The organism is Microbacterium rhizosphaerae, from assembly GCF_034120055.1.
GTDB classification, from domain to species: Bacteria; Actinomycetota; Actinomycetes; order Actinomycetales; family Microbacteriaceae; genus Microbacterium; species Microbacterium rhizosphaerae.
Window position 1 is genome coordinate 741,450 of the sequence record NZ_CP139368.1, and the last position, 57,671, is coordinate 799,120.

Annotated in this window: 26 protein-coding genes (2 of these 26 cut by a window edge); 20 read left to right on the top strand and 6 right to left on the bottom strand. The window is 70.2% G+C overall.

The genetic code is table 11. From position 1 onward, the window contains the following. From SM116_RS03420 to SM116_RS03450, 7 genes are all read left to right on the top strand, one after another. Window positions 1-438 carry the 3' portion of an electron transfer flavoprotein subunit beta/FixA family protein gene (locus SM116_RS03420; protein ID WP_320943064.1) on the top strand. 339 nt of this gene lie to the left of the window's left edge, so only the last 438 of its 777 coding nucleotides appear in the window; its start codon lies beyond the left edge, outside the window; its stop codon occupies window positions 436-438. 13 nt (window positions 439-451) lie between these two features. After that, window positions 452-1,423 (top strand): electron transfer flavoprotein subunit alpha/FixB family protein, encoded by a 972-nt coding sequence (locus SM116_RS03425; protein WP_425563296.1) that lies wholly within the window; start codon window positions 452-454, stop codon window positions 1,421-1,423. Window positions 1,424-1,426: 3 nt separating this feature from the next. After that, window positions 1,427-3,445 carry a cytochrome b/b6 domain-containing protein gene (locus tag SM116_RS03430; RefSeq protein WP_320943066.1) on the top strand — a complete coding sequence of 673 codons (2,019 nt, stop codon included), beginning with the start codon at window positions 1,427-1,429 and terminating at the stop codon, window positions 3,443-3,445. A gap of 89 nt (window positions 3,446-3,534) precedes the next feature. Beyond that, complete coding sequence (locus tag SM116_RS03435; RefSeq protein ID WP_320943067.1) at window positions 3,535-4,893, top strand: sensor histidine kinase; 1,359 nt, start codon at window positions 3,535-3,537, stop codon at window positions 4,891-4,893. Continuing rightward, window positions 4,881-5,558, top strand: coding sequence for a response regulator transcription factor (locus SM116_RS03440; RefSeq protein WP_320943068.1), 678 nt, complete (start codon window positions 4,881-4,883; stop codon window positions 5,556-5,558). The genes SM116_RS03435 and SM116_RS03440 overlap by 13 nt, the downstream gene beginning before the upstream one ends. Further along, entirely contained in the window at window positions 5,555-6,400 is an 846-nt protein-coding gene (locus SM116_RS03445) for a hypothetical protein (protein ID WP_320943069.1), read from the top strand. The genes SM116_RS03440 and SM116_RS03445 overlap by 4 nt, the downstream gene beginning before the upstream one ends. 102 nt (window positions 6,401-6,502) lie before the next feature. Next, window positions 6,503-7,378, top strand: a complete 876-nt coding sequence (locus tag SM116_RS03450) for an LLM class flavin-dependent oxidoreductase (protein WP_320943070.1) — start codon at window positions 6,503-6,505, stop codon at window positions 7,376-7,378. A 12-nt stretch (window positions 7,379-7,390) separates the two neighbouring features. On the opposite strand, the gene cofE is transcribed toward SM116_RS03450, so the two are convergent. Next, window positions 7,391-8,152: a coenzyme F420-0:L-glutamate ligase gene (cofE, locus tag SM116_RS03455; protein ID WP_320943071.1), complete on the bottom strand. Its 762-nt coding sequence runs from the start codon at window positions 8,150-8,152 to the stop codon at window positions 7,391-7,393. Between the two features lie 10 nt (window positions 8,153-8,162). After that, on the bottom strand, window positions 8,163-8,669 hold the full coding sequence (locus SM116_RS03460; protein WP_320943072.1) for a GNAT family N-acetyltransferase: 507 nt from the start codon (window positions 8,667-8,669) through the stop codon (window positions 8,163-8,165). 196 nt (window positions 8,670-8,865) lie between these two features. On the opposite strand from SM116_RS03460, the gene SM116_RS03465 reads away from it, so the two are divergent. Both SM116_RS03465 and SM116_RS03470 read left to right on the top strand, forming a co-directional pair. Then, window positions 8,866-9,426, top strand: coding sequence for an acyl-CoA thioesterase (locus SM116_RS03465; RefSeq protein ID WP_320943073.1), 561 nt, complete (start codon window positions 8,866-8,868; stop codon window positions 9,424-9,426). A gap of 118 nt (window positions 9,427-9,544) precedes the next feature. Next, window positions 9,545-10,018: a hypothetical protein gene (locus tag SM116_RS03470; protein ID WP_320943074.1), complete on the top strand. Its 474-nt coding sequence runs from the start codon at window positions 9,545-9,547 to the stop codon at window positions 10,016-10,018. On the opposite strand, the gene SM116_RS03475 is transcribed toward SM116_RS03470, so the two are convergent. After that, a complete protein-coding gene (locus tag SM116_RS03475; RefSeq protein ID WP_320943075.1) occupies window positions 10,019-11,122 on the bottom strand; it encodes a polysaccharide deacetylase family protein in 1,104 nt (367 codons plus the stop codon). It lies immediately after the preceding gene. 41 nt (window positions 11,123-11,163) lie between these two features. Beyond that, complete coding sequence (locus SM116_RS03480) at window positions 11,164-12,075, bottom strand: LysR family transcriptional regulator (protein WP_320943076.1); 912 nt, start codon at window positions 12,073-12,075, stop codon at window positions 11,164-11,166. A gap of 122 nt (window positions 12,076-12,197) precedes the next feature. Here SM116_RS03480 and SM116_RS03485 point away from each other — a divergent pair, with 122 nt between their 5' ends. Together SM116_RS03485 and SM116_RS03490 are read left to right on the top strand one after the other, a co-directional pair. Beyond that, window positions 12,198-15,881, top strand: a complete 3,684-nt coding sequence (locus SM116_RS03485; RefSeq protein WP_320943077.1) for a proline dehydrogenase family protein — start codon at window positions 12,198-12,200, stop codon at window positions 15,879-15,881. A 322-nt stretch (window positions 15,882-16,203) separates the two neighbouring features. Then, window positions 16,204-17,727, top strand: a complete 1,524-nt coding sequence (locus tag SM116_RS03490; protein WP_320943078.1) for an alpha/beta hydrolase — start codon at window positions 16,204-16,206, stop codon at window positions 17,725-17,727. 71 nt (window positions 17,728-17,798) lie between these two features. Here SM116_RS03490 and SM116_RS03495 read toward each other — a convergent pair whose 3' ends face one another. Further along, on the bottom strand, window positions 17,799-18,839 hold the full coding sequence (locus tag SM116_RS03495) for a LacI family DNA-binding transcriptional regulator (RefSeq protein WP_320943079.1): 1,041 nt from the start codon (window positions 18,837-18,839) through the stop codon (window positions 17,799-17,801). A gap of 80 nt (window positions 18,840-18,919) precedes the next feature. After that, window positions 18,920-19,960, bottom strand: a complete 1,041-nt coding sequence (locus SM116_RS03500; protein WP_320943080.1) for a LacI family DNA-binding transcriptional regulator — start codon at window positions 19,958-19,960, stop codon at window positions 18,920-18,922. A gap of 303 nt (window positions 19,961-20,263) precedes the next feature. On the opposite strand from SM116_RS03500, the gene SM116_RS03505 reads away from it, so the two are divergent. From SM116_RS03505 to SM116_RS03545, 9 genes are all read left to right on the top strand, one after another. Then, window positions 20,264-21,634, top strand: a complete 1,371-nt coding sequence (locus SM116_RS03505) for an ABC transporter substrate-binding protein (protein WP_320943081.1) — start codon at window positions 20,264-20,266, stop codon at window positions 21,632-21,634. A gap of 66 nt (window positions 21,635-21,700) precedes the next feature. Then, window positions 21,701-22,651, top strand: coding sequence for a carbohydrate ABC transporter permease (locus SM116_RS03510; protein ID WP_320943082.1), 951 nt, complete (start codon window positions 21,701-21,703; stop codon window positions 22,649-22,651). After that, window positions 22,648-23,535, top strand: coding sequence for a carbohydrate ABC transporter permease (locus tag SM116_RS03515; protein ID WP_320943083.1), 888 nt, complete (start codon window positions 22,648-22,650; stop codon window positions 23,533-23,535). Before SM116_RS03510 ends, SM116_RS03515 begins: the two co-directional genes overlap by 4 nt. A 49-nt stretch (window positions 23,536-23,584) precedes the next feature. Then, window positions 23,585-25,096 carry an arabinosylfuranosidase ArfA gene (arfA, locus tag SM116_RS03520; protein WP_320943084.1) on the top strand — a complete coding sequence of 504 codons (1,512 nt, stop codon included), beginning with the start codon at window positions 23,585-23,587 and terminating at the stop codon, window positions 25,094-25,096. 46 nt (window positions 25,097-25,142) lie between these two features. Next, window positions 25,143-26,390 carry a D-arabinono-1,4-lactone oxidase gene (locus SM116_RS03525; protein ID WP_320943085.1) on the top strand — a complete coding sequence of 416 codons (1,248 nt, stop codon included), beginning with the start codon at window positions 25,143-25,145 and terminating at the stop codon, window positions 26,388-26,390. Between the two features lie 115 nt (window positions 26,391-26,505). Continuing rightward, a complete protein-coding gene (locus SM116_RS03530) occupies window positions 26,506-27,480 on the top strand; it encodes an NAD(P)-dependent alcohol dehydrogenase (RefSeq protein ID WP_320944087.1) in 975 nt (324 codons plus the stop codon). Window positions 27,481-27,634: 154 nt separating this feature from the next. Beyond that, complete coding sequence (gene ddaH, locus SM116_RS03535; protein WP_320943086.1) at window positions 27,635-28,525, top strand: dimethylargininase; 891 nt, start codon at window positions 27,635-27,637, stop codon at window positions 28,523-28,525. After that, entirely contained in the window at window positions 28,522-29,742 is a 1,221-nt protein-coding gene (gene rocD, locus SM116_RS03540; RefSeq protein WP_320943087.1) for an ornithine--oxo-acid transaminase, read from the top strand. Before ddaH ends, rocD begins: the two co-directional genes overlap by 4 nt. A 245-nt stretch (window positions 29,743-29,987) precedes the next feature. Further along, window positions 29,988-57,671, top strand: the 5' portion of a protein-coding gene (locus SM116_RS03545) for a Calx-beta domain-containing protein (protein ID WP_320943088.1). It continues 5,352 nt past the right edge of the window; only the first 27,684 of its 33,036 coding nucleotides appear in the window; it begins with the start codon at window positions 29,988-29,990; its stop codon lies beyond the right edge, outside the window.

Sequence of the window (57,671 nt, forward strand, 5' to 3'; positions counted from 1 at the left end):
CTGATCCTGGCGGGCAACCAGTCGACCGACGGAACGGGCGGGGTGATCCCGGCGATGGTGGCGGAGGTGCTCGGCATCCCGCATGCGACGAGCCTGAACACCGTCGAGCTGACCGACACGGCAGTGGCGGGCGAGCGGGCGACGGATGGCGGCACGATGCGGGTGGAAGCGACGCTGCCGGCGATCATCTCGATCACCGAGCGCCTCCCCGATGCCCGGTTCCCGAACTTCAAGGGCATCATGGCCGCGAAGAAGAAGCCGTTCGAGACAGTGTCGCTGGACGACCTCGACATCGACCCGGACGACGCGTCGGCGGCGCGGTCGATCATGATCGCGATCGCCGAGAAGCCGCCGCGCGCGGCGGGCGTGAAGATCGTCGACGAGGGGGATGCCGGGCAGCAGCTGGCCGACTTCCTCGTGCAGAACCGGCTGGCGTGAGAAGGGGATGACGATGGCCTACGCAGACGACTCGATCCTGGTGCTCCTGGATGTCACCCCGACCGGTGAGCTCGCGAAGTCGACCGCCGGGCTGCTCGGCGCGGCGGCCTCGGTCGGTACGCCGGTCGCGTTGATCGCCGGCCCGCATGCGGCGTCGCTGGCCGGCGCCGCCGGCGAGCTCGGCGCCGCGCAGGTGCTGGTGGCGGAGGCGGATGATTCGTCGCTGACCGTGCCGGCCGTGGACGCCCTGACCGCGGCGGCCGCGCTGGTGCGGCCGGACGCGGTGCTGGCGTCGCACTCGGTCGAGGGGCGTGAGATCGCGGGCCGGTTCGCCGCCCGCACCCGCTGCGCCCTTGCCGTGGACGCGGTCGGTGTCTCGCGGGACGCGGAGGGCGTGGTGGCGCATCACTCCGTCTACGGCGGCGCGTACAGCGTCGACTCCGCCGCGACCTTCGGCGCGCCCGTGATCACCGTCCGCCAGGGCGCGATCGACGACCGGGCCCAGGCGCGCACCCCCGAGGTCGAGACTCTCGACGTCGAGGCTTCGGGCAGGGCCGCGGCATCCGTCTCCCACGTGCAGGCGGCCGAGGCGACGTCCTCCCGCCCGGAGCTGCGCGGAGCGGCCAAGGTCGTCTCCGGCGGGCGGGGACTCGGGTCGGGGGAGAAGTTCGAGCTCGTCGACCAGCTCGCCGACGTGCTCGGCGCGGCGGTGGGCGCGTCGCGGGCGGCGGTGGATGCGGGGTACGTCCCGCAGTCGTACCAGGTCGGGCAGACCGGTGTGTCCGTGTCGCCGCAGCTGTACATCGCGATCGGGATCTCGGGTGCGATCCAGCACCGGGCGGGGATGCAGACGGCCAAGACGATCGTCGCGATCAACAAGGACGGCGATGCCCCGATCTTCGACATCGCCGACTTCGGCGTCGTGGGCGACCTGTTCACGGTCGTCCCGCAGCTGATCGAGGCGCTCAAGGCGCGGAAGGCCTGAGCGTTGGCGACGTTCGGAGCAGTGGTGCGCCGCGGTCTGCCGCGCACTCGCGGCGGCGAGCCCTGGCCCGCCGGCGGCGACGCCCCGCCCGCTGCCCCCGCTGCTCCGGTCGCCTCCCCGGCAACCCCGGTCGCCGCCCCCGCTGCTCCGGTCGCCGAGCTTGTCGAGGCGTCGTCCGCCGCCCCGGTCGCCGCCCCCGCCGCTCCGGTCGCCGAGCTTGTCGAGGCGTCGCCCGCCGCCCCCGCCGCCCCGGTCGCCGAGCTTGTCGAGGCGTCGTCCGTGCGTCGGGGTCTGCCGCGGGTGAAGGGTGGGGAGCCGTGGCCGCCCGCGGCCCTTCGACAGGCTCAGGGACCGGCTTCCGCCGCCGCCGTTACCCCGGTCGCCGAGCTTGTCGAGGCGTCGCCCGCCGAGCCCGCCGCCCCGGTCGCCGAGCTTGTCGAGGCGTCGCCCGCCGCCCCCGTTACCCCGGTCGCCGAGCTTGTCGAGGCGTCGTCCGCCGAGCCCGCCGCCCCCGTTATGCCGGTCGCCGAGCTTGTCGAGGCGTCGCCCGTGCGTCGGGGTCTGCCGCGGGTGAAGGGCGGGGAGCCGTGGCCGCCCGCGGCCCTTCGACAGGCTCAGGGACCGGGTTCCGCTGCCGCGGCCCTTCGACAGGCTCAGGGACCGGCTTCCGCCGCCCCCGTTACCCCGGTCGCCGAGCTTGTCGAGGCGTCGTCCGCCGGGCCCGCTACCCCGGTCGCCGAGCTTGTCGAGGCGTCGTCCGTGCGTCGGGGTCTGCCGCGGGTGAAGGGTGGGGAGCCGTGGCCGCCCGCGGCCCTTCGACAGGCTCAGGGACCGGCTTCTGCTGCCGCGGCCCTTCGACAGGCTCAGGGACCGGGTTCTGGTGCCGCGGCCCTTCGACAGGCTCAGGGACCGGCTTCCGCTGCCCCGGCCCTTCGACAGGCTCAGGGACCGGCTTCCGCGGCCGCATCCACCCCCGCGGCGACCACTGCCCTCGCGGAGCCGACCGGCCCGCTCGAGCCCCTCCCATTCCCGCGGACGGTGTTCCCCGGTGCGGCGGCTCTCCGCTGGAACGCGGACCGCCGCACTCGCAAGGCCCCGATCGCCGCTCCCGAGCCGCAGCGCATCGGCCCGTTCACCCGCCTGCAGTGGGCGGGTGCCGTCATCGTCGGCGGCGCCGCGCTGCTGTTCGCCGCCGGTATGGCGGTGCTATTCGTGCGCTGGTTCCTGTCGCTGACGTTCATGCAGGACTTCCTGCACACCTACCCCGGCGCCTACCCGCTGCCGGCCACGGCGCCGGTCGGGTTCCCGGCATGGCTGAACTGGCAGCACTTCTTCAACGTCTTCTTCATGGTGCTGATCATCCGCACCGGCCTGACGGTCCGGGGCGAGAAGCGCCCGAGCGTGTTCTGGTCGCCGAAGGGCAACCCGAAGCGCAAGATCAGCCTGACCCTGTGGTTCCACCAGTCGCTCGACCTGCTGTGGATCATCAACGGCGTCATCTTCATCGTGCTGCTGTTCGTCACCGGACAGTGGATGCGGATCATCCCGACGTCCTGGACCGTGATCCCGAACGCGATCTCCGCGGCCCTGCAGTACGTGTCGCTGAACTGGCCGACCGAGGACGGCTGGGTCAACTACAACAGTCTGCAGCAGCTGGCGTACTTCGCCACCGTCTTCATCGCCGCCCCGCTCGCGATCGCCACCGGCGTGCGGATGTCCGGGGTGTGGCCGAAGAACGCGAAGCGCCTCAGCCAGGCCTACCCCGTCGAGTGGGCTCGGGCGGTGCACTTCCCGGTGATGCTCTACTTCGTGCTGTTCATCATCGTGCACGTCGCGCTCGTCTTCGCGACCGGGGCACTGCGCAACCTGAACCACATGTACGCCGCCTCCGACGCCGTCAACTGGGTCGGGTTCTGGATCTTCGTCGCCTCCCTCGTCGTCATCGCCGCCGCCTGGGTCGCCGCCCGGCCGCTCGTCCTCGCCCCCATCGCGCGCCTGTTCGGCAAGGTCAGCGGCCGCTGACGCGGGGGGAGGCCCCCGGGGGATAACCGGAAGAGAACTGTCCGGATGCCTCAGGGGCGCGGTGGGATGCGCCGTCCTACCTTTGAGGCATGACGACGACTCCTCATCCCGCGGGCCCACTGCCTGCCGCCTCAGGGCGCATGGGCCCGACGGCCTCGGCGCCCGCCCGGTCCCGCATCGCGACGCCCGGGCGCATCGCCGGCTCAGCGCTCCAGCTCGCCGCGATGGGCGCCATCGGCTCCGCCTACTTCGGCATCATGTTCGCCGTGCTCGCGACAGGCATCGGCCTGCTGGTCGTGTTCGGCATCGGCATCCTCCTGCTCATCGCCCTCGAGTACCTGCTGTTCGCACTCGGGTGGGTCGAGGTCGCGCGCGTCGAGGGGCTGTACGGATTCGGGCTGGCGCCGCGCCGGCCCCGCACGAGCGGGCGGCCCGGCTTCACCGGGTTCCTCCGCACGCTGTGGCTGCAATTCATCGACCTCTCGATGTGGCGCGCCGTCGCGAGCGCCGCGATCGCCACCGTGTTCGGTGTCATCGTCCTCGCCCAAGTGCGCAGCATCGCCGCGGGAATCTCGATGCTGTTCCTGCCGTTGACGGCCACATCGGACCAGGTCGGCATCGGCGGCACGGGCATCAGCGTCCCCGTCGCCTGGGCCGTACCCGTCGGCATCGGCCAGATCATCATCGGCGTGGCGATCATCATCGGCCTGGCGTGGCTCGCCGGACTGCTGGCTCGTGTGATCCTCGTGCCGTCGCGCGAGGCGGTGCTCGCCGAGCAGGCCCGCACGTCGCAGGCCCAGCGCGCCGGAGCGGTGCGCGCGGCCGACGTGGAGCGCACCCGCATCGAGCGCGACCTGCACGACGGCGTCCAGCCGCGTCTCGTCTCGGTGGGGATGACTCTCGGGCTCGCGCAGCAGAAGATCGACGACGACCCCGAGGCGGCGAAGGCTCTCATCGCCGAGGCGCACACCTCGACCAAGGCCGCCATCACGGAGCTCCGGCAGCTGGCCCGCGGCATCCACACGTCCGTCCTGACCGATCGCGGACTCGACGCCGCGCTCTCCGCGCTCGCCGCGCGCTCGCCCGTGCCCGTCGTGCTCGACGTGCGGCTCGAGCACCGGTGCAGCCCGGATGTCGAAGCGGCGGTCTATTTCGTGATCGCCGAGGCGCTCACCAACGCCGCCAAGCACTCCCGCGCCGCGCAGTGCCGTGTGCTGGTCCGGCAGCGGGTCGCCGAACCCGCCCCGGGGAAGTCCGCGGCACCGGCCGGAACCGGCATTCTGTGGGCGCGGATCGAGGACGACGGCATCGGCGGCGCGACGATCGTGCCGGGCGGCGGCCTCGACGGTCTCGGCAATCGCGTGCTCGGAGTCGGCGGGACCTTCCGCCTGGAGAGCCCGGTCGGCGGGCCGACGACGGTGGAGGTGAGCATCCCATGCGCGTTCTGATCTGCGAGGACTCCGTCCTGCTCCGCGAGGGGCTCGTGCGCCTGCTCGAGGATGCCGGCCACACCGTGGTCGCCGCCCTCCCCGACGCCTCCGGCGTCGACGAGGCCGCCCGTACGCAGGCGCCCGACCTGTGCATCCTGGATGTCCGCCTCCCTCCCACGCACACCGACGAGGGCATCCGGGCGGCGCTGCGGCTGCGGGCCGAGAACCCCGAGCTGCCTGTGCTGGTCCTCTCGCAGTACGTCGAGGAGCGGTACGCCACGGAGCTCATCGCCGGCCGCGGCGGCGCCCTCGGCTACCTCCTGAAGGACCGGGTGGCCGACGTCGGGGAGTTCCTCGACACGGTCGGGCAGATCGCCGGCGGTGCCACCGTCTTCGATCCCGAGGTGGTCGCGCAGCTGCTCGGGCGGCGCACGCGCGACGAGCGGATGCAGCGGCTCACCGACCGCGAGTCCACGGTGCTGGCGCTGATCGCCGAAGGCAAGTCCAACCAGGCCATCGCCCAGACGCTGCACATCAGCGAGGGCAGCGTCGAGAAGCACATCACGTCGCTGTTCCAGAAGCTCGACCTCGAGCCCGATGAGTCGGGCAACCGCCGCGTCCTCGCGGCGCTCGCGCACATTTCGCACAGCGGCGCGCAGCCGCAGACGGGAGACCTCCGATGAGCACCACCATGACACCGCCGCCTCCGGCACCGGCAGCACCTCCGGCGGGTGGACCGAGCGGCCCCTCCCGGGCGGTCGCGATCGTCGCGATGGTGCTCGGCGCCGTCGTCATCCTCGGCACGGCCGGCACGGCCGCCCTGGGCACCGTCCTGTCCAGCGTCCACCGCACGGACGTCGTGACGGCCTCGGACACCTCGAGCGTGCAGAGCCTCGACGTCCACCTGTCGGCGGGGCGCCTCGAGATCGAGTTCGCCGACGTGCCGAAGCCGCAGATCGAGGCGCAGTCCTCGGCGGCCTCCGGCCCGTGGACGATGCGCGTGGACGGCACGAAGCTCGTCGTCAGCTCGCCTGACAGCCGCTTCGGCTGGCAGGGCCTGTTCGGGCCGTCGGATCAGGCGACGCTGCGCCTGCCGACCTCGATGCAGGGGATGGATGCGTCCCTGACCGTCGCCGCGGGCGATCTGACGGCGACCGGGCAGTTCGGCGCGGTGAACCTCGACCTGCAGGCCGGCTCGGCACGCATCGACGGATCGGCCACAGACCTCGTCGCCAAGACGAGCGCGGGCAAGGGCGACCTGGATCTGTCCGGCGTGGACACCGCCGACCTGACCGTCACCGCCGGCGCCATGACCGCGGTGCTCAGCGGGAGTCAGCCGAGCAGCACGAAGGTGCAGGTGGATGCGGGCGCCCTGACGCTGTCGCTTCCGCAGGGTGAGTACGACGTGACCTCCGACGTCTCGGCCGGTCACTTCGACAACCGGCTCGGGAACCACTCGGGTGCCGGCAGCACGGTCGAGGTGCATGTCTCCGCCGGGCAGGTCACGCTCCAGCCCACGGAGTGAGCACGAGAACGGAGGAGGGGGGTGCCGGGCGGCATCCCCCTCGTCCGTGTCGGGGGTGTCGAGTCCTCGTCCGCGCCGCCGCCACGTGCGAGCATGTTCGCCATGGCACTCGACCGGATCAGTCTCGTCATCCCTCCCGTCGGACCGTGGCGCGAGCAGGTGGGGTGGTATCGGTGGGCGGAGGATGTCGGCTACGACGTCGTCTACACGTACGACCATCTCACCCACGTGACCGCGCCGGGGCAGTGGCTCGGCGAGGCGTTCACGACGTTGACAGCCGCATCGGCGGCGACCGAGCGCATCGGCCTCGGCACGCTCGTGGCGTCCGCTGTCCTGCGTACGCCGGTCGTGCTCGCCCGCGTCGCGATGACCGTGCAGGACATCACCGGCGGACGGCTCGTCCTCGGGCTCGGCATGGGATCGCCGACGTGCGCGCTCGCCGATCACGGGCGACGCGACGAGATCGGCGAGATGTCGGCGCGGTTCGCGGATGTCCTGCACGGCTACCTCGCGGTGCTCGGCGGAGCGACGGACTGGGAGGGGAGGACCATCTCGTTCCACGGCCTCGAGACGACGGCCATGCCCGAGGGCACCCAGGCGCCCGAGCTCATGATCGCCGCCCACGGTCCCCGCGCCCTCGCGCTCGCGGCCGCGCACGCCGACTCGTGGAACACCTACGGCGGTCCGGGCTCCACCGCCCTCGAGGCCGAGGAGTTCTGGTCCCTCCTTCACGCGCAGATGTCGCGCTTCACCGACGAATGCGTGGCTGCGGGGCGCGATCCGCGCTCGGTGCGACGGTCGCTGCTTCTCGGCTTCGGCCGGGTGAGACCCACGACGAGCGTCGACGAATACGTCGCCGCCGCCGAGCGCGCGGCCGAGCTGGGATTCGACGAGCTCGTGGTCTACGGCCCCGAGTCCTCCGCCGGTATGGGGTCGGATCCGGGCGTGCACGAGCGGGCGATCGCGCGCCTGCGCTGACGCATCCGGAGGTCAGTCGCTGACGGATGCCGCGCCCGCGGCGTATCCGTCGGCGTACGCCTCGTCGGCGCCCCGGTGGAACATGTCGCGTTCCGCGGGGCGCACGATCGAGCGCGCCCCGGGCAGGTCGAGCGGGCCGACGAGGTCCGCGCGCCCGCGCACGACCGCCACCGGCAGCCGCGCAGCCTTGCCCTTGACGAGGTCAGTGGCCGCGGCGAGCTCGTCCGCGACGCACGGCAGGGTCACCACGAGCGGGCGGCCCTCGGCATCCGTCGTCCCGCGCAGGTCTTCGAACACGTGGATGCCGGCCGCCCCGATCGCGGAGTCCGTCTGACCCTCGCGCCACGCGCGACCGAGCGTGTCGGAGACGATGACGCCGACCTCGACCCCGAGCCGCAGGCGCAGGCCGGCGGCGATGCGCTGGGCCGATGAATCCGGGTCCTCGGGCAGCAGCAGGACGGTCCCCTCCGGCGTGTTCGAGGCATCCACCCCCGCGGCGGCGGCCACGATGCCGAGACGGTTCTCGACGATGCGGGTCGTGTGGCCCGTGTCGGAGGTGCGGGATGCGACGAGCCGCACCGTCTCGGCCGTGATCGCGTCCTCGCGGTCATCGGCCGTCACGAAACGGCCCTCGGCCTTGGAGACGATCTTGGAAGTGACGACGAGGATGTCGCCGTCGCGCAGCGTGTCGCCCGCGGCATCCGCGATGAGGCCGACGAGGTCGGCGCCGGCGGTGATCTCGGGGATGCCGGGCAGCGTCCAGACCGTCAGCACGCGCGGATGATCAGCGGACGAAGCGGACTTCGGTCAGCGTCTCGCCGAGGAACGGCTCGGTGTGCTGTGCGCCGTCGAGCTGGAAGCCGTTGCGCACGTAGAAGCGGTGTGCGCGAGGGTTGTCGTCGGCGACCCACAGATAGATCCCCTCGCCCTCCTCGACGGCCGCGTCGAACAGCTGCTGGCCGATGCCGGTGCCGTGGTAGGCATCGAGCAGGTAGATGAAGTAGAGCTCGCGGAAGCGCGGCGCGTCCTTGTCGCGAGCGGGGCCGGAGCCCACGAAGCCGACGATCTCGCCGTCGACGAGGGCGGCGCGCATCGTGAACTCGGGACCCTGAGCAGCCCAGTGCGTCCACAGCTCAGCGAGGCGCTTGGGCGACACGGCCTCGAGCGCGGCCTTGCTGATCAGGTGGTCGTATGTCTCGTGCCAGCACGTCGCGTGCACGCGGCCGAGGGCTTCCGCATCCACGTCACGGACCGGACGGACAACAACCTCGGTGTGCATCTCGGTAGCCATGCGCGAGACTCTACGCGGGTCCCGCGCTGACCGGAAATCGAAGGAACGCCAGGTGAACGGGGGTTGACAAGCGGATGCCGCAGCCCTCCGCGAGTCCCTGATTCGCTCGGCCGACGACGCACCGGCGAGACATCGTGCTGTAGGCATTCCACAATCGAATCCCTGGATCAATCGAGGAAGGCTACGATCGCCCCTCGTGAACGTGATCTGGCGAACGCTCCTCGTGCACCTCGCGGCCCGACGTCGACTGCGTCGCGGGCAGGCGCTCGAGCCGTCCGAGGTGAGCCGCATCCGGCTGACCACGCTGCCGACGGACATCGACATCCTGCGGCACATGAACAACGGCCGCTACCTGTCGCTCTTCGATCTGGGCCGCTGGGATCTGCTCGTTCGGACGGGGATCTGGGATGCGATGAACTCGCACGGGTGGTACGCGGTGGTGTCGTCGGAGACCATCACGTTCCGCAAGTCGCTGCAGCTGTGGCAGCGGTTCGTCATCGAATCGCGCATGCTCGGTCACGACGACCGCGCGGTCTACATGGAGCATCGTGCGGTGGTGGCCGGCGAGGTGTACGCGCGTGCCATCGTGCGGGCCCGCCTGCTCAAGAAGTCCGGTGGCACGCTGTCGCACGATGAGCTGTTCGCCGCGGTCGGGCGTCCGGAGGGTGTGCCGGACGTCGAGCCGTGGGTGCACGAATGGGCCGCCGCATCCGCCCTGCCCTCCACGCGCCGTCCGGCGCCCAGCGTGTGGCACTGAGCGACGGGTAGCGCACCGCTCCGCCTCGGTCAAGCCCGTAGGCGAAGGCCACTTCTTCGGGTTTCGTGGACCGTCGAGCGCCGGTGTCCCGATCGGCGCGTAATGGAAGGAGTGCGCCGTGAATCCGAGCACCCTCATCTGGATCGTCGTCGGCATCATCGTCGTCCTGGTGATCGCCGGCGTCGTCATCGCTCTTGTCGCGACTGCCCGTGGGCGCCGTGAGCACCACCTGGAGGTCCAGCACAACAAGGCCGAGGAGATGCGCAACGACGCCCGGGAGACCGCGATCAGGGCGCAGCAGCACGAGGCCGAAGCTGCTCGAGCTCGCGCCGATGCCGCTGCCGCGGCCGCGGCAGCGGAGGACGCCAAAGCGCGCGCGGCCCAGGCATCCGTCGACGCCCAGCGTCGCTCCGGAGTCATCGACGACCACCGGACCGAAGCCGAGAAGCTCCGCACGCAGGAGGCTGAGACGCGCCGCAAGGCGGACGAGACCGACCCCTACGTCGGCCAGGACACGCGAGCCGCGCAGCGGGCGCAGAACGAGCGCACGCCGGTGCCGAACAATCCGCCGCCGGATCTGCGGTCGAGCTGATCAGCCGACGATGTCGACGAACTGCTGCTGGCTCATGCCGTAGCTGACGCGCATCCGCGGCAGTTCGAGCTTGGCCGCCCCCGCATGCACGTATCCGTGCTCCGTGGTGACGGCCAGCTCGAACCCCGCCTCGCGCAGGCCCTCCTCGGCGGTGGCGTCGAAATGCCCGAACGGATAGGCGAGGACCGCGCGCGCGCCGCCGAGGATCTGCACGGAGGTGTTCAGGTCGGCGACGATCTGCGGCACCGTGAAGTTCACCATCTTGCCCTTGCCGTTGGCGCCGGCGGAGTGCATGTCGTTCGTGTGCGAGCGCTGGAGCACATAGACCGACGGCGACGGGGCCTGCCGGTATCTCGTGATGACGAAGGACGTGGTCAGCACCTTGTACTTCGTCACGATCGGAACGCCCATCGTCTCCCAGGTCGGGTCGGCGTCGTCGTCGGTGACGATGACCGAGCGATGCGGCAGGTACAGCTTTCCGTCGATGAAGGCGTTCAACTCATCCCACGTCGGGAAGTAGAACCTCTTCTGGGACAGATACGCGATGTTCTCCTGGAATGCCCCGATGTAGTCGTAGTTCGCCTTCAGCGGCCCGCTCTGACCGGCCGGGTTCTGGGTGAACTGGTGGTACATCAGGATCGGCACGCCGACCTTCTCCGCGGCGACGGCGGCCGACGTCATCCATCCCCCGTACAGGGTCTGCGACCCCGACGGGCAGGCGACGACCTGTCCGCCGTTGACCCGGTCGAGCTGATCGATGGATGCTGCGCCCGCCGCCGTGCGGTACCACCCCGCGAAGACCTCTCCGCTGCGCTGGGGGATGGGCAGCCGGTCGTAGAGGGTGCCGATGAGCTGCTGCCCGGGCGCGACGCGGATGTCCGGGCCCACGTAGTGCAGGGTGCACTGGCCGGGCGCGGCGATCCTCCCCGACGTGGCGCGCGGGACGTGCGCGATCGGCGCGGCGCTCACGTGCGTGGCCGCAGGCGATGTGCGCCCCGCGGCGGCCGACACACCGGTCACGATCAGCGTGCCGACCACCAGGCAGGCGGCGCCGACGATCATCCAGGCGAGGGGGCGGGCAGGGCGTCGCGAAGAGGAGGGCATCGGGCATGCTCCGGAGGCGCGAAGAGACGGGTCGAGCGATGCTACGTCGGCTGAGTGAACGACGGCTGTGAGCGCCGGGCGCCGAAAGCGTCGCGCAGCGCGTCGCGCGTGGCCGCGACCGCGGGCTGGGCCGTCGCCGATGCGCGCGTGGCGGTGAAGATCTCACGCGTCGGGTGCCCGGGCAGATCGACGAGCCGGACGTTCGCCCGCTGATCGGTCCACAAGAGGTCCGGCAGGAGCCCGACCGCGTGGCCCGTTGCGATGAGCCGCGCGTGCGCGGTGAGGTCGGCGATCTCGAACCGGACGTCGGGCTCGAAACCGGCGGCGCGGCACTGCTGCACGGCCCATTGGCGGGCTGCGGTGCCCTCGGGCTCCATGACCCAAGCGCGCCCGGAGAGCTCCGCGAGGGAACGGGAGTCGTCGTCGGGCGGTGTCGCGAGACGGATGGCGTCACCCCCGATCGTCTCGCGGGTGAGGCCGCCCACCCGCTCGCGGGTGTGGCCGGGGTACTGCTCGGCGACGACGAGGTCGACCCCGCGCGCGACGAGCTCGAACAGCCCCTCCTCGGGCGGCAGCTCGGCGACCTCGACGCGCAGGCGCGGGCTGCGCTCGGCGAGGAGGTCGAGGGCGGCGGGAAGGATGTCGTGCGCCGCGGTCTGGAACGCGGCGACGCGCACGCGGCCCGAGCCGGGTTCGAGAGCAGCGAGCTCGCCGCGCACCCGTTCCTCGAGTTCCAGCGCCCGCGCCGCATGCGCTGCGAGGGCCGCGCCGTACTCGGTGAGCCGGACGCGGCGACCGTCCGGTTCGAGCAGCGGGACGCCGGCATCCTTCTCCAGTTGGGCCAGCTGCTGGGAGACCGTCGACGGGCTGTACGACAGGGCCTCGGCGACGGCGGCGAGCGTGCCGCGCAGTGCGAGCTCGTGCAGCAGCCGAAGGCGGCGCAGCTCGAACAATGCAGTGGGAACCCTTCAGAGTCTTCGATCAGTACCCATCGTAGACGGTCGCTTTTGTCGATGGGTCGCACGAGGCAAGCTGGAAGCATCCCCTCTGCCCTCTTGCAGCGAAGCAGGTCCTCATGTCAGTCCCCACGACGCCGTCCCCCCGGATCGGCGCGGATCTCTCCGACCGCGCGGTCGCCCTCGCCGAGCGCTGGGTGCGCGAGGCCGCCGCCGCGGACGTCGACCCCTCCGCCGAGCGCCTCGCCGGCGTGCTGCGCGATGAGAACGGTCTGCCGTTCACGATCGGATTCGTCGACGGCGTGATGCGACCGGAGAGCCTGTCGGCCGCGGCATCCCACCTGCATCGCGTCGCGCCGCTCGTGCCGGAGTTCCTGCCCTGGTATCTCCGGGCCGCCGTCCGCGCCGGCGGAGCCGTCGCACCGGTGCTGCCCACCCCGACCGTGCCGATCGCCCGCCGTGTGCTGCGCGAGATGGTCGGGCACCTCATCGTCGACGCCCGCCCCGACAAGCTCGGCGCGGCGCTCGAGAAGATCCGTGCGGGCGGACACCGGCTGAACCTCAACCTCCTGGGCGAGGCCGTGCTGGGCGAGACCGAGGCGCTGCGCCGGCTCGACGGCATCCACGAGCTGATCCGCCGCCCCGACGTCGACTACGTGTCCGTCAAGGTCTCGGCCGTCGTCAGCCACATCTCGATGTGGGCGTTCGACGAGGTCGTCGACAAGGTGGTCGAGCGGCTCACACCTCTGTATCTGACCGCCGCGCAGGACGCCACGTTCATCAACCTCGACATGGAGGAGTACCGCGACCTCGATCTGACCATCGCGGTGTTCACCCGCATCCTCTCCGACCCGCGCCTGAAGACGCTCGAGGCGGGGATCGTGCTGCAGGCCTACCTGCCCGATGCGCTCCCGGCGCTCGAGCGCCTCACGGCGTGGGCGCAGCAGCGCGTCGCCGACGGGGGTGCGCCGATCAAGATCCGGCTCGTGAAGGGCGCGAACCTCGCGATGGAGCGGGTGGATGCGGTCATGCACGGGTGGCCGCTTGCGACCTACGGCTCCAAGCTCGACTCCGACGCGAACTACATCCGGTGCCTCGACGTGGCGCTGCAGCGCGAGCGGGTGGATGCCGTGCGCATCGGCGTCGCGGGCCACAACCTGTTCGACGTCGCCTATGCGTGGCTGCTCGCCGGCGAGCGCGGCGTACGGGACCGGGTGGAGTTCGAGATGCTGCTCGGCATGGCCCAGGGCCAGGTCGAGGCGGTGACGCGCGAGGTCGGCGAGGTGCTCCTCTATGTGCCCGTCGTGCGCCCCGACGAGTTCGACGTCGCCATCAGCTATCTCGTCCGCCGGCTGGAGGAGAACGCCTCCGACGAGAACTTCCTCTCCGCCGCGTTCCACCTGGCCGACGAGCCGACGCTGTTCGAGCGCGAGCGCGACCGCTTCCTCGCATCGCTCGAGCGCTCCGTGGACGCGGCACTCCCGACCGGGGCGAACCGCCGGCAGGACCGCGCGGCCGAGCCCGCGCCCCCCGGTCGCGTGCGGCTCCGCACTGCCGCGCGCGGCGACGACGACGCGCTGACCGAGGCCGTCCTGGGCATCGCTCGCGGCGACGCGCGGAACGAGGAGCCCCGCGACACGCAGCCCCTCGCGCCGAGCGCCGAGTCGCAGCGGTTCGGCAACGACGACTACGTCGAGACCGCCGTCTACGCCGCCCGGGAATCGGGCGCTGCGGCTGAGGGCGCTCCGGGCTTCCGGAACACGCCCGACTCCGATCCCGCACTGCCCGCGAACCGCGCATGGGCGCGCGACATCGTGACGCGCATCGAGTCGTCGACACGGGGGGATGCGACGCTCGCCGACGCGCGCGTCACCGACGAGGGCACGCTCGAGCGGATCGTCGCGGGCGTGCGCGGGGCCGCGGCATCCTGGGGTTCGCTGCCCGCCGCCGAGCGCTCGACTGTGCTGCTCGCGGCCGCGCGCGCCCTCGAGGCGCGACGCGGGGAGCTCATCGAGGTCGCCGCGTCCGAGACCGGCAAGGTGTTCGCCGAGGCCGACGTCGAGGTCAGCGAGGCCGTCGACTTCGCGAACTACTACGCGGCCACGGCCCGTGAGCTGGACAGCGTGAGCGGCGCGGTCTTCGTGCCCGCGCGGCTCACGGTCGTGACCCCGCCGTGGAACTTCCCGGTCGCGATCCCCGCGGGCGGTGTCATCGCCGCGCTCGCGGCAGGGTCGGGCGTGGTGTTCAAGCCGGCGCCGCAGGCCCGGCGCTGTGCAGCGGTCATCGCCGAGGCGCTGTGGGAGGCCGGCGTGCCTCGCGACGTGCTCGCCCTCGTGGACATCGAAGAGGGGGCGCTCGGCAGGCAGCTGGTCGCGCACCCGGACGTCGATCGCGTCATCCTCACCGGGTCGTACGAGACGGCCGCCCTCTTCCGCTCGTGGCGGCCGGAGCTGCCCCTGCTGGCGGAGACGAGCGGCAAGAACGCCATGATCGTCATGCCCACGGCCGACCTCGACCTCGCCGCATCCGATCTCGTCAAGAGTGCGTTCGGGCACGCCGGGCAGAAGTGCTCCGCCGCCTCGCTCGCGATCCTGGTCGGTCCGGTCGGGCGGTCCAAGCGCTTCGCGCGACAGCTCGTGGATGCCGCGACCTCCCTGCGGGTCGGGCCGCCGTCCGACCCGCTCGCCGAGGTCGGTCCGGTCATCGAGGTGCCGCAGGGCAAGCTCGACTGGGCGCTCACGACCCTCGACGACGGCGAGGACTGGCTGCTCCAGCCGCGGCGGGTGGACGCCGGGCCCGAGCTGGAGGGGCGGCTGTGGTCCCCCGGAATCCGCGTCGGCGTGCGCGCGGGATCGCGCTTCCACACAGAGGAGTTCTTCGGGCCGGTGCTCGGCGTCATGCACGCGCCGACGCTCAGCGCGGCGATCGAGCTGCAGAACGCCGTCGCCTACGGCCTGACGGCGGGGCTCTACACGCAGAGCCCCGACGACCTTCGCCTGTGGCTCGAGAAGGTGCAGGCCGGCAACCTCTACGTCAACCGCGGGATCACCGGCGCGATCGTACAGCGCCAGCCGTTCGGCGGCTGGAAGAGGTCGTCCGTCGGCGCGGGCGCGAAGGCCGGCGGACCCAACTACCTCGTGGGGCTCGGGTCGTGGCGCGCGTCCTCAGGCGGAGGCTCGTCGACCCTGCACCTGCGCGGACTCGATTCGCGGATCGCGACGCTCATGGAGGCGGCCCAACCGGCGCTGGACTACCCCGCGTTCGACTGGCTGCGGCGCGCCGCGCTGTCGGACGCCGTCGCCTGGGACCGCGAGTTCGGGCGAGTGCGGGATGTCTCGAAGCTCGGCATCGAGCGCAACCTGTTCCGGTACCGCCCGGTCGAGGTCTCGGTGCGCGCCGCCCCGGCCGCGTCGCTGCAGGAGGTTCTCCGTGTCGCCATCGCGGGCGTGCGGGCGGGCGGGTCGTTCACGCTCTCGCTCGCCACGGGTCTGCCCGCAGGCGTCGGCCGGATCCTCTCGGACGCCGGGGTCGCGGTGCACGTCGAGTCCGACGACGAATGGATCGCCCGGGTCTCGGCATCCAGTGCGCCCCGCGCCCGGCTCGTCGGTTCGCGGGATGCCGTCGCCGACCTGCATCGCCACCTCGCGCAGGCCACGGGCGGAAGCCCCGACCTCGCGGTCTACGACAACGAGGTGACGACGTCCGGCCGGCTCGAGCTGCTGCCCTTCGTGCACGAGCAGTCGGTGACGATCACCGCCCACCGCTTCGGCAACCCGGACACGTGGTCGGAGGCTGTGATCTGACCGACTCGGGTGGCCCTGCCACCATCCGGCCATCCCGGGGGCGTGGGGGACCACACCCGATCCTCTCCGCGAGGAATCCGTCCTTCGTCCGGGATGAGTCGATTTCCGCCGCATACGATATACAACGTCGTAAATCGTCCTTTCCATCGTCGCGAACAGGCGCGCCTGCGCCGTCCCCCTTCGTAGTCTTTGCGGGCAAGAATTGAGTACTACGTTGTAATTGATCCTTTACAACGTAGTAAATGTGTCGGTAGCCTGACCGCGCGGGCGGCATCCGGCGCTCGCTGCTATTCAAGGAGGAACAGTGATGACAGTTTTGGAATTGAGTAGAGAGACCTCCGGGGGGACGACCCGCAGCCCACGCGCTCGGGCTCGCGGCCGGGCATCGAAGATCGTCGGGTCGCTCGTGCTGGCGTCGGCGATGGTGGTCGGACTGTCGGTGTCCGCGCAGGCGGACGACGTGAACCTCACGCCGGGGCCGACGATCATCAAGGATCCGACGTCTCCGACGGGCTACACGGGCCACTTCGTGTACTACAACCCGACGGCGACGAGTGTGCGGTTCGACGCGGACATCCTGCTGCGCAACTGGGCGGACACGACCGACCCCACGGTGTACCAGCCGCAGCAGTACAAGCCCGGGCTGATGCGCGGCGGCGGGGCGTACGACGTCCAGATGACGAATGCGGGCAACGGCTACTGGGTCACCGATGTGCCGCTGGCTGCGGGCGCCAACCAGTATTGGTTCTACGTCGACAACGACACGAGCAACTGGATCACCGACCCGGCGAATTCGCCGATCTATGCGCCCGACGGCCTGACCGGCTCTGCGCGCCGCGCGTTCAACAAGGTGTTCGTCCCCTATGACGCCGCCAAGCAGAACTACGCACCGCTGGCTGCGCGCCAGATCGAGAACGTCCGTGCGGACTCGGCCAAGGGCACCTGGAGCTACGTGCCGGTGCAGATCGGCACGACCACCCGCACGATCGGCGTCTACCTGCCTCCGGGATACGACCCCAACCGCGCCACGCCGTACAAGACGATCTACATGCAGCACGGCAGCGGCCAGGACCAGTCCGACTGGATGAACATGGGCGACGTCCCGGTCATCATGGACAACCTGCTGCAGGACGGCCTCACTCAGCCGGCGGTCGTGGTCACCACCAACACCAACTATCTGGGCAGCGCATCGCAGGGCTACCCGAACCTCCGCAACATCATCCTTCCGTTCGTCGAGAGCCATTACAACGTGTCGACCAACGCGATGGACCGTGCCTTCGCCGGCTTGTCCGCGGGCGCGGGGGTGACCTCCAACCTCGTCAACTTCGATGCCACGAAGTTCGGGTATTACGGCGTCTTCAGTGGCGGCGTCGGCGTGCGCAACACCACGACGAATGTCAACGTGCCGTACATCCTGTTCGGTGGCGGCAAATGGGACTTCGGACTCCCTAACCCCGCGCAGGTCGCGGCATTGACGAACACCTTCTCGGAGAACGTGGTCGTCGCGGGTGCGCACGACTTCAACACGTGGGATCAGATGTTCACGACGTTCGCGCGCGACTACCTGTGGCATCCCGAGGCCTTCCTCGGCGACAAGATCGACGCGATCAAGGCCGGCGTGGCCGGGACGAGCCTGAACAGCGGCAACCTCAACGCCCTGACGGTCAAGCTCGATCAGGCCTACAAGCTGATCCCGAAGGACCCGAGCGGCACCATCGAGGTGCTCAACGGGTTCATCGCCCAGGTCGACAACCTGCGAGCCGCGGGCAAGCTGACCGACGACCAGGCGACGAGCCTCGGATCGTCGGCGCAGAGGATCGTGGACAACCTCACGGCACGCCTCTGATCAGTAGCGGAGAGGGGCTGTCGGCGGCGTCTTGCCGCCGGCAGCCCCTCGATGCGCTGCGGGGGTGCGAGTCAGCTCGGGCCCTCCACCTGGTCGGGGAACCCGGTCGACTCCCGACGGACGACGCGGAAGGCCGGGCGCACCGTGCGAGGCGGAATGCGCTCGCCCTTCTCGTTGATGCGCTCCAGGAGCATGTCGACGGCGAGTCGGGCGATCTCCAACCGGCCCGGGTCGACGGTCGACATCGACGGCACGGAGAACTGCGATTCCTCGACGTTGTCGAATCCGATGACGGCGACGTCATCGGGAACGTGGACCCCGGCTTCACCCAGAGCACGAAGCACACCCAGGCCGAGTGTGTCATTGAGCGCGAAGACCGCGTCGAACTCCACGCCGTCCGAGAGCAGAGCCCTCGTTGCCGTGGCGCCGGCCTGACGCGTCCACTTGTCCGCGCGACGCACCAGCTGCGGATCGAACGGGATGCCGGCCCGCTCGAGCGCCCGCCGGTACCCCTGAAGCCGGAGGTTCGCCGAGCTTGCCGCCTCCGGTCGCTCGCTGGTCGCGCCGACCGCGGCGATCCGTCGGCGGCCGATGCCGAGGAGGTGCTCGACGGCGGCCTCGGCGGACGAGGTGTTGTGCATCGTCACGTGATCGGTCGGGCCGTCGAAGATGCGCTCGCCGAGGAGCACAAGCGGGAAGTCGACGTCGAGCAGGTGGGCGTCGTCCTGGCCGAGACTGACCGGACTGAAGAGCAGGCCGTCGATGAAGCGCAGACGACCCCCGGTGATCGCCTGGATCTCCGTCTCGCGGAGCTCGTTGGTCTGATCGACGACGACGCCGAGCCCCCGCTCCTGGGCGGCCTGGATCACGGCGTCGGCGAGTTCGGCGAAGTAGTTCTCCCGCAGCTTCGGCACCGTCAGGCCGATGACGCCGGTGCGGCCGGATCGCAGCCCGCGCGCGGACAGGTTGGGACGGTAGTCGAGCTCCGCGATGGCCGCCTGGACCTTCGCCCTCGTCAGGGGGCGGACGTGCGGGTAGTCGTTGATGACGTTGGACACCGTCTTGATCGACACGCCGGCGACCCGGGCGACGTCGTGCAGGGTGGATCCCATCGACGCTCCCTCCGCGCGGCCATGCTGCTGACAGATTAGCGAAGTTTCCAACGCTGGAATCCGCGTCGCGCACCCCGAGATCACTCTCTGAGCGGACCGATGGCGTCGGATGGCAGGGATGGCTCCCTGAAGCCCGTCGACTCGCGTGCGACGATCCGGTAGTCGGCGAGGAACTGTCGCGGCGGCTGCACGTCGCCCTTCTCCTTGATGCGGGCGACCATGACGTCGACGGCCACCTTCGCGATCTGCTCGCGCCCGGGCTCGACGCTCGACAAGGACGGCACCGAGAACCTGTCTTCGTCGATGTTGTCGAAGCCGAGCACCGCCACGTCGTCGGGCACGTGCACGCCGGCTTCGCCGAGTGCCCGCAGCGCACCGAGTCCCAGTGTGTCGTTGAGCGTGAACGCCGCGTCGAAGTCCGGCCGCTCCTCGAGGAGCCTCCGCATCGCCGCGGCCCCGTTCTCCCGATGCCAGGGAGCTGCGGGCCGGATCAGTGCGGGATCGTACGGCAGGCCCGCCGCCGCGAGCGCGGCGCGATACCCCCGCAGGCGCAGACTCGCCGAACCCGTCGCATCCGTGCTGTGCGGGTCGGCGCCGATGACCGCGATCCGGCGTCGCCCGATCCCGATCAGGTGCTCGGTGCCGGCGCGAGCGGACTCCACATTGTGCATCGTGATGTGGTCGGTCGGCCCGCCGAAGATCCGCTCGCCGAGCAGGACGAGCGGGAAGGCGACCCGGAGCAGGGGGATGTCCTCCGGTCCCAGGCGCTCGGGACTGAAGATGATCCCGTCGGTCCGTCTCAGCCGGGTGCCGGAGAGCACGGCCATCTCGCCCCTCCGGGTCGGACCCGTCTGGTCGATGAGCACGTCCAGGTCGTATTCGCCTGCTGCCCGGATGATCGAGTCCGCCAGCTCCGCGAAGTAGTTCTGCCGCAGCTCGGGGATCGCGAGTCCGATCACGCCGGTCTTGCCCGACCGCAGGCCCCGGGCCGAAAGGTTCGGGTGGTAGTCGAGGTCGGCGATCGCCTGCAGCACCCGTTCGCGCGTCGACGCGCGGACGTACGGGTAGTCGTTGACGACGTTCGACACGGTCTTGATGGAGACGCCGGCGGCTCGAGCCACGTCATGCAGGGTCGACCCCAATTTCCGACTCCTTTCGGTCCCGACCGGGGCGCCGCCGGGCGTCAGCCGGTGGTGCTGCGATCGCGTCGTGGCCGATCTGCACCGGCTGCGATCAATCGGCGGAAACCGCTTGACACCGATGCTCGCAGTAGTCATAGTCGTACTACAACGTTGGAAATGCAACGTTGTAGATCGCAATCCGGCATCGGCTCGAGAACGGACGCGAGGCCGATGGCGGCCGTGCGCTCTCGCCGCATTGCGGTGCACCGACAACGAGGTCCAGCATCCGAAAGGAATCGATCAGTGAAGAGGAACAGAGTCATCGCCCTCATGACGAGCGTGGTGGTGGCGGGTGTGCTCGCCGGTTGCTCCGGAGGTGGCGGCGGCGCGAGCACAGGAAGCGCGAACGCCAACGGCAATTCGTCCAACTGCACGAACAAGATCGTGAAGAAGGACGCTCCGGTCGTCACGCTGTGGGCGTGGTACCCGAACACCGAGAAGGTCGTCGACAACTTCAACAACGCGCACAGCGACGTCCAGGTCTGCTGGACGAACGCCGGTGCGGGTGGCGCTGAGTACGACAAGTTCCAGACAGCCGTCAGCGCCGGCACCGGTGCCCCTGATGTGGTCATGCTCGAGGCGGACCGCATCCCGACCTTCCAGGTCCAGGGCGCGCTCGTCGACCTCAAGAAGCTCGGCTACGAGGACGTCAAGAGCAACTTCAGCGACGGCGCCTGGAAGGACGTCTCGGTCGGCGACGGCGTGTACGGCGCCCCGATCGACGGCGGCCCGATGGGCATGATCTACCGCAAGGACATCTTCGACAAGTACGGCATCACGACGCCGCCCAAGACCTGGGACGAGTACGCGGCGGATGCGCAGAAGGTCAAGGATGCGGGCGGCCCGCTGTTCGGCGACTTCCCGGCCAACCAGCCTGCCTACGTCACGGCGCTGCTGTACAACAACGGCGCGAATCCCTTCACCTACAACACCGCCAACAAGGGCACCATCGGCATCAAGCTGAACGACGACAAGTCGAAGCAGGTGCTCGACTACTGGGCCGGGCTCGTGTCGAAGGGTCTGGTCGGAAAGCAGGACCAGTTCACCCCGGAGTACATCTCGGGCGTGATCGGCGGCAAGTACGCGACGTATCTCTCCGCGGCCTGGGCGCCCGGCTATCTGCAGGGTGCCGGTGTGGGCAAGGGTGCGGACGCGAACGTCTGGGCGACGGCTCCGCTGCCGCAGTGGGACCCGAGCAACCCCATCTCGGTGAACTGGGGCGGATCGGCGTTCTCGGTCACGAAGCAGGCCAAGGACCCGAAGCTCGCGGCGAAGGTCGCCTTCGGGGTCTACGCCGACGATGCCTCGCTGAAGGACGGATGGCAGAACCAGATCATCTTCCCGCTCAACGTCCACGTGCTGAAGGACCCGAACTTCATCAACGCCGAAGTGAAGTTCTTCAACGGGCAGCAGGCGAACAAGGAGGTCTACGTCCCGGCGGCCAACGCCTACAAGGGCATGACCTACACGCCGATCGGGCAGTACTACTACTCCGCGTTCACGAAGCAGATCGCCGCGATCAACGACGGTTCGAAGACGGGGTCTCAGGCGGCGGATGCGCTGCAGGCCGACGTCGTGAAGTACGCGAAGGAGCAAGGGTTCACCGTCAAGTGACCTGACGCGGAGGGTCGGCTCGCGACGGGCCGGCCCTTCGCCATCCCTTCTCGACCCGGAGGAATCATGACCACAGCAACCACCAGCCGCGTCAAGGCCGGTGAAGACACCGTCAGACCACGAGGACACCGCCGCTCCACGAGCAGCCGCCGGAACGCCATCGGATGGCTTTTCGTCGGCCCGTTCGGACTGATCTTCCTCGCGCTCCTGGTGCTCCCGATCGGCTATGCGCTCTACCTCAGCCTGTTCCAGAAATCGCTCATCGGCGGAACGAGATTCGTCGGCTTCGGCAACTACGCCAAGGCGTTCACCGATCCGTCGTTCCTCAGCGGCGTCTCGTTCGTGATCAGCTTCTCGCTGGTCCTCATCCCGCTCCAGATGGCCGTGTCGCTCGCCATCGCGCTCATGCTCGACATCGTCGTCAGCCGATTCGCGCGCTTCTCGCGGCTCATGATCTTCCTGCCGTACGCGATCCCCACGGTCATCGGCGCCCTCATGTGGGGTTTCCTGTACAGCGAGAACTTCGGACCCCTCGCGGACATCTTCGGCGCGTTCGGCATGCCCGCGCCGGACTTCCTGAGCTCGAGTCTGATCTTCTACGGCCTGCTCAATGTCGTCACGTGGCAGTGGGCGGGCTACTACATGATCATCCTGTACGCCGCGCTTCAGGGGATCGATCCGACGTTGTACGAGGCGGCGCGCATCGACGGCGCGTCGCAGTGGCAGATCATCTTCCGCATCAAGATCCCGCTGGTCGCACCGGCGCTGGTGCTGATCCTCGTCTTCGCGCTCATCGGAACGCTCCAGTTCTTCAATGAACCGAAGATCCTGCAGCCACTGGCCGCGGGCGCCATTCCGAACGACTTCACACCGAACATGTACGCCTACCAGCAGGCGTTCTCGCTGGCGAACTACAACTACGGCTCGGCGATCTCGTTCGCCCTCGGAGCCGTCGTCTTCGTCTGCGTCTACATCTTCATGTTCGCCACCCGCAAGAGAGGGAACATCCTGTCATGAGCGCCACGGACATCGAGCGCCGGCGCACTCTTCGGACGCCGGGGGGCGTGCCGATGCAGATCGTGCTCGGCATCCTGGTCATCTACTTCCTGATCCCCTTCTGGTGGGTGATCGTGAACAGCTCCAAGAGCACGGCCGAGTTGTTCGGCGGAGGACCCGCCCTGTGGTTCGGCTCGGACATCGACTACATCGGCAACTTCGTCGCGCTCTTCACGTACGGCGGCGGGATCTACGGACGCTGGCTGCTGAACTCCGCCCTGTACGCGATCGTCGGCGGCCTCGGCGCCACCGCGCTCTCCGTGCTCGCGGGCTACGGCTTCGCCAAGTACCGCTTCCGCGGTCGTCAGGCGTCGTTCGCGATCCTGCTCGGGGCCGTCATGGTCCCCGCGACCGCCTTGGTCATCCCGACCTTCATGCTGTTCTCGCTGGCGGGTCTGACCAACACGGTCTGGGCGGTGATCATCCCCAGCCTGCTGAACCCGTTCGGGGTCTACCTGATGGCGGTCTATGCGCGCGAGGCGGTCCCAGACGAGCTGCTGGATGCGGCACGGGTCGACGGGGCGGGCGAGTTCCGGGCCTTCTTCCAGGTGGCGTTGCCGCTGCTGCGGCCGGCGATGGTCACCGTGCTGCTGCTGTCGGTGGTCGCCTGCTGGAACAACTACTTCCTTCCGCTCGCGATGCTCTCGGACAACCGGCTCTTCCCGGTCACGGTCGGAATCGGCCTGTGGCAGTCCACGGCATCCACCTACGGCGCCGCCGGCGGACAGAGCCTGTGGAGCATCATCATCCTGGGTTCGCTCGTGTCGGTGATCCCGCTGATCGTCGCGTTCCTGACCCTGCAGCGCTACTGGCGAGGAGGGCTTGCCATCGGCAGCCTGAAGTAGCCCGACCCGCCCGCCATCCGCCACACACCCATTCACACCTTGAGGAAACGTGACTACTGCGCACCTGACGATCGACCCGCATTTCGTCGTAGGCCCCATCAACCGCCGCCTGTTCGGCTCGTTCGTCGAGCACCTCGGACGCTGCGTCTACGACGGGATCTACGAGCCGGACCACCCGGACGCGGATGAGCACGGCTTCCGCAACGACGTGGCCGAGCTGGTCAGAGAGCTGGGCGTCACCACGATCCGGTACCCGGGCGGCAACTTCGTGTCGGGCTATCGCTGGGAGGACGGAGTAGGCCCCGTGGACCAGCGGCCGCGGCGGCTCGATCTCGCCTGGCACTCGACCGAGACCAACGAGGTGGGGCTGGACGAGTTCGCGCGATGGCTGCGCAAGGTCGACGGCGAACTGATGTACGCGGTCAACCTCGGCACGCGCGGCGTTCAGGAGGCGCTCGACGTCCTCGAGTATGCGAATCACCGCTCCGGCACCGAGCTGTCCGATCGCCGGATCGCCAACGGCACGGCCGAACCCTACGACATCCGGATGTGGTGTCTCGGGAACGAGATGGACGGCCCCTGGCAGCTGGGTCACGGCACTCCCGAGGAGTACGGGCAGCTCGCCGTGAAGACCGCGCGGGCGATGCGCCAGGTGGATCCGACGCTGGAACTCGTCGTGTGCGGCAGCTCGGGCGCGGGCATGCCGCTGTTCGGCACGTGGGAGCGCATCGTGCTCGAGGAGACGTACGACGAGGTCGACTACATCTCCTGCCACGCGTACTACGAACCCGTCGGCGGCGACTACGAGAGCTTCCTCGCATCCGCCGTCGACATGGACCGGTTCATCGATTCGGTCGTCGCGACGGCCGACCACGTCAAGGCCGTGCGGGGCAGCAAGAAGACGATCAACATCTCCTTCGACGAGTGGAACGTCTGGTACCAGTCCCGGTACGCCGAGGTCGACCGCATCACGGATGTGAACGACTGGCCCGTCGCCCCCCGGCTGCTCGAGGACGCCTACTCCGTCGTCGACGCCGTGGTCTTCGGGAACCTGCTGATCTCTCTCATCCGGCACGCCGACCGCGTCACGGCGGCGAGCCTCGCCCAGCTCGTCAACGTGATCGCGCCGATCATGACCGAACCCGGGGGAGGCGCCTGGCGGCAGACGACCTTCTTCCCGTTCGCCGTGACCTCTCGCCTCGCGCGCGGCTGCACGCTCGAGCTGAAGCTCGACTGCCCGACCTACCGGACCGAGCGATACGGCGAGGTCCCGGTCGTGGACGCCGTGGCGACGCACGACCCGACCACGGGAGACACCGCGGTGTTCCTCGTGAACAGGAGTCTCACCGACGTCGTGGACATCTCGATCGACACCAGCATCCTGGGCGATGTCTCGGTCGAGTCGATCGTGAGTCTCCACGACGACGACATCCACGCGGCGAACACGCGCGACCAGTCGGAGCGTGTCGGTCTGAAACCCAACGACAGTGCCCGCTTCGTCGACAGCGAACTGCACATCTCCCTGCCGCCCGTGTCGTGGACGGCACTGCAGCTGCGATGAGCATCGTCGTCTCGTCGAGGGCCGCACGAACCGGGATGATGGCAGCATGAGCGCACAGACGAACTGGGCTGGAACCCACACCTACGCAGGACGCATCGAGACTCCGCGGAGCATCGAGGAGATCCAGCGGATCGTCGGCTCGGCGCAGCGCGTGCGAGCCCTCGGCACCCGCCACTCGTTCAACGATATCGCGGACAGCGAGCTGCTCGTGTCGCTGGAGGACATGCCGGCCGACATCGAGGTGGACGAGGATGCGTCGACCGCCCGCGTCGCCGCACAGCTGCCGTTCGCGCTGGTCGCCGCCGCGGTCGACGAGCGCGGCCTGGCCCTGCACAACCTGGGATCGCTGCCGCACATCTCGGTCGGCGGTGCGACGGCCACGGCGACGCACGGATCGGGGCTGCACAACGGCAACCTGTCGACCGCGGTCGTCGGACTCGAGTTCGTGACGGCGGATGCCGGCATCCTTCGCATCGATCGCCGCGACGAGCGGTTCGCGGGCGCGGTGGTGCACCTCGGCGCGCTCGGCGTCGTGACCCATCTCACGCTCGGCCTCGAACCTCGCTACGACGTGCGGCAGGACGTGTACCTCGGCGTCCCGTGGGAGGAGGTGCTCGGCGACCCCGTCGGCGTGTTCGGTGCGGCGTACAGCGTCAGCGTCTTCACGCACTGGGCGGGGGACCGAACGGACCAGGTCTGGCTCAAGGCGCGCCTGGACGACGGCGACCTCCCCGTCGCCGACGTGTGGCGCGGCGGGACGCGCTCGGTGGGACCGATCGGGCCGGTCGGGCCGGTCGACGAGGACGACAACACGACCGTTCAGGGAGTGCGCGGTTCGTGGCACGCGCGCCTGCCGCACTTCCGCTTCGACACGCAGCCGTCCGCGCAGGGGGACGAGATCCAGACCGAGTACTTCGTCGGGCTGGAGGACGCCGCATCCGCTCTGTCCGCGTTGCGGGAGCTCGCGGATCGCATCGATCCGCTGCTGATCATCACCGAGCTGCGGACGGTCGCCGCCGACGACCTGTGGCTCAGCACGGCGTACGAGCGGAACAGTCTGGCCATCCACTTCACGTGGCACAGCAGGCCAGCCGAGGTCACCGCGATCCTCCCCGAGATCGAGGCCGCACTCGCGCCGTTCGCGCCGCGGCCGCACTGGGGCAAATGGTTCGCGGAGGCGCACGCCAATGCGCGCTACCCGCGCTTCGACGACGCCGTCGAGCTCATGACCGAGCTCGATCCGACGGGTGTGTTCCGCAACCCGTACACGGAGCGGGTGCTCGGGCTCGGCTGACGAGTGCGGGCACGACGGCATTCGTCGTCCCCGCGCCCTCGTGCTCCTTGGTGCTCTGCCCTCGGGGTCGGACTCGACGATGTCTTCCCGTACTCGGAGGAATGACGTGGAACAGATGGATGCCTGGACCCAGACCCGCTACGGCGGCGTCGACGAGGTGCGCCTGAGCCGCATCGACGTGCCGCAGCCGAAGACCGGGGAGGTGCTGCTGCGCATCCGGGCGACCGGCCTGAACGCCGCGGACCGCCACCTGATGACGGGCGAGCCGTTGCTCCTGCGGGCCGCCTTCGGGTGGAGGCGCCCCCGACAGCCGGTGCGCGGAATCGACGTCGCCGGCAGCGTTCTCGCGCTCGGGCCCGACGTGCCCGATGTCTCGGTCGGCGACGAGGTCGTCGGAGAGCTGGCCTTCGGCGGCGGGCTCGCGGAGTATGCGGTGATCGCCGCGGAGCGACTCGTGCCGCGACCCGCTGCGGTAGGCCCCGCCCTCGCGGCGGCACTGCCGATCGCCGGCGGCACCGCCTGGCAGGCGCTCGACCGCGCCCGCGTCGCATCCGGCCATCGGGTGCTCGTGGTGGGCGCTTCCGGAGGGGTGGGCACGTTCGCGGTCCAGCTCGCGGTGCTCCGCGGTGCGGAGGTGCACGCCGTGTGCTCCGAGCGCAACCGCGCCCTCGTCGGCTCGATCGGCGCGCGGACGACGTACGACCGCGCCGCGACGCCGCTCGACGCGCTGCCGGCGGGAACCTTCGACGCCGTGCTCGACCTCGCCGGCGACAGCCCCCTGCGCACCCTCCGGCGGCTCGTCCGCGACGGGGGATCGGCGGTGCTCATCGCGGGCGAGGGAGGGCGTCTGGTGGGCCCGATCCCGCGCATCGCCCGCGCATCCCTCCTGTCTGTACGCTCGAGGCGGCCGCTGCATCCGCTCTCCGCCAAGGCCAGACCGGACATCCTCCGCGAGCTGCTGTCCCTGGTGGCGGGTGGCCGGCTGACGCCGGTCATCGAGCGGACCTGGCCCCTCGTCGAGGCCGGCGAGGCTCTGGCGCACCTCGCCGCCGGCCACACCGTCGGCAAGGTGGTCGTCACGCGGGAGTGAGGCGGCGGGTCGGCGGGGATCGGCACGGCGCGTGAGACAATGGATGCGGCGTGCCCGGGTCGCCCCCTTCCCCGCTGTCGCTGCGAGCACAGCGCGTCGAAGGGCCGCCGGGCCTGTGGACAGCGTCCGCCGATCCGCCTGTCAAGGAGCGAGAATGACGCAGACCCCCACGACCTCGAAGGCCACCGCATCCGACCAGTCCACGACCGGTCGCATCCAGCAGCACCGCCGCTACCTGATGTGCCGTCCGGAATACTTCACGGTGAGCTACGAGATCAACCCGTGGATGCACAAGGCCGACCCGACGGACACCTCGAAGGCCGTGCGGCAGTGGCAGTCGCTCTACGACACCTACCTCGAGCTGGGCCACGAGATCGAGCTGATCGACCCGATCCCGAACCTGCCCGACATGGTCTACACGGCCAACGGCGGCTTCATCATCGACGGCACGGCGCTCGGGGTGAAGTTCAGCGTCGACGAGCGTCGCGGCGAGGAGCGGCCGTTCATGGACCGCTTCGCCGAGCTCGGCTTCGAGGTCGTCGAGCCGGTCGCCGCCCAGGAGGGCGAGGGCGACATCCTCCTCGCCGGCGACACGATCCTGGCCGGCTGCGGCTTCCGCTCGTCCATCGAGAGCCACCGGGAGATCTCCGAGGTCTTCGGCCGCGAGGTCGTCTCGCTCAAGCTCATCGACCCCCGGTTCTACCACCTCGACACCGCGATCTCGGTGCTCGACCCGGTGGAGGGGCCTGGCGGGGTCGAGAAGGCCAACATCGCGTACCTCGAGCACGCGTTCGACGAGCCGTCACAGCGGATCCTGGCCGAGCGGTTCCCGGACGCGATCCGCGTGGCTGACGAGGACGGCGCCGTGTTCGGCCTGAACTCGGCGAGCGACGGCTTGAACGTCATCATCTCGCCGCGCGCCCACGGCTTCGAGGCGCAGCTGCGCGAGCGCGGCTACAACCCCGTGCTCGTCGATCTGTCCGAGCTGCTGCTCGGCGGCGGGGGCATCAAGTGCTGCACGCTCGAGCTGCGGGGTGCGCGGTGACGAACATCGACGTGTCAGCGGACTCCGCCGCACTCATCGCGGCAGAGAGCGAGCACGTCGCGCACAACTACCACCCGCTGCCCGTCGTGATCGCGGAGGCCGAAGGCTCGTGGGTCACCGATGTCGAGGGCAAGCGGTACCTCGACCTGCTCTCGGCGTACTCGGCGCTGAACTTCGGGCACCGGCATCCCGCCCTCGTCGCGGCCGCGACGAGGCAGCTCGGACGCCTGACCCTGACGAGCCGCGCCTTCCACAACGACCAGCTCGGCGCCTTCGCGGCCGCGCTCGCCGAGCTCTGCGGCAAAGACCTCGTCCTCCCGATGAACACGGGCGCCGAGGCCGTCGAGACCGGCATCAAGGTCGCGCGCGCGTGGGCGTATCGCGTCAAGCGCGTGCCGGTGGATGCCGCGACCGTCGTCGTCGCGAGCGGCAACTTCCATGGGCGCACGACGACGATCGTCGGCTTCAGCGACGACCCGTCGGCGCGAGAGGGGTTCGGACCGTTCGCGCCCGGCTTCGTCTCGGTGGAGTACGGGGATGCCGCGGCCATCGAGGCCGCGATCACCGAGCACACCGCGGCGGTGCTCATCGAGCCGATCCAGGGCGAGGCCGGCGTCGTCATCCCGCCCGCCGGCTACCTCGCCGCCGTGCGGGACATATGCACCCGGCGGAACGTACTGTTCATCGCCGATGAGATCCAGTCCGGCCTCGGACGGGTCGGCGAAACGTTCGCGTGCGATCGCGAGGGTGTCGTGCCCGACATCTACCTGCTCGGCAAGGCGCTGGGAGGCGGCATCCTCCCCCTCTCCGCCGTCGTCGCGGATCGCGACGTGCTCGGCGTGATCCAGCCCGGCGAGCACGGATCCACCTTCGGCGGCAACCCGCTCGCGGCGGCGGTGGGCCTGCGGGTCGTCGAGCTGCTCGCCACCGGCGAGTTCCAGCAGCGCGCCCGCGCGCTCGGCGCGCATCTGCAGGAGCTGCTCGAGGGCCTCGTCGGGCACGGTGTCACGCAGGTGCGGATCGCCGGCCTGTGGGCCGGCATCGACATCGATCCCGCGGTCGGCACAGGACGAGAGATCTCCGAGCGGATGCTCGCGCGGGGAGTGCTCGTCAAGGACACGCATGGGCAGACGATCCGCATCGCGCCGCCGCTCGTCATCCGCGGAACCGAGCTCGATTGGGCCGTCGAGCAGCTGCGAGTCGCCCTGGGGACCTAGGTCCCCACTTGGCCTCCACACGGGCACCCCGGGCAAACGCCCGATATACACGGGGTCGGCGCGCGCATACCATGACACTCGACTGACCCGTGGGTGGGGATCCGCGGGCGGTGTTGGGGACTAGCACAGGGCGGAGGCGCCACGTGGGTGTGCGACCGCGTGATTTGCGACTTCCTCGAGCATCTGCTCGGGGGGGTCTGCAGCGCTGGGCCGCGCAGTCGCTGAACCTCATGCTGGCGGCTGTCATGGCCGTCGCCCTGATCGGCGGTTCGGCCGCGTCCGCGGACGCCGCCACGCCGGTCGCCCCCGCAGCACCGACCGCACCGCGCTACACGCTGACGGGCAACCCCTTCGCCCCCCTGTTCCGGACGGTCGCGCGCACGGCGGCACCGGTCGCGCAGCCCAAGGTCGTCACCATCCAGCAGCCGGTCGGCGCGGTTCCCGGCGCATCCAGCCGCATCCGGGTCACATCGCACGTGCCGGTGGTCGTCGTTCCGGCGCCGCCCGCATCGCCGACGCCCTCCCCGAGCGCGAGCAACTGCAACTTCGGCGCCGGCGTGATCATCAACGCCAAGTCGGTCTCGTGCCCCGTGACGACCACGACCGGCGGCACGACGACGACCACGACGACGACCAACGGCACCACGACCACCACGACGTCCGGATCGACCGGCCAGACGGTGACGATCGGAACGCCCTCCACCGGCACGGGCACGGGGACCGGCACGACGGATCCCGGCACCGGATCGACCACGCCGAGCACGGGGACGACGGATCCCGGCACCGGATCGACCACGCCGAGCACGGGGACGACGGATCCCGGCACCGGATCGACCACGCCGAGCACCGGGACGAGTACGACCGACCCGAGCACCGGCACCACGAACCCCCTCGACGAAGCGTCCGCCCCGGCGACACCGGTCGCCCCGGGCAACGAACTCACCGCCGCGCAGCTCGCGGCGGCTGTCGCGCAGGCCGAGCAGGAGTGGCAGGGCGCCGACCCGACGGCGGACTTCTCGAAGGTCTCGGCCTCGGTGGGCACGCTCAGCGCTCCGCAGATCGGCTCCGAGAGCGGAGCGACGATCGTCCTCGACGCGGATGCCGGCGGATGGGGCTGGTCGGTGGACTTCCCGTCCGACAGCCCCTCGCAGCACCTCGACCTCCTGACCGCCGTCCGCCACGAGCTCGGGCACGTCCTCGGTCTCGACCACACGGCGGGCACCGTGATGGCGCCGACGCTCGCGGCCGGCCAGACGTACGCGGTCGACGGCTCGTTGATCCCTGCGCCGGCCCCCGCACCCGCCCCGGCGCCTGCACCCACCACGACGACGACGACGGATGCGCCGGCCCCGAGCACGACGACGGACCCAAGCACGACGACGGACCCGAGCACGACGACGGGCACGTCGACGACGGACCCGACGCCGTCGACGACCACCGACCCGACGCCCGCGCCGACGACGAGCACCGACCCGACCTCTGCTTCCGACACGACGACGGCGCCCGCCACGACGGACCCGACGCCGTCGACGACCACCGACCCGACGACCACGGCGCCCGCATCGAGCGACCCGGCATCCGCCACGACCCCGGCCCCCGCGACCGCATGGTCGGTCTCCGGCACGACCGCGACCTACACGGCATCCGGCACCCTCACGGGAACCCTCCGCTACGACGCGACCACCGGTCAGCTCGAACTGGTCACCGCTGCGGGCGCGGTCGACGGCATCGCCGTCACCGGCCTGACCGCGGCGGTCGTCGTCGGCGGTAGCGCATCCGACTCCCTCACGCTGGACGCGTCGCTCGCCGGCTCGCCCCTCACGCTGAGCGTGCGCAGCGCCGGCGGTACGCTCGCCGGGCCGAACGGCACGACGGCGTGGACGCTGACCGGTGTCAACAGCGGCACCGTGAACGGCGTCGCGTACGACGGATTCGCCCACCTCGTCGGCGCGACCGGGACGAGCGAGACCTTCACCGTCCGCAAGGGCGGCTCGGTGACCTCCCTCGACGGCGGCGGCCTCGGGACGCTGGTCGTCGCGGGCGGACAGACGTTCGCCGACCTCGCGGTCGACCGGCACGCGGGAACCGTCATCCTGGACGGCGTCTCCATCCGCTACGACGGGCTGGCCCCGATCACGCTGACGAGCGTCGGCTCGGTCGTCAACATCACGGGCACCTCCGGCAACGACGCCATCACCATCAGTCAGAGCGGCAGCACCGTCACGGTGAGCGCACCGACGATGGAGTCCGTGTCGTTCACCGTCACCCCGGGGACCAAGATCGTCCTCGACGGAGGCGCCGGACTCGACACGGTGAGCTTCAGCAGCAACGTCACCGTGATCGGCATGGAGTTCGACATCAAGGCCGAATCCATCACGGTCAGCGGCGTCACGGTGAACACCGGAGCAGCGGCGATCGACTTCGAGGCCGTCGCCTCCGACGACAGCACGAGCGCCACGCCCACGACATCGATCACGGTCAGCGGCGCGACGCTCATCGGCGGCGACATCACGCTGGCCGCGACCTCCACGTCATCACCGACGTCATCCGGCCAGGTCAACGTCGTCTCGGTGAACTCGAGCGCTGTCGTCGCCGTGAACAACGCCACGATCACGTCTTCGGGGAACGTCACGATCTCCGCGACTTCGACCGTGGATGCGACCTCCGGCGCCACAGACGTGCACGCCGTCGGCGGGATCTCCCAGCTCGATGTGACGACGACGGCCCAGGCGTATCTGACCGGGACGACGTCGTTCACCGCGGCGGGCGACGTGTCGATCAGTGCGAGCACCGCGGGCACCAAGCTCACCACGACCGGCAGCGCGATGCAGGTCGGAGTCGGCGCGGGGATCGCCCTGGCCACCCTCGACGAGACCACACAGGCGTACATCGACGCGCACTCCACGGGCAACACGGCGAAGAGCGTCGCTGTCAACGCGGATACCGGCAACACCGTCACGACCACGGCGGCCGCGAGTCCCGACGGCGCCACGTCGAACACCGACGGCAGCGGCCACCCGATCACTCCGGCACAATTCCTCGGCGGCGCGGTCACCGCGCTGAGCCCGCTCGATGCCGCGGGTGCCCTCGCCGTCACGAAGATGACGACGAACACGGAGGCCTACATCGCGCCCGCGACCGGATCCTTCGGTCTGTGCGTGGGAACCGGGGCCGTATGCGACGGCACCGGCACCATCACGGTGCATGCCGCCGGCGACACCACGGCACCGACCACGGCCGACGCCCACTCCGTGCTGCGCACGGCCACCGGCATCGGCGTCGCCGTTGCGATCGACATCGCCAAGATCACGACCACCGCGCACGTCGGCGGCGCGGTGAGCTTGACCGCAAAGGGCGTGACCATCGAGGCGCCGGCATCCGCCGAGACCTTCGACACGAAGGCGGAGGCGGGCGCAGGCACCGCGGCCAACGTCTTCCATTCCGGCACCGGCGGTAGCTTCCAGGGCTCGTTCGCGCTGAACATCCCGACGATCGTGCACTCGGCAGCGATCGACCCGAACGCCGTCCTCACGCTCAGCGGAACCCCCGACGTCAGCCTCGTCAGCGAGCACACCACCGAGTCGACGACCAAGGCCGTTCCCGTGGGCAACTACTTCACCGGCGCGGCCGTGCACGACAACGCCATCACCCTGTCTCTGCCGCTCCTGCACACGAACGGCGGAGCGACACTGCTCCCCGCGATGACCGGCGACAAGGTCGTCTACAACAACGGCGGGGGCAGCTCGATCGGCGGTCTCGTCTCGCTCGGCACGTATTACGTGTACTGCGGCGCCCCGATCTTCCACCCGTGCACCATCGACGGCAGCGGCCACATGACGGTGCAGCTCATCTCCGCCAGCCTCCTGTTCCCGACGTGGACCTCGGACGAGGTGCTCCCGCTCGACGGCAGCGTCGCCGCGGGGGACTGGCATTTCCTGCAGCTCCAGCAGACCCCGAGCGACTCGACGGGCGTCGGCGCCGGAGTGTCGGTCAACATCGTGAACGACACCGGGTCGGCCACGGTCGGAGACGGCGCGGCACTGACCGGGGCGCGCGGGCTCCGCCTCTCTGCGAGCACCGACAACGCGATGACGCTCGAGTCGAAGTCCGCGTCGGCCGGCACGAACCTCGCGCTCACGCCGGTCGTGTCCGTCGCGATCTCGAACGTCGCGACGAACGCGACGATCGGGACGGGCTCCCTTCTCACCCTCGGCGGCGGACTGGATGCGACCGCGACGCAGAACGCGGCGGTCTCCAGCGGCGCAAGCGGCGACACGACGGGTGGCTCCAGCGCCGGGATCGGCATCTCGATCGTCGTCAACGACGTCAACCACGAGGTGCACGCGACCACCGCCCGCAGTCTCAGCGCCGGTGCGGATGTCGGGTTCCATGCGATCGGGACGTCTGCCACGGACGCCTCCACGTGGGCGGGCACCGCGGGTGCACCCGACAGCAACACCTCGCCGTTCAGCTCGGTCAACGATGCCGGCGACAAGCTCCTCGGCATGGGCTCGACCCTCGCGGGCGGGAACGGCACGAAGGGGGGCAAGGACTCGAGCACCCCGGCGGCCAAGGCCCCGGACTCGACCGGCAGCTCGGCGTCGATCAACCTCGCGGCCGCGGTGTCGTTCCAGCTGGTCACCTCGATCAGCGACACGAGCCTGCCGACCGGCCTCACGATCACCGTCACGGGTGGATCGCTGACCCTCGCGTCGAGCGGCAACACCGACGTCACGGCCTACGACGACGGCGAGGCGGGTCCGAAGAGCGCGACGGCGGTCATCGGCGCGGCGGTCGCGATCAATGCCATCACGATCTCGAACACCGCGGATGTCGCGGGAGGCTCACACATCACGGCGGACGGACTGACGCTGTCCGCGACGATGACGCCGGTCGGCGGCGAGGACTGCGAGACGGTCGGGGTCGATTGCGTCAACACCGCCAGCGCCGAGGCGGTCTCGGCGGCCTCCGGTGGATCGTCGGCCACGATCAACGGCTCCGTCGCACTCAACATCATCGTCGCGAGCGCGACGAGCGCGCGGCTGCTGGCGGGAGCGACGACGGTCGACGCGGGTGCCGAGGATGTCAGCCTCAAGGCGGCGAACGACACGGATGCGCTCACGAGCGCGACGCCGTTCCGCGACGCGTTCGACCCGAACGGCGACGGCGTCATCATCGCCGACCCCTCGGACCCCACCGCGACGGCCCTGACCACTATCGTGCTCGCCTACGCGCTCATCGACGGCAACCTGCAGACCGGTCAGGCCGTGGTCTACCACACCGGTGGCAAGGACCCGATCGGCATCGTCGACGACCCGCTGTGCCTGAGCGGCGTCTGCCCGACGACGCTCGTCGACAACCGCATCTACTACGCGATCGTCGTCAAGCCCGGATACATCCAGCTCGCCTCGACCTGTGCGGCAGCGTTCCTCGGCGACGCCATGGTGCTCGACCCGACGAAGGCCACCGGCGATGCGCACTACCTCGTCGCGCAGACCTTGAACAGCGGTGACATCTGCCTGGGGACCAACACCGACGAGCCGCCGAAGATGGGCATCGGCGCCTCGTTCGCCCTCACGATCGACAACGTCACGACACAGGCGGGCATCGGCGACGGTGTGACGCTGACCGGCGGCAAGAACCTCGACGTCGTCGCGGAGAGCGGCAACGGCGCCGACACGAAGGCCGTGAGCGGCGCGGCCGGCAGCAAGGCGATCTCGCCGTCGGTCGCGCTCGTCATCGCGAACCTCTCCACGACGGCGTCGATCGGCACGGGAGCTGCGCTCGATGTGTCCGGCGACGTCACCCTCGAGGCGACGCAGCATGCGAAGGCGGTGAGCGAGGGCAGCGGCGACGTGGACGGCGAGTCGATCGGCGTCGCGCTGGCGGTCGCGCTCGCCGTGCTCTCCGACGACGTCGAGGCGAGCATCTCCCGCGACATCACGGCCGATGGCGGCATCACGCTGCGCGCGACGGGCACGTCGGTCACCGAGACGACGACGGATGCCGCCGCTCCGGGTGCCCCGAGCACCTCGACCGGCGGCATCAACATGGTCGCGACCAATCTGCTCGGATCGGGCAACGGGTTCTCCACCGCACTCGGCGGCAAGTCCTCGACGAAGGAGACTCCGAAGGCGGGTGACAGCGACGGCACCTCGATCTCGGTCGCCGGCGCGGTCTCGATCAACGTCGTCGACACGACCTCGAAGGCCTGGTTCGCCGACCACCTGAACATCACGAGCAAGACAGGCGTCGTCACGCTCGCGAGCAGTGCGAACACCGACGTGAAGGCGGAGGGCAACGGCCAGACTGCGGCCAAGGTCACCGACGGCATCGGCGCCGGCGTCGCCGTCAACGCGGTCACGATCGTCAACATCGCCACCACCGGCGCATCCGCGATCGCCTCGAAGGGCCTCGACGTCGAGGCCACGATGGCGGAGCTGGAGAGCGAAACGGGGGGCGCCCCGGACACCATGCACGCCGTCGAGGCGGTCGCCAAGGCGGGTGCGAGCAACGCCGAGAAGCTCGGCATCGCGGGGGCGCTCGCGATCAACATCGTCTCGGCCGACACGGAGGCCACCGTGCCGACCGGCGCGAGCGTCGACGCGGGCGCCGGCGCGGTCCTGGTGAAGGCCGAGTTCGCGCAGGATGCGACAGCCGAGGCATCCGCCCGCGCCGGATTCAAGACATGCGCGAAGTTCCTGAACCTGCCGTGCGACCTGTCGACCAAGATCACCGGCCAGGACGCCAAGGGCTCCGGCACCGGGATCGGCGCATCCGTGGCCATCCAGGTACTCACCCCGACCACGACCCTCGCCGAGATCGCCGACGGCGTTCCGGTGACGGCGGGCGAATCGGTGTCCGTCGAGGCCGGCTCGGAGCGCGTCCTCACCACACTCGCCGAGGCCGGCGTGAAGGGTGGGACCGGGATCGCCCCGGCACTCGCGCTCGTCGTCGACTCGGGAGACACCGCCTCCGCGATCCTCGGCACGTCCGCGACCGCCGTGAACGTGACGGGCGAGGTCGCCGTGAGCGTCACGCACACCGTGGACGCGTCCGCCACCGGGGCGAACGCCAACGTCATCGCGGAGAATGTCGGAGTGGGCGCCGCCGTCGCGCTGCCGATCATCATCGGCTTCTCCACGACCGCCCGGCTCGGGCGCGACGTGAAGGCCGACGCCGTCACCGTGAACGCGGCCGCGACGCTCGATGCGCAGGCCATCGCCAACGCGAGCGCCGTCGGGTCCAAGTCCGAGAAGGACGGCGGCGAGACCGCCGACCAGACCACGTCCGGCGCGGTCTCCGGCGACCCCAACGCCGGCGGCAAGGGGGCCGACAGCGTGCCGAAGGCCGACGCCTCGGCGAGCCAGGGCAATGCGAAGGCGGGCGAGAAGTCGGGCAAGTCGGGCGGCGGCGTCGGAGTCGCAGCTGCCATCGCGGTCGTCTGGCTGCAGGCGGACACCACGGCGACCGTGGCGGACGATGTCCGCATCGACGCCGAGCGCGCGGTCGAGGTCACGGCTCCGGTGCTGACGACCGTCGCCGCCCGTGCGATGGGCATCGCCCTCTCCGACCAGGCCAAGACGAACGTCGGCGCGGCCGTCGGCTTCAACTACGCGAACGTCACCGACACCGCGAGCCTCGGCACGGGAGTGGAGGTCACCGGCGCCTCGATCACGGTGTCCGCGGGCACGCCGCTCGACGACCAGGGCGTATCAGAGCAGAACACGGTCATCGCATGGGGCTTCGCCGCCGCCGGCGGCAGGTCGGACCCGCAGGTCGGCGCATCCATCGGCCTCAACGTGGTGTCGTACGTCGTCACGGCGTCGGTCGGAGCCGGCAGCGCGCTGACCGCGACCGGGGGCGGCATCGACGTCGTCGCCACGGACCCGATGGGGCTGCAGAACCTCGCGGTGGCGGCTGCGCTCGCCCAGGGCGGGGTGGCCGTCGGCGGGGCGCTCGCGGTGAACGTGCTGACCCCGATCACCACGATCGCCCTCATCGACTCCAGCCTCGCCGACCCGACGACCCTGGACGCGAGCGGTGCGATCACGGTGAGCGCCACGTCGAGCGTCGCGCCGCTCGGCATCGACTTCTCGCTCATGGGATCGATGCTGCTCACCGGGCTCGCAGGCATCCCGGGCATCTCGCTGATTCCCTCGCCGGACCCCGGGACGACCGTGTCCGCACCCATCGTGACGTCCGTCGCGGTCGCGGGCGGCGCAGGCACCGGCGACGCGGCGATCGGCGGGTCGTTCATCGTCGACGTCTGGCTGCGCACCGCGTCGGCGAGGATCGGTGACGGCACCCTCATCAACCAGGACGCGCCGTACACGATCGGCGGCGCCGGCCAGACGCTCACGGTGGCTGCCAGCGACGACATCAGCCAGACGAACGTCGCGGGGGGTATCGGCGCGACGAGCGGGGATGCGGGCATCGGCGCCGCGGTCATCGTCAGCGTCACCGACCAGACCGTGAGGGCCGCGGTCGGCCAGGGCGTCACCGCCACAACGGGCGGGACGGCGAAGATCACGGCGGGGATGACCGACCCCGTGCTCGCGGTCGCGGCATCGGGCGGCGCATCCAGCGAGGTCGGCGGCGCCGGATCGTTCCTCGTCTTCGTCGTCAACGCGGGAAGCGGAACGGGTGCCTACGCGTCGATCGGCGACAACAGCTCGGTGACGAGCGGCGGCGACCTCACCGTTCAGGCGACCGGCAACAGCGCGACCGATCCCATCGGCCTCTACGCGGGCAGCGTCGCCGTCGGCGGCGAGGCCGGCGTCGGGGTGTCGGTGTCGGTGCTCGTGCGCAGCAGCGCGGTGGAGGCATCCGTCGGCTCCGGCGACACCCTCACCTCGACCGGCGGCTCCGTCGCGATCGACGCGCACCAGGTCGGCCGCCTGAACCTCGTGGCCTTCGGCGGCGGAGCGGGCGGCGAGGCCGGCATCGCGGGGTCGGTCATCGTGGACGTGCTCAGCGACACGACGACGGCCACCGTGGGTGCAGGTTCGAGCGTCAGCGGGAACCAGGACGCCGCGATCACGGCCTCCGACCACACCACGATCCTGGCGGTCGCGGGCTCCGTGGCCATCGGCGGCACCGCGGGCGTCGGCGTAGGCGTCGACACCGAGGTCATCAGCAAGGACACCGAGGCCGTCGTGAACTCGACGCAGGCGCTCCCGACCACCATCACCGCCACCGTCGGCGACGCGAAGGTCACGGCGGACTCGAGCGAGGACCTCACCTCGATCTCGGCCGGCGGCTCGGTCGGCGGTGACGTGGCGATCGCCCTCAACGCCGGAGTCTCGGTCATGAACATCACCGTGAAGGCGACCGTCGGGCCGTACGCGACGGTCACGGCCGGCAACAACATCGTGATCTCGGCTAACGATGCGCTCCACGTTTTCGTCATCGCCGGCAACATCGCGATCAGCGGCAGCGCCTCCATCGGCGCGGCGGTCGCGGTGCCGGTCGTCACCAAGACCGTGCAGGCCTCGGTCGGCGACCACGACGCGCTGACGGCGTACTGCGGCGGCGGCGCAGCCACGGTGAACAGCGGCGGCTTCACGACGACCGCCCCTGACTACCGATTCGACCCGCGCCGCGGTAGCCTTCCCGGCGGCGACGTCATCGCGCTGCCCGAGACGCTCCACTCCGTGTACCGCGAGGGCGACCGTGTCATCTACGACAACGGCGGGGGCGCATCCATCGCCGGACTCACCCAGGGCCAGGCGTACTACATCCACCTCGCACCGAGCGGATGCAGCGCGACAGCCTTCTGCGTGCAGCTCCTGACGGCGGCGAACCCCCCGCCGGCACAGCTGAACGGCGACATCGTCCACCTCGGCGCCCTGGACTCCACGAGCGCCTATGGCGAGTCGCAGCGACTCGTCCCCACCAGCCAGCCCACCGTTCCCGCAGACAGCGCCCCCCGGTTCAACCCGGGCTGGGATGTCGCAGGCAACGTCATCACCCTCCCCTACCAGACCACCTTCGCCACCGGCGACGCCGTGGTCTACAGCTCCGGCGGCGGAGCCCCGATCGGCGGTCTCGCCGACGGTCAGACGTACTACGTCATCGTCCTCGGCGCCGGTCCGTACACCGGCACCCAGCGGATCGAGCTCGCACGCACGAAGGATGACGCGACGAACAGCGTCGTGATCGCCCTCAGCGGCGGAGCCTCCGGCACGTCGCACAGCATCGTGCGGCAGGGCGAGCGGCCCTCCGGCCCCGCCTCCGCCGAGAACCCCGCCACGACGTCGGCCTCCACCTCGACGTTCCACGGCGTCGCCATCACGGCGACGAGCATCGACGACATCTCCGCCATCGGCGTCTCGGCCTCGGTGAGCGGATCGGTCGCCGTCGGCGTCACCGGCACCGCCGGGGTTCTCAACGCCACCACGAAGGCCACGGTCGGCGCGAATGCGACGATCACGTCCGCGGGAGACCTCGGCCTCGTCGCTGCGGAGTCGTTCCACCAGCTCGGCATCGACGCCAGCGTCGCGGGCGCCGGCGATGCCGCCATCGCGGTGGCCGTCACGCTGCGGTTCGTCACGCTCGACACGGAGGCGACCGTCGGCAGCTCCAGCACCCTGAAGGCGCACGGCGGCGACCTCACGATCGCGGCGAACACCAGTGACAGCGTCGTCTCGGTCGCCGCGGCGGGTGCGGCGGGCCAGGTCGGCGTCGCCGGCGTCGCCGACGTCACCGTGCTGAAGAACACGACGCATGCCGGCACCGCCGACCACGTGACGCTGTTCGCGCACAACAACCTGATCGTCGCGGCATCCGACCGCACCAGCCTCATCTCGGTCGCCGCGGCTCTGGCCGTCGGGGTCTACGCCGGGGTGGGCGCATCCGTCGGCGTCGCGATCATCACCAAGGACACCGAGGCCTACCTCGGCACCTCCAACACGGCCGATGCACTCGCGGCGGGCGCAGCCGCGCCGATCCCCGTCGACGACGCCACGTACACCGACACCGGATTCGGCACCACGACCGGCTTCCACGGGATCCTGGTGCAGTCCGACTCCACCGAGTCGGTCTTCGGACTCGCCGCCTCGCTGGGCGGCGGCATCGTGGGTGCCGCAGGTGCGTTCGGGGTGCGCCTGTTCACAACGACGACCACCGCCACTGTCGGCGAGTACTCGCAGCTGAACACGATCGCGAACGCCGCCGCCGGCGCCGGATCGACCCAGGGCGTGACCGTGGCCGCGACCGACGACTTCCAGGCGCTCACGATCGCCGGAGGCGCGGGCGTCGGCCTCGTCGGGGCGGCGGGCGGCGTCGACGTCGGGGTCGCCAACACGACCGTCACCGCCGGCATCGGCGACCACGCGACCGTCGACGCGCGGGGCGATCTGAAGGCCGCAGCCCTCTCCCGCCAGCACGTCATGGTGTTCGCCATCAGCGTCGGCGTCGGGGCGGTGGGCATCGCCGTGTCCGTCGCTGTGTGGACCCTCGGCACCGCGCCATCGGCGATGTACGCCGGATCGCCCGGTCCGGATCGCGGCGCCTACTCGGCCGCGACGACCTACCAGGTGGGCGACCAGGTCACGTACCAGAACCTGCGCTGGAGCCTCACCGACTCGGTCGGCGCGGGGACCGCGCCGAGCGTGGGCGGGAAGTGGGCGGTCGTCAGCGGCCTCGGCAGCTACCGCGGCACCTGGGACTCCACCAAGGCGTACGCACAGGGCGACATGGTCGACTTCGGCGCGTACCGCTACGCCGCGATCGCGGCGGTCGGCCCTTCGGCCGCGAGCCCCGACACCGACAGCGCGCACTGGGTCGTGCAGCAGGCCCAGGATGCACTGCACTCCGGCGGTGGTGACACCGGCGGGCAGAGCGACCAGGTGGCCTCCAGCAGCCAGTACGGCAGTGCTTTGGACGGCAGCCACACCGTCGACCGCGGCTCGTGGTCGGCTGCGACGTCCTACGCCGCCAACGACCTCGTGAAGGGCTCGGACGGCAAGTCGTACGTCGCGCGGAAGGCGTCGACGGGCGTCGACCCGACGGCCGGTGACTGGATGCGCGTCGACCCCGCTTCGATGGATCCCGCCCCCGTGATCACGACGTGGAACGCCGGTACGGCGTACGTCGTCGGCGATGTCGTCAAGGCCTCCGATGGCGCCTACTACCAGGCACGCGTCGCCAACACGAACATGGACCCCACGAAGGGCGACTGGAGCCAGGTGGATGCGAGCACCGGCGTGGTCGGCGGCTACCAGTCGACCGGCACGACAGCCGCTCAGTCCGGGCTCGCCGGAGCGACGCCCGCCGCGGGAACCGTCGCGGGAACCCTCGGCTCGACCGCGGTCCCGGCGGGCACCTCGGCGTACGTCGGCGGCACCGTCGTGGCGGGCGGCGACATCCTGGTCGTCGCACACGACCAGCTGTCGATCGTTGCGGTGGCCGGCACGCTGTCGGGCGGGCTCGGCGCGCTGGGCGCGAGCATTCTGGTGCTGAACGTCCAGTCGCCGACGAACGCCGGAGTCGGCCAGTACGGCAGCCTCTCGGCGGGTGGGAAGATCGCCGTCAGCGCGGGAATGGATGCCTCCACACTCGGCATCGGCATCGCCGCGGCGGCGGGGGCCGTGACAATCGGAGCCCTGGTGGTCGTCATCACGGACAGCTCCAGCCAGAATGCGCACGTGGATGCCGGCGCGGCATTCGTCAAAGCCGGTAGTGGGGCGTCGGTCACGGCGCACGCGGGCAGGTCCGTGGAGGCGCTGCAGATCAACGTCGGCATCGGCGGCGGTGCCATCGGCGCATCGGTCGGGGTCGTGGTCGTCAGCGGCGACACGACCGCGACGGTGGGCGACCCGACGACCCTCGGAACCTGCGGCTGCGTCACGAGCACCAGCGACGTCAGCGGGCTGACCGTGACCGCCGACGACACCACTCCGGTGGACGTCCAGGTCTACTCGGTCCAGGGCGGCGTCGGTCTCGGCGTCGGTGCGGCGGTCGGCGTCGCGATCCTGACCGGCAAGACCCAGGCCTCCGCGGCGGTCTCCGGATCCCTCGGCAGCAGTGGCCTGACGGTCACGGCTACCGGATCGCATTCGGTCTCCGTCCGCACCGTGAATGTCGCCATCGGCGGCCTCGCAGCTGTGGGCATCACGGTCGCGTACGCCGGATCGGGCCGCGACACCGTCGCTCAGGTGACGGCGGGCTCCGTGAACACGAGCGGCGCCGTCTCGGTGCTCGCGACAGCGGTCAACTCGGCCACCTCGAGCGCTCCCGGAGGCGCGGGAGCGGCGTTCGCCGTCGCGGTCATGGTGCCGATCGCGCACGTCGACGGCGCGGTCACGGCGCTGTTCGACGGCACCCTGCCGTCGACCGGCACCCAGGCGAGCGCCCTGACCGTCCAGGCGACGGGGCAGAACACCGCCAAGGCGACAGCGGTGGTGGTGTCGGTGTCCCTCGCAGGCGGTGCCGGAGCCTCAGCCCTCGCCTACATCGGCTCTGACGCCGACATCACCGCGAGCATCGGACCCGACGCGAACATCGCCGTCGCGGGCGCGATCCAGGTCACGGCGCAGCAGGGCACGCTAAATTCCACGGGCACCTTCACCGTGGGCCACAACGATGTGACGGCGGAGTCGGATGGTGGGTCCGGCGGAGTCATCGGCTCGGTCTCGGTCATGCTGGCCTACGCCGAGAACGCCGGCGGCACGGACGCCGAGATGAACGGCACGATCACCGCGGGCAGCAGCCTCACGGTCTCCGCGACGGGCGACAACCGGGCGAGCGCGACGACGGATGTCGCATCCATCGGCACGTTCTCGGGCGCGGGCGCGGGAGCGACCGCGAAGATCACGAGCGACTCCGTGGTGAGCGCCGGCGCCGGAAGCGGGTCGTCGATCGGAGTCACCGGTGACATCTCGTTCGGCGCGACAGGGAGCAACACCGCGACCGCCGACTCCAACGCCGGAAGCGGCGGCGCCGTGGCCATCGGCGTGGCGCTGCCCGAGGCCGATGTCGACGGGTCGGTCTCCGTGCTTCTGGCGGGCAGCGTCACCGGCGGTGCGAGCCTCACCGTCACGGCGAACGGCACGAACGCCGCCACCTCGACCACGACACCGGTGGCGGTCGGCATCTTCGCCGGTTCCGGCGCGCATGCCGTCGCGAACATCGGCAGCGACGCGCTCGTCACCGCGAGCGTCGGCGGAGGTGGCTATGCGCTCGCGGCTACCGGTGCCGTGAAGATCTCGGCAACGGGCATCAACACCGCCAAGGCCAGCGCGCACGGAGGAGCCGGCGGAGGCATCTCGATCGCGGCACTGCTGGCCACGGCTGCGAGTGACGGCGGGGTCACGGCATCCTTCACCGGTGGCCTCACGAGCGCGGCGAGCCTGTCCGTCGCAGCATCCGGCAGCGACACGGCCGGTGCGGACGTGCTGCTCGTCTCCATCGGCATCATCGGGGTCGGCGCGGCGATCGCGGACGCGAGCGCCGACGGCGACGTGACGGCATCCCTCGGCTCCACCGCCTCGATCACGAGCCCGACGAACGTATCGGTGACCGCGACAGGCACCCGCGCCGTCACCCCGACAGCGACCGGCGGCACCGGCGGCGCGGTCGGCGCATCTGGGATGACCGCCACGGGCGAGACCAGCGGCACGACCCAGGCGAGCGTGGAGTCCGGTGCCACGATCGGCAGCAGCGCTCACCGCATCGGCTCCCTCGCCGTCAAGGCGCACGACACGTCGAACGTGAGCGCGCTCACCGTGACCGGCAACGGCGGATTCGCCGCGGTGGGCATCGCGATCACGAAGGCGACGGTGTCGCCCACGGTGAAGGCATCCCTCGCCGCGGGCGCGTGGCTCACCGGCGATCTGACGGTCGAGGCGATCTCGAATGCGGCCGAGGCGGATGCGACCGCGAAGAGCTACGGCGGCGGCGTCGTCGACGTCGGCGCGGCCAGCGCCACCACCACGACGAGCCCGACAGTGCTGGCCTGGCTCGCGTCGGGCGTGACGGTGGACACGCTGGGATCGGCGACGGTCGACGCCGAGGAGCGGAGCGCCGCGTCGGGCACGCAGTTCCTCGACACCTACGGGACGCTGCCCGGCGTCACCAACGGATGCCACGACGTGACGACGAACCACACGACGGTCTGCGTGGCCAACGTGGACAGCAACGCGGACACGCTGTACTTCCCCGGCCACGGACTGCAGACCGGCGACAGCGTGCTGTACCTCGGCAACTCGATCAGCGGACTCGCCGACGGTCGCATCTACACGGTCATCGGCGTCGACGGCGACCACCTGCAGTTCGGCGACGCGTTCCTCACAGGTCAGGTGGACGCCTTCGACCTCACCGGCGTCTCGGGCGTGGATCCGCACCGCGCGATGATCCGGTTCTCGACGGCACACAACTTCCTCACCGGAGACCCCGTGCTCATCGCCGGCTCTGGATCCATCGACGGGATCAACCGCGGGCAGACGTATTTCGTCCGCGTCATCGACGCGTACACGATCGAGCTCTATGCGACTTCGTCGGCCGCGAAGAACCCGCTGTCCGTCACGATCGATCCCAGCAACGGCGCGAACATCAACAGCACCACCATCAAGGCGGCGAACACGTTCGGCGTCGGGGATCGCCTCACCTACCTCGCGCCGTCGCCGATCTCGTTCGAAGCCCCTGTCGTGAACGTCAGCCCGTCGTGCTCGTCGTCCGATCAGAACGCGTGCAAGAACGAGGACGCCACCCAGTACGACATCATCGTGGGCGACGGCACCACCGACTCCGGCCTGCAGACGGGGGAGGCGGTCGTCTACCGCACCAAGGCGGGTGGCGTCACGATCGGCGGCCTCAGCAACGGCACCACCTACTACGTCATCCGGCTCAACAACCACGCGATCCAGCTCGCCGCCACCGAGTACGACGCCTTCTCGCACACGTACAGCTGCGGTACCAACTGCACGACGACCGATCCGGTCAAGCCGATCCACATCACGCGGCCGAGTGGTGGAGAGCACCAGATCGTACCCGTGGCGATCGGGGGGCTCACGAGCGGGTACACCTACACGGTGGCGACGCGTGACGCGAACGGCTTCACGCTCACGGATGCCGGCGGCAACCCGGTCGGGTTCACGACGACGGCGACGTCGACCGGGGGAGCCGGCACCAGCCAGGTGACCGACGTCTTCGGCGCGCACCAGTTCTTCGCCGCCGGTCTCGCCCTCACCGCCTGCGCCTCGGCCTGCGGGTCCGAGAACCTCCACCTCCCCCTGGGCACAGTGAGCGCCGGCACGTACTCGCTCTATGCGGCAGACAGCATCTACAACCCGAGCGACCACTCGAACGACTCGCTCGTGTCTCTGCGGCAGCTCTCGCCGCCTCCGGGCGACGGAGCGTCGACGGCATCCGCAGCCGGCGGCGGCGGTGGTGTCGTGTCGGTCAAGGTGCCGACCGCGACGCTGACCGACACGCAGGAAGTGCACGCGTGGGTCGCCGGCAGCCTCACCGCGGGGAAGGATGTCGCGGTCACGAGCACCGCGGTCACGAACGACGGCGTCGCCACCGACAACGGGTCGGGCGGTTTCATCGCGGTCGGCGTGGTCAACTCGACCCTTACAGAGACTGTCGACAACCTTGCCGTGGTCGGCACCCCGCCGTCGACGACGATCAGCGGCGACTCCGGCAGCGTGCAGGTCGCCGGATCCGGTGCCTCCATCGTCGCGGGCGGCAACGTCCTCATCGCGGCCACCAGCAGCACGCAGACGAACGCCCACGGCCACAGCTCTGGCGGCGGCTTCATCGGCGCATACACCGCGAACGTCACCACGACCGTCACCGAGAACACCGCGGCCGGGGTGGGCGCCAGCGGCACGGTCCGTGGCGACACCGTGCGGGTGCTCGCCAACTCGACAGGCGCACAGCAGTTGAGCTCGCGCGCGACGATGGGCGCGTTCATCGGCGGAGCCACCGCCAACGGCACCGTCAAGGTCTACTCGAACGACACCGTGCTGCTCGACGGCACGAGCTCCGATACGGGTACCGTCACCGGCCGCTACGGCGTGGACCTCCGTGCCTGGCACGGCAACGAGACGATCGACAACTCCTCGACCGCCGCGTGCTACTGCTTCATCGGTGGGGGCAGCGGCAACCCGACCAGCGAGGTGCACCCGCACAACATGGTCGCCGGCCACGAGGGTGTCACGATCTACGCCGGAGCGCGGCTCGTGCCGGGCGTCAACGAATCGGCGAACGCACCGGCCTCGCCGCTGGTCAGCAACGGCGACGGTGCCCTGGTGCTGTACGTGCAGTCCGAGGATCCGGCGACGATCGACAACAGCAACGACGAGAAGCGTGACATCTCATGGTTCTCCGACGTCGTGGTCAATGCCGGGCCCGACCCCTATCTGGTCGTCGACAAGGACGGCTACGTCGTCCACGCAGTGAACGTCACCGTGAACGGCGTCGCCAACCCGCTGATCGGCACGCACTACACGGCGCCCTTCACCGTCGGCGACATCCGCAACGGCGCCATGGGCGACATCTACATGACCGCGAACTACGGCACGATCACCGGCGGCGCGTGCGTCGGCTCGACGGGCCACGCGTGCATCGGCGGCCACTGGTGGGGCACGTTCCACTACAAGCAGAACTTCAGCAAGGTGACGCTCATCAATGAGTCGTCGCAGGCGATGACGGTGCAGGACGTCGACGTCGTCTCGTCGACGAGCCAGCCGCGCGTGACGCTGGCGACGGCGAACGACTCGAGCATCTCGGTGCTGTTCGCGATCACGCAGGATGTCACCCCCAGCCTCGTGGTCATCGACTCGCTGGCGAGCGTGACCCTCGGCGGCACGATCAACAACCCCATCGGCGAGACGGACGTCCTCGTCACGGGCGGCGACCTGCTGGCGGGCACGGTCCGTACCGACCCGTGCGCGGCCGGAGCGCACTGCACCCTCATCGTGACCAACATCCTGAACCTGGATGTCACGGCGGGCAGCATCGCACAGCTGCCGATCGACATGATCCAGTACGCGGGTCACGACCTCTCGCTCAAGGTCTACGCGTCGGGCGAGGCATCCCTCGACCTGCTCACGTGGCTGCGCGACCCGTCGATCGCCGATCCCGCCGTCACCGGCCTCCCGTACGTCATCTCGATCGGCCACCTCGTCGCCGGCGGCGACCTGAACGTGCTGCTGCGCCCGACGCTCTACGGCGTCGGCACGGGCGCCGTGCCGGGTGTCTACGTCGAGGACCAGAAGGACACCGGTCTCTCGACGACCTACTACCAGTTCTTCCACCCGGACTACTTCTGCACCGGCACGACGTACCCGTGCAACTTCTCGGTCGGCGCCTTCGGCTCCAGCCCGCACGCGGTCGCGAGCACCTACTCCTTCACCGAGCTGGATGCCGGCTCTCTGGCGGCGAACGGCAGCATCGCCGTGCGGGCAGCCGGGGACACCGCGAGCGACACCGTCATCAACGTGCTGGGCCTCGTGCAGGTGCACCAGAACGGCAACGTCAACGTCGACACGAACGGCTTCATCACCCTGACCGAGTCGGTCGTGAACGGCACCGCCGACCACCTCGTGATCGACCCCGACGTGCTTCCGGATGCGACAACCTTCCTCGCCTACTCCACGAGCACGATCGCCGCGGGCCCCAACCGCGACTTCCGCGTCGGGACGATCGTCTCCACGAACAGCGACGTGACGCTGTACGCGCCGTACGCGATCGTCGATGCTCCGCGCGGCGCGCCGATGCCGCCGGTGAACGGCACCTCGCAGGCGACGCCGACAGCCGAGATCTCGGCAGTGAACATCACCCTCACCGCGGGGCTGAGCGGCACGGGCACGATCGGCTCGGACACCAACTTCCTCGAGGTCGACTCGTCGACCGCGCGCAACGGCGTGCTCAACGCGCAGGCACCCGGCGTCATCCGCATCACCGAGACGAGCGGCGACCTCCGCGTCGGCACCGTGACGACCTGCTGGGCGACCGCGGCCGCGACCTGCGCCGACGTCACCCTCACGACCGACGCCGGATCGATCGTGAACGGCCGCACGATCGCCTACCCGGTCGTCACACCGGCCACCGCCACCCCGACCACGGTCGGAGGCACGGTGTACCTCACCAACCCGCCGAGCTGGCTCGTGACCGGCATGCAGGTCGTCTACCGCACCACCGGCGCGGTCATCCCGGGCCTCGTGAACGGCGGCGTCTACTACGCCATCGTCACCGCGAACGGCGTGCGGCTCGCGAACTCGCTGGCGGGAACGGGCGCGTCCGGCTACTGGTGCACGACAGCGGGATGCTTCGCCAACCCGAACCCGATCACGCTGGGTGCGTCCGGCAGCGGCACCCTCGCCCCGGCAGCGAACGTCATCGCCGACAGCATCGACCTGTTCGCGGGCGGCGGGAGCGTCGGCAGGGCCGACGGCAGCGCCGACCTCCTGATCGACTCGGCGGCGGGCAGCGGATGCTCGAGCACCTTCACCTTCGGCTACCAGGACCCGGGGTACCTCGACGCCACCGCGACGGAGCGCGCGGTCACCGCGACGTGCCACGTCGCCGCGCAGGCGAACGGCTCGATCTTCCTCACCGAGGTCAACGGCCCGATGAACGTCGTGCTCGCCCACGCCGGCGAGCAGCTGACGGGCGGCACGCCGACGCAGGCGGGCAGCATCCGGCTCACCACCACCGAGACGGGCGTGCAGGGCAACGACCTGCTCGTGCTGCACGACGGCTCGACCCTCGTCCGCGAGGCGGCGGCCGGTGTCTCCGCTGCGAACGTCCAGTCGGTGCCGAACGGGCTCATCCAGGCGGAGAACGGCAATGTGCTCCTGCGCTCGGCGGACGACATCGTCACCGACCCGAGCATCCAGATCCTCGCGAGCACCGCGGCCGGCGACACCGGGACCGGCGCGACCGACCCGAACCTGTGGACGGCGAACACCGGAAACATCGACATCCACGGCGACTGCCACGACACGACGAACACCGTGTGCGACCCCAAGGGGCTGCCGAATGCCGCAGGCGACGGATCGGCGGAGGCGGCCGGCGATGGAACCGTCATCGTCCTCCGCGGCACGGTGACCGCCGGATCGAGCGGCCTCACCCGCATCTTCGGCAACGAGGACGCCGACCTCATCGTGCTCGACCAGACGTACCTCGGCAGCATCACGCGGGTGTACGGCTCGGTCGCCCCCGCGGTGGCGACGCAGTACTCGCCTGCCGGTGACGGCGAGGACACGATGGTCGTCTACAAGCTCCAGTCGATGCCCGCCGGCACGCGCCTCGTGCTCGACGGCCAGAGCGACACCGACCACTACATCGTGTGGACCCACGGCACGCAGGGCGCCAGCACGGGCTACGTGATCGACGTGCTCGACAGCGGCGCACCGGGCAACGGCCAGGACACGCTCGACATCTACGGCGCCGACGGCGCGCTGAACGGCGTGGGCGCCGACGGTACCCCGTACAACACCGACGACCTCTTCCTCCTGCGCGGTGCGGCGTCGCTGCCCGGGGAGAGCCCGAGCCGTCCGTCGCTGTACAACCGCGATGCATCCGTCGCCCTCCTGCACCCGGTCGTGACGGCGCATCAGGATGTCGTGCAGGCCGCCTCCGCCTCGGGCTACCTCGGCCTCATGGAGCTCATCAACTACGACAATGGGCTCATCGGACGCTTGGGCGTGTTCGGCCTCGGCGGCAACGACTACTTCGCCGTCGACGACAACGCGGCCATCACGAGCCTCGACGGCGGTCTCGGCAACGACACGTTCCAGATCGGCCAGCTGTACGGCATGCGCCGCGACCAGACCTACAGCGGCCTCTCGCCGCCGCAGTACTTCGCGACGATCGCCACGACGCGCGGCTACCTGTCCGTGGGCAACAGCGCCCCGCTGGTCGCCGAGGGCGGGTCGGGCGACGACAGCTTCGCCGTGTACTCCAACCACGCCTCCGTGCGTCTGGAAGGCGACGACGGCAACGACATCTTCCTCGTGCAGGCGTTCGCGCTGGCGAAGACCACCGCCGACGGCACGATCATCATGGGCCCGCTCTTCACCGGTGCGGTGCAGGTCACGGCCCCCGGAACCATCACCCGCACCGACGGTGGCAGCTTCGTCGACGACGGCTTCGCGGTCGGCCAGACCCTCGTCGTCAAGGGCACCGGAACCGCCGACGACAACACGGCCACCACGGCGTACGTGATCGCCGGTGTGACCGCATCCACCCTCACGCTCGACCTGAAGCAGACGACCACCGCTCCGCTCGCGGTCGGCGGCGCCTACACCGTCGCCCTCTCCTCCGGCCCGCTCACCCGCGCCGGCCTCACGGTCAGCGGCAACACGATCACCCGCGCGGACGGCGGCAGCTTCCTCACCGACGGCTTCCTCGTCGGCAACACCATCGCCCTCGCCGGCACCGGCACGTGCGACGACAACCTCACGACCCCGGTCGCGTGCAGCCTCGCTCTGCAGCCCGGCATCCCGTACGTGATCACCGCCGTGACCGCCTCCACGATCACGGTCTCGGTCGCACTGCCCGTGGGCGGCACGTTCGCCGGCGCCACCGTCAGCGGCGTCCTGCCGAGCCCCGTGCTCGTCTCCGGCGTCTCCACCGCCGCGCAGACCGACGTGCGCACCGGCGGCGGCAACAACCAGGTGATGTACAACATCAACGCCCCGGTCTCCGTAGACGGCGGCAGCGGCTTCAACAAGCTCGTCGTGCTGGGCACCGAGTTCGCCGACCACATCGTCATCACGACGGGCGGCATCTACGGCGCCGGCATCCAGGTCACCTACCGCAACATTCAGGTGATCGAGGTCGACGCCCTGCAGGGCGACGACACCATCGACGTCCTGTCCACGCCGCCGAACGTCGCCGTCCGGGTCCTCGGCGGCCTCGGCAGCGACATCGTCAACGTGGCGAGCGACGTCGTGGGCGACGTCTACGCGAAGGACATCGAGGGAACGAGCTCGACGATCAACCACCTCGTCTCGTCGACCGACCCGAACTACCAGAACGTCGTCGCGCCGGGCGTCCCTGTGTCGGTCTCGCGGCCGACGCAGGGCGCGGTCATCATCGACGAGTCCGGCGGGTTCAGCGACGGGTTCAGCGCCGTCAGCCGCAGCGACATCGGCACGAGCACCATCGGCACGCTCGACAGCTACACCGTCGTCCTGAACACCAAGCCCACGAGCGACGTGTGGATCACCGTCAGTGCGTCGATGGCTCCGCAGGATCAGCGACCGGATGCCGCGGGCCTGAGCGCCGACACCGTCTACCTGTGCAGCGGCACAGCGGCCCAGTGCGGCTCGGCATCCGCCTTCTTCCGGTCGCTGCTGCTCGACGGCCAGCCGGCGTCGCCCGCCAACCGCTCGCTCGTGCTGCACTTCACGCCGGACGACTACGCCACGCCGCAGACAGTGTGGATCGCGGCCGCGAACGACACCGAGCCGCAGGGCGACATCGTCGTGGCGGTCAGCCACAGCGTCGTCAGCGCCGACCCCACGTACGACTTCGCCGTGGTGCGCAATGTCGAGGTCACGGTCCACGACAACCTGACGCCGGGCCTCGACATCACGCAGCTCGACGGCAGCGGCAGCGCCGACACGACGACCACGGTCATCAAGGGCTCGCCGACGACGCAGCTGACCGACAGCTTCGCGCTGACGCTGCCGAGCCGCCCTGCGGGCGACGTCACGTTCTCGATCACACCGACGGATGCGCGCCTCGTCCTGTCGTCGCTCGACTCGCGGTTCCACCTGGGCCCGGTGGTGGGGGGCGTGCAGACCTACACGGTCAAATTCACGAACAGCGCGACCGACTGGAGCACGCCGCTTCTGATCACCGTCGCGGCCGTGAACGACTACCACCCGGAGGACCCGCGCTACACGACCCTGAACTTCGCGGTGGTCACCACGACCGACCCGAAGTACACCGGCCTGACGTCGTCGCTCGACGTGCTCGTCTACGACGACAACACTCCGGGTGTCTACGTGCACCAGTCCGGCGGGTCGACGCTCGTGCCGATCGGCGGCGGCACCGACACCTACACGGTGCGGCTGACGCAGGCGCCCACGGCGCCGGTGAAGATCGCGATCGTCGGCGACGGCCAGGTGAGCATCGCGCTCGACTCCACGTGCGGCTCGGGAACGCTCGGCAAGGTGTGCCTGCTGCCGGTCGTCGGCGGGGCGAAGACCTTCACCGGAGCGGTCTCGCTCGCGGGCGGCGCCATCACCCGCACCGACGGCAAGAGCTGGCTGGATGACGGCTTCCTCGAGGGCGAGCTCGTCATGATCGGCGGCAGCCTGTACAAGATCCAGGCGATCTCCGGCCCGACGCTCTCGAGCATGAGCTTCACGACGCCGCCGTCGTTCTCGGCCGGCACGATCACGATGACCGAGTACGCGCCGACGATCACGTTCGACGCGACGAACTGGTGGATCCCGGTCACGGTGACGGTCAGCGCCGACGCGGCGTTCACGATCCCGGCCGGCCGCGAGAACATCATCACGTTCCCGAAGCAGCCGCACGACCTCGGCCTCGCGATCCGCGGCCCGCTGCAGGTCGAGGGCGGCACCGGCGGCGAGCACCACGAGCTCACCGGCGCGGTGCTCTACCCGGCGGAGTACAACACGCCGCCGTTCGGCATCGCGGCGCAGCCGTCCGAGGCCCGCCAGATCGACGTCCTCAACATCTACGACGACGGCGCGCACGCCGACCAGACCGGCACGATGACCTCCACGGCGCTCACCGGCTTCGGGATGACGGGCGACCTGCACTTCGCCGGTGCCACCGCCTTCGGTGAGCCCGCCTCGTTCCCCGGGGGCATCAGCTACGGCACCATCGTCGTCGATCCCCAGACCGGGGCATACAGCACCGATGCGTCGAAGTCGACGATCGAGGTGCTGAACGTCATGCTCGGCCAGGGCAACGACTCCCTGACGGTCGCGAGCACGCTCATCGCCGGTCCCGACCAGGCGACCGACGACAAGCTGGCGAGCGGCATCCCGTCGCTCGCGGGCGTCCTGACGGTCGTGCAGGGCGGCGGCGACCGCCTGCTCGAGGTCGTCGGCACCTTCACCCTCACGGCCAGCACGATCACCCGCAACGACGGGCGCACGTGGACGGAAGAGGGCTTCGCGGTCGGCCAGCGGATCAACGTCCCGGGCTACGCGGCCGGGCAGTTCACGATCACGGCGATGGGCGGCGCGACGATGACGGTCTCCGGGGGGACGCTCGCCGCAGGTCAACTCGGCACCGACGACCACCGCGTGGCCGTGTCGATCTACGACCCGCTGCAGACGAACACCGGCTACGCCCGCATCGGCGGCGATCGCATCACGGTGCTCAACGGCGACGGACAGGGCAAGGGCTCACCCGGACCCTCCTCACCGCTCGTCGTCTACGGCGACACCAGCCAGGACGGCATCTGGTACTCCGGCGGCCTGAGCACGCAGTCCGGCCACGACTTCGGCCCGAAGCCGACGATCGAGCCGGTCGGCAACGCGCCCGACTTCGTCTTCCCGGTCGCGCAGTCGTTCACATACGCCGGCAACGACGTCATCGACGCGAGTGCGCTGGATGCCGGTCTCCCGAGTTCGAACCTTCCGACCATCGGCATCGTCGCCTACGGCGGCGCGGGCAACGACACGATCATCGGCAGCCAGACGGGCGACATCCTCGCCGGCGGCTCGGGCAACGACACGATCCTCGGCCAGCGCGGCCAGGACCTCATCTACGGCGACTCGGGCATCAACGTCGACGTCCTGACGCGGGTGCTGACCGTGCCGACCGCGAACGCCAGCACCACTCCCGACGCCGACGGCCTCGCGGCCGGCCACGACACGATCTGGGGTGAGGGAGCGGGCTCCGCACCGAGCACCGCGACGGCCAACGCCGACGACCAGGACGTCATCTTCGGCGACCACGGCGTGGTGACGCAGGATGTGCAGGACGTGCGCCAGTGGCTGTTCGACCAGACCGCGCAGACGTTCGTCGAGCAGAACCTGCGGCTGCAGCGCATCCAGACCACCGGCCAGCTGATGCACCTGGCCACCGTGCAGCAGGCCAACGGCGTCGGCGACACGATCAACGGCAACCTCGGCAACGACATCGTGTTCGGCGGCGGCGGTGGCGACACCATCGCGGGCAACGAGGGCAACGACCTCGTCTTCGGCGACTTCGGGCGAGTGGACTGCACGCAGCCGTCCGCGCACGCCGCGCCGAGCGACCCGACCTCGGACAACCCCTTCTGCCGCATCGACGCGTCGCAGCTGCCGTTCAACGTCGCGCTGAACGACCACACGTTCAGCTGGACGTCTATCGACACGCAGAGCACGGCCAACTGGGGCAACGACCTCATCAGCGGCGGCACGGGCGACGACATCCTCATCGGCGGCGCCGGCTCCGACCGCATCTCGGGCGACACCGGTGACGACGACATCGTCGGCGGCAACACCGGCGCCGCGATCGCGGGCGTCGCGAACACGGGCGGTGCGGGCGGCTACAACGGCGGCGTCGACTTCAGCGCGGGCCACGTCGCCTACGGCGATGTGTTCGACGGCACCGGCGGCTACGACGGCGGCCACAGCGCCTGCGTCACGTCGAGCTCGTGCGTCTACGGCGACTACCTCGACGGCGGCACCGGCAACGACGTGATCGCCGGCGACAACGCGACGATCCTGCGCACCGGCAGCACGTACAGCCCGCGGTTCCGCGTCCTGACCGGCACCGACATCTTCGACACCGGCACCGGCGCCGCGAACATCCTCGGCTCGAACTTCAACGGCGCAGCCCAGCCCTGCCAGTGGGTCGACAACTCCGCGGGCGCCTTCACCACGGCCCCCGCCTGCCTCGACTACGGCTACCAGGCCGACCCGAACGGCGTCTTCGTCCGGTCGGTCACCCTGTACGACCAGAGCTTCACCCCGCCGGCCGGCACATCGTCGGACTCCGACATCGCGGGTGGCGCGGGCAACGATGTGATCTTCGGCCAGGGCGGCAACGACTGGGTGCAGGGCGACGGCTCCGTCATCGACGACTCCGGCCGCATCACGATCGACGTGCAGACCCGCGACACCGTCACCGACCCCCGCCCATCGGTCGAGGACTACGCCGGCCCCGGCACCGACGGCCGCGATTACATCGAGGGCAACGCCGGCAACGACGTCCTCTACGGCGGGCTCGGGCAGGACGACCTCGTCGGCGGCAGCTCATCGATGTTCGGCCTCACGACGCGCGACCAGCGCCCCGACGGCAGCGACACGATCTACGGCGGCGCCGGAACCCGCACGGGCATCAACGATCAGGGCGACCTGTCCGCGCAGGGTCACGCGCACGACGCCGACGTGATCATGGCCGACAACGGCAACATCTACCAGCTCGTCGGCGCGAGCGGCTCGCCCACGAAGGATGCGAACGGCGCGACCAAGGCGCGACTGTCGTTCCTCACCTTCAACTACGACAATTACTCGACGCTCGAGACGATCATCCCGCGGGCCTACACCTATCTCGACTACACGATCGGCATCCAGGGGCCGGCCGACATCGGCGGCGCCGATCTGGTGCACGGCGAGGCCGGAGACGACGTCATCCTCGGCCAGACCGGCAGCGACGTGCTCGCGGGCGACGGCCAGGACGACACGATCATCGGCGGCACCGGCAACGACCGCATCTACGGCGGCACCGGGGATGACCGCATCCTGGGTGACGACGGCTACTTCAACGTCAGCCGCAACGGGCGCACCGAGCCGCTGTGGGACGTCAACGCGCCCAACGCCACCAATGTGCTGCAGGCGATCCCCGGACCGTACACGCAGGCGCTCACGTTCCAGGCCGGCGACCTCTTCAACGAGGCGCGTCTGCTCGGCTACAACGCCTCCGACCCGACCGCTTCCGGCTACGCCGACATCGTCTACGGCGGCCTCGGCAACGACTGGATCCACGGCGAGGGCGGCGACGACGCCATCTCGGGTGCCGAGGCGCTGCCGTTCTACTACTCCGACATCCCGCAGGCGCAGATCCTCAGCGCGTGGGGCATCGACCCGACCAACCCGCTGCTGTACAACCCGACCACCACGAAGTTCGCGGACTACAACGCCGACGACCCGTGGTCGAAGATCTACGACTGCACCAGCGGGGTCAAGGACATCGGTGTCGACGGCACGTGCGCCTCGGGCCAGAAGGTCGACTTCTTCCTCAACTTCACGCCGTACGTCCTCGACGCGAACGGCGCGCCGATGCTGGATGCCGCCGGCAACCCGATCAAGAGCAACGACGGCTGCGACATCATCTACGGCGACAACGGCAACGACTGGCTCGTGGGCGGCACCGACACCAACTGGCTGTTCGGCGGCTTCGGCGACGACCTGCTGCAGTCCTCGCAGAACCTCGAGACGGACGGCGAGCACAACCGCGTGCCCGAGGACGCGCTGTGGTCCGACCCGACCTTCGCCTACGGCGGAGCCGGACGCGACGTGCTGATCGCCGACACGGGCCGGGCGCGCATGTACGACTGGACCGGCGAGTTCAACAGCTTCATCGTTCCGTTCAGCCCGTTCGGCGCCCCGGTCGTCAACCGCAGCTTCAGCCCGTGGATCCGCGACTTCATCCGTGCGCTCGCGGTCGCCGGCGGCGAGGACATGACCTTCGTGCCGAACTCGCCGCTCGACGAGCTCGCGCTGTCGACCCCGCAGGACTCGTACTGGAACGCCCAGCACGGCGGCCCGCGCGACCCGCAGCCCGGAAACGTCCCCGGCGTGCAGATCGACTATCGCGGCCTCGTCGATCTCGGCGTCGGCTGCCCGTGCAACCCGGGTGTCGTCATCGCCGTCACCAAGGCGATCGACGCGGTCGACCCGCTGCACCCGACGCAGGTCGAGCAGGCGCAGGTGGCGCCCGGCGTCATCCTCACGGTCGGCGGCCGGCTCGTCTTCACGTACCTCGTCACGGAC

Excerpts from the sequence above, each read along its gene's own strand:
- SM116_RS03425 (WP_425563296.1), top strand. The coding sequence starts at position 452 with ATGGCCTACGCAGACGACTCGATCCTGGTGCTCCTGGATGTCACCCCG.
- SM116_RS03435 (WP_320943067.1), top strand. The coding sequence starts at position 3,535 with ATGACGACGACTCCTCATCCCGCGGGCCCACTGCCTGCCGCCTCAGGG.
- SM116_RS03440 (WP_320943068.1), top strand. The coding sequence starts at position 4,881 with ATGCGCGTTCTGATCTGCGAGGACTCCGTCCTGCTCCGCGAGGGGCTC.
- SM116_RS03445 (WP_320943069.1), top strand. The coding sequence starts at position 5,555 with ATGAGCACCACCATGACACCGCCGCCTCCGGCACCGGCAGCACCTCCG.
- SM116_RS03450 (WP_320943070.1), top strand. The coding sequence starts at position 6,503 with ATGGCACTCGACCGGATCAGTCTCGTCATCCCTCCCGTCGGACCGTGG.
- SM116_RS03460 (WP_320943072.1), bottom strand. The coding sequence starts at position 8,669 with ATGGCTACCGAGATGCACACCGAGGTTGTTGTCCGTCCGGTCCGTGAC.
- SM116_RS03475 (WP_320943075.1), bottom strand. The coding sequence starts at position 11,122 with ATGCCCTCCTCTTCGCGACGCCCTGCCCGCCCCCTCGCCTGGATGATC.
- SM116_RS03485 (WP_320943077.1), top strand. The coding sequence starts at position 12,198 with ATGTCAGTCCCCACGACGCCGTCCCCCCGGATCGGCGCGGATCTCTCC.
- SM116_RS03495 (WP_320943079.1), bottom strand. The coding sequence starts at position 18,839 with ATGGGATCCACCCTGCACGACGTCGCCCGGGTCGCCGGCGTGTCGATC.
- SM116_RS03510 (WP_320943082.1), top strand. The coding sequence starts at position 21,701 with ATGACCACAGCAACCACCAGCCGCGTCAAGGCCGGTGAAGACACCGTC.
- SM116_RS03515 (WP_320943083.1), top strand. The coding sequence starts at position 22,648 with ATGAGCGCCACGGACATCGAGCGCCGGCGCACTCTTCGGACGCCGGGG.
- SM116_RS03525 (WP_320943085.1), top strand. The coding sequence starts at position 25,143 with ATGAGCGCACAGACGAACTGGGCTGGAACCCACACCTACGCAGGACGC.
- SM116_RS03530 (WP_320944087.1), top strand. The coding sequence starts at position 26,506 with ATGGATGCCTGGACCCAGACCCGCTACGGCGGCGTCGACGAGGTGCGC.
- ddaH (WP_320943086.1), top strand. The coding sequence starts at position 27,635 with ATGACGCAGACCCCCACGACCTCGAAGGCCACCGCATCCGACCAGTCC.